This window comes from Actinophytocola sp. NPDC049390 (assembly GCF_044466355.1).
Classification (GTDB): domain Bacteria; phylum Actinomycetota; class Actinomycetes; order Mycobacteriales; family Pseudonocardiaceae; genus Actinophytocola.
The window spans coordinates 173,524-228,478 of record NZ_JBITMQ010000007.1; the positions used below are offsets into that span (position 1 = coordinate 173,524).

A 54,955-nucleotide genomic window follows, 5' to 3' on the forward strand; every position below is an offset into this window, starting at 1 on the left:
CGCTCACGGATGCCCGTGCGGCCGCGGATCCACTCCTCGGACGTGTCCAGCCGGGACGCGATGTCGGCGTTGGTCACCACCCGCGACGGCAGCCAGGTGCCCAGTCCGCACAGCACGGCGGACGCGCCCCGCGCGGGCGGCGGTGTCTCGGGGAACGGGAGGACTCTGGCCGCTTCGGTCATGACAGCGCCCCCTCGAGCCCGATGTACGCGAGCCGGGACTCCCGCATCTCGCGCGACCACTCGTCCGCCATTGCCTGACGCTCGTCAGGTGACGTGTCGACAAGTCGCCTGCCCGGCCACACCTCGTAGTCGCCGACGAGGTCTCCGTGCCGTTCGAGTCCTCTTTGGAACAACAGCTCGCGGCGGCGCACCATGTCGTGCACCGGCAGCACCGTCCACATGCGCATCCCGGCCGCGATCAACTCCGCGACCCGGTCGCAAGCTGACGGGTGTTCGGTGAGGTACTGCTTCGCGATCGCCGCGCCGACGGTCAGGTGCCGGATCTCGTCGATGCCAGCGCCGCGGTCGATCTCCGCGGCGGCCGGGTCGAGTGGACGCCACTTGCGTTCGGACAGCTCGGCGGCCGGGGCGAGCGCACCCTCCAGGATGATCGCCATGGTGACCACGCCGCCGACGAAGTCCGCGTTGTCACGCATGACCTCGAGGCCGAACTCCTCGAGCGGGTCGAGGATCGCGCGGACGTCGGCGGCCGCCGCGGTGTGCAGGGTCTCCTGCGGAAACCCGAGGGCCGTCAGGTGGTTGCGGAACACCATCGCGTGCCGTGCCTCGTCGAGCACCTGCGTCGCGTAGAACTCCATGGTCGGCGTGCTCGGCGCGATCGCGACCAGGTACGCGAGCGCCCGTGCCGCCTTGTCCTCGGCGAGCGACCGGAACGCGTACTCCTGTGCGATCGCGTCCCGCAGCGGGCCGGGTTCGAGCATGTGCGGTGGCGGGGTGAGCGCGGGGTCGTGCCCGTCCGGCCGTCCGGCGAGCGTGCCCTGCGGGACCGCCCGCAGCCAGTACCGCAGGTCGCACTCCTCTGCGGTCATCTCCAGGTTCATGGCCCCGTCGAGGAGCCCGGGCGCGGTGTCCCAGTCGCTCACCCAGCTCACGACGCCACCGCCTCGGTCGTGAACCGGACGTACGCGGGGTGCGGCGCCGGTTCGAACGACACGGCGAACGGCTTGAGCGTGTTGCCGAACAGCGCCCGGTCGCCGAACAGGTGGATCGGGATCGCGAGCAGTGCCCACTCCCAGCCGAACACCAGCACCCAGGCACCCACCACGACGAACTGCGTCGAGAACGTGTGCATCGTGTTGTACAGCACGTAGTACACCTTCGGGATGCGCTTGGTCGGCGAGCGGTGGAACGCCAGCGCGCCCGGCAGGTACCCGATCACGTCGATGTAGACGAACAACAGAACGGCCGGCAGCCAGCGCACCTCGTCGATGTGGAGCACGAACAGGGCCACGCACACGCCCAGCGCGATCAGGTTCTCCAGGCGCATCAACAGGTGCGTCGTCCTGGTGTCGAAGCGGTTGACCGCGTCCATCTCACGCTGCCCTTCCCAGGTCGGTGAGCGCCTCGCCGCCCTCGAGGACGGTGACCTCGCCGAACAGTCCACTCAGGACGTCGCACACCACGCGCTTGATCACTCGTTCGGCGATCGGGTCCATGAGCCCGGCCATCGACTCGATGCCGAAGTCCCACGTGACCTCGAACGTCACGTGTGCGCCACCGATGACCGGACGCAGCCGCCACGAGCCGTGGAACTCGGCGAAGTCGCCGTCGGTCTGGGCGAAGTCGATCCGCAGGTCCGATGTGGACACCGTCTCGGTCTCGTGCCAGCGCATCACCCCGCGCCGGAAGTTCACGACCCAGTCCGAGCCGCCGTCACCACTCGTTACCTGACGGACGTCAGGTGCGAGCTCCGGGAACCGCGTGAAGTCGGCGATCTCGGCGAGCGCGGCTGACACGTCGTCGGTTCTGATGCGGACCTTGATACTGGTAGCGCGCACGCTCTCCTCCTTCTACAGCAACGCCCGTGCGGCACGTTCGAACGCGTCGAGCAGGAACTGGACCTCACGGTCGTCAAGTACGGCGGGCGGGGTGAGCCGCAGGACCCGGTCGGAGTTCAGCGAGTGGTTCGCGATCACCCCGGCAGCCATCAGCTCCAGCAGCAGCTCGCCGGCGAGCCCGTCGACGGCCAGCTCGACGCCGATGAGCAACCCCGCGCCGCGCAGCGCCGCCACCCGGTCGCCGAACAGGTCGTGCAGCAGGCGCCCCAGCTCGTCGAACAGCAGGCGGCCGAGCCGGTCGGCCCGGCCGACCAGGTCGTCCTCCTCGATCGCGGCCAGCGCGCCCCGCACGGCCGCCATGCCGAGCGGGTAGCCGGAGAACGTCGACGTGTGGATGAACGGGTCGCGGTCGAACGGTGCGAACGCCTCGTCGGTGGCGACCAGCGCGGACACCGGCACCACTCCACCGCCGAGCGCTTTGCCGACCAGCAGGACGTCCGGCACCACACCCTCGCGGTCCGCGCCCCACCACGTGCCGAGCCTGCCGAGCCCGGTCTGGACCTCGTCCAGCACGAGGAGCGCCCCGTGCCGGCGGCACAGCTCGGCGACGCGGCGCAGGTAACCCGAGGGCGGGACGACCACCCCGGCCTCGCCCTGCACCGGTTCGACGACGACACACACGGTGCCGTGGCCGTGCCTGGTCAGCTCGTCGGCCAGCGCCACGTGGTCGCCGAACGGCACGTGCGACACGTCCGGGAGCAGCGGCTGGAACGGGCGCTGGAAGAGGGGCTTCCCGGTCACCGACAACGCGCCGAGCGTCTTGCCGTGGTAGCCGTTCACCATGCCGACGACGTGCCGCCGCCCGTTGGCGCGGGCCAGTTTCAGCGCGGCCTCGACGGCCTCGGTGCCGCTGCACGCGAAGTGCACGCGGTCGAGACCCGGCGGGCTGAGGGCCGTCAGGGCCTCGGCCGCGAGGCCCGCCTGCGGTTCCAGCAGCAGCCGGGTGGCGACCGGGTTGCGGTCGAGCTGGGCGTGCACCTCGGCCAGCACGCGCGGGTGCCGGGCCCCGGTGATGAACACGCCGTAGCCGCCGCAGTTCAGCAGCTCACGGCCCGTCCTGGTCCGCACCCACGCGCCGCTGGCGTGCACCTCGACGTCGCCGCCGAACATCTCGCCGAGCGACGCCCTGCCGCCCGACAGGTGCCTGCGGTACCTGACGAGCGTCAGGTCGCGAGTGGACACGTCCATCAGGTGACCACCATCGGGTAGCCCTGGTAGTAGTCGAGCAGCCCACCCGCGGTGCTCGCGCGCGACGGCGGGTGGAACGCGATGGCCTGGGACGCCGCCGCCAGGTACGCGACGTCGCACGAACCGATGAACGCCATGCCGCCCAGCAGCTCCACGGCCTGGTTGACGGCCGTCAGGATGGCGTCCTGCACCGCGTATCGGGTGACCAGGGCGGAGGCGAGCGTGTCGTTGTCGGTCTCGCCGTCCATGATCCGCCGCGCGAGGCCCTCGGTGAGCGCGGCCGCGGACTCGATCTTCACGGCCAGCGCCGCCCGGTCGGTCATGCTGCCGCGTGCCCGGTGCAGCACCCGCTCGACCAGCGCGGACGCGATGCCGGTGTAGGTGGCGCACACGGTCATCTGGAACCAGATCAGCCCGACCGTGGTCAGCTGGTTCATCGCGTCCGCCAGTGCCGGATCGGGCGCGATGATCTGGTCGGGCGTCACGAGGACGTCGGTCAGGCGGACCTCGTTGCTCTCCGCGCCCGCGAGCGCGAACGTCGACCAGAACGGGTGGATCGAGATGCCCGGCGTGTCGGCGGGCAGCATCAGCAGACCCATCGCCGAACTGCCGTCAGGTTGCGGGACGGCGACGCTCGCGGTGAGCAGGTCCATCGACTTCGACAGGCTGCACGGCTTCTTCGACCCGTTCACCACGTACCCGCCCGGCACCTCCTCCGCGCGCATGGTCGGCGACAGGATCCCGTCCGCCGTACGGCCTTCCGCGAATCCGGACGCCACCAGCAACCGCTCGTCGACGACCCGCTTGAGCAGCAGGTCCTCCAGCCCGGACTCGTCGACCAGCGCGGCGACCGCGAACAGCGTGCCGAGCGAGAAGTGGTGCATCATCGTCGCCACCGTCATCGACGGCGCCTGCGCGGCGAGCGCTCGGATCACCCTGGCGGCGTCCACGGGGGACGCGTCGAGGCCGCCGTAGCTCTCCGGCACCATCAGGTTCGTGCCCGCGTGCGCGCGGAAGATCTCGATCGCCGGGCTGCCCTCGGCCTCCAGCTCGGCGAGCGGCAGCTCCGCCAACTGCTGCCGCAGCCCGGGCAGGAGCTTGTCGCAGGCGTTGCGGTCCGCCTCCATGAACTGCATGTCAGTCTCCCTCCAACAGCTGGTCGTAGGCGCCGAACACCGCGTCGCGGGGCCGCACCCCGGTCGCCACGGACACGCCCTGCAGGTGCGAGCTGCGCAGCACGGGATAGTTGGCCTCACCGAACGCGCCGCCGGTCAGGCCGGTGCCGCCGTGCGTCGGCAGCCACGGCAGGAAGCCGATGTGCGAGTCGTTGACCTTGAGCACGCCGCCGTTGCGGACGTTGGCGACGAACCGCTCGACCACCCGCTCGTCCCGCGCCCACAGTGAGTTGCGCAGGCCGTACGGGTTCGAGTTGACGTACGTCAGGTAGTGGTCGAGCCGGTCGGTCTCCGGGACGATCACCGGCAACAGCGGGAAGAACGTCTCGGACCGGACGGCGTCGATCTCGCGGGCACGCGCGAACCCGTCGACCCGCAGCACGGTCGGTTCCAGGAACGGGCCGGTGTCGCTCGGCTCGCCGTCGACCTCCAGTCGGCGGGCGCCGTGCACGAGCGTCGCGCCGTGGTCGAGCGCGTCCCGGACGTGGGCGAAGAACCGTTCACTGCGCAGAACGGGGGACAGCAGCACGCCGTCCTCGTCCGGGTAACCGGGCCGGATCCGCGCCGCCGCCTCGGCCAGCCGTGCGCACAGCTCGTCGGCGACGGCCGGGTGCGCGACCACCTGGTTGGGCACCATGCAGATCTGGCCGGACCCGTAGAAGCTCTCCGTCAGCGCGTCCACCGCGCCGTCGAGGTCGGCGTCCGCCCACACGACCACGCAGTCGTTGCCCGCCAGCTCCAGGATCGGCTTCTTGCCCCTGGCCACGCACTCGCGTTCCAGTTCGAGGCCGCGCTCGACGTCGCCGGTGTAGAAGATGTCGTCGACGTCGGGGCTGTCGAGCCAGGCCCGCAGTGTGGGGCCGGGACGGGCGCAGAAGAAGTTGAGCACTCCGGCGGGGGCGTCCAGTTCCGCCAGCGCGGGCACCACCAGCTCCTCAAGGGCGTACATCACGCCGAGCGGGGCGCTGCGTGGCGCGCGCACGACGACCGCGTTGCCGGAGATCAACGGCGTGATGCCGAACAACGCGGAGGCGGCCGGTGCGTTCTGCGGCGGGTTCACGCACACCACGCCGTCCGCGACCCGCCGGACGATCAGCCTGCGGCCGCCGACGACCCGTTCCTGGTGGAGCTGGTCGGCGCAGTAGCCGAGGGTCTCGTCGCTGAACAGCTCGAGCAGCCCGGCCACCTGCCAGCGCGCCAGCGCACGCGGGCTGCCCTCGGCGACGAGCACGTCGACGAGCGCGGAGTGCTTGTCCCGCAACCGGTCCCGGATGAGGGTGGCGAGCCGCAGCCGCGTCGCGAGCGGGGTCGCGGCCCACACCGGTGCCGCCGCGGCCGCGGCTTTCGTCGCCGCCGCGACGGTGTCCGCGTCCGCGACGGACACTCGGCCGACGACGTCGTCGGCCCGGTCGGAGTCGAGGCCCTGCTCGAGCCTCCGTTTGAGGGTGAGGCCCGCGAACACGTCGGCGAGCAGCGCCCGCGTGCTGACCGTGTAGAGGTACCGGCCGGAGTCCACGTGGGCGCCACCGACGTACGAGACATGGGTGAGCGGCACGATTTCGAGTCTGACAACGAATGCTGATGTGGTGCTGACACGTGCCTAAAGGAAATGCCTGCACTACTCGTGGAGCACTCATAATCGAGTCGGCACCTGCGGCATGACCTGCGGTGACGTGACCATAACAGGCGAATACGGATGGTGGATCAAGAATGGGCACAATAGCGGTGGAAACGTCGTCGCTCGATTCCGTCCACACGGCGATCGCGGCCGGCGCGGACAATCCGAGCGCTTTTCTCGCGCTGAACGCGGGCAACCACCACTTCACGGTGCCCGGCCTCGACGGTGTGCTCACCTACCGCGTGTCAGGTAGGCGGTTCGTGCAGTTCGGCGGCCCCGTTGGCCCGGATGCCGCCGCCCTGCTGGACCGGTTCGGCGCGTTCGCGCGTGCGCACGGCAAGCGGATCGTCGCGGTCCAGGTGCAGGCGCACGACGTGCCGGTGTACGAGGCAGCGGGCTACACCGTCAACCAGGTCGGCGCGTCGTACGCGGTGGACCTTGTGCGGTTCACGTTGCGCGGCAGGCCGTTCGTCAAGCTGCGCAACAAGATCGCGCGCGCGACGCGTGCGGGCCTGGTCGTGCGTGAGGTGCCGCAGCCGGAGTGGGACGACCGCATGCGGGCGCTCGACGCGCGCTGGCTCGCGTCGAAGGGCAAGCACGCCAAGCCGCTGGAGTTCCTGGTGGGGGAGTACGGCGGCCCTGTCCAGCACGCGCGGCGGCTGTTCGTCGGCACGATCGACGGCGAGCTGGCCGGGTACGTGTCGTACTCGCCGGCGTACGGCACACGTCCCGGCTGGCTGCACGACCTGTCCCGCCGGGTCCCGGACGGCACGCCGGGAATCATGGAGGCGGTGAACGCGGCCGCGATGGCGACGTTCCGCGAGGAGGGCGCGCGGTGGCTGCACTTCGGCTTCACCCCGTTCACCGGCCTGTCCGACGACCACGCGACGGCCACGGAAAGCCGCTGGTTCCGCTGGCTGGTGACCCAGCTGGGTGAACGTGGCGCCGCCGTCTACCCCGCGGCGACGCAGTTGGCCTACAAGCAGAAATGGGCGCCCCACGCGGTGATCCCGGAGTACGTGGCCTTCGAACGCAGGGCGTCCTTGTACGGCTTCCTCCAGGTCTTCAAGGCCGCCAACGCCCTCTGACCCCGCGAGTCGCGTTCCCACACGCACCGAGTTGTACGTTTCGTGCAGACGGCATGTGCACGAAACGTACAACTCGCTATGTTCGCGCGCGCGACTCGCTGTGTCTGGGGGCGCGACTCGCGGGGTTCGGGAGCGTGACTCGCGGGTGGCTCGTGTGTGGGGGTGGTTGTCACGGGCGTGTCAGTGGCATGTCTGAGCATCGTCGTCGGACGTCGAGGAGGCGGGGGCGATGGCAGACACGGTGATCTTCAAGTTGTTCGGTTCGGTGGGGCTGGTCAAGGACGGGCGGCTGGTCGCGATCCAGGGCGGCAGGCAGCGCACGCTGCTCGCCACGTTGTTGATCAATTCCGGCAAGGTGGTCACGAAAGAGCAGTTCTTCGAGGAACTGTGGGAGGGTCGGCCGCTCGCGAAGGCCAACAACGCGTTGCAGGCATTGATCACCAGATTGCGAAAACTGTTCAAGTCCACGTTCGGCGAGGAGTTCGCGCGGGAACGGCTGGTGACGCTGCCGACCGGATACATCCTCCACGCCGACCGAGACGAAATCGACGCGAAGTTGTTCGAGCACCTGGTCGCGTGCGCGCACAACACGATCGCCGCGGATCCCGTGCGCGCAAGGGATCTTCTGCACGACGCACTCGAGCTGTGGGACGGCCCGGTACTCGAGGGCGTGTCCGGCGGGCCGCTGTGCCACAGCTCCGTCCTGCACTACGAGGAGAGCAGGCTCGCGGCGATCGAGGACAAGTTCCACGCCTGCATCGTCGCCGGTATCCAGGGTGGCGTGATCAGCGAGCTCAAGAAGATGGCGATGCTCTATCCGTGGCGAGAACGGCTCGCGGAAATGCTGATGGTGGCTCTGTACCGATCAGGAAGACAGGCGGACGCGTTGCGGGAGTACAACGTCGTGCGCCGCAGGCTCGTCGACGAGCTCGGCATGGAGCCCTCGACGATGCTCCAGGACCGGATGCAGGCGATCCTGAACCATGATCCATCACTTGACCTGATGCCACCGCGTGCCGTCGCGAGCCGGTAGTTGTCGACGGAACGAGTAGCACGCTGCGTCGTTTTTGGCTCTGTCAAGCCAAGTTCGAGTCGCTGTGGGTGACTGGCGCTGACGCCGGACTGACAGCCTTCAGATAAAAAGACCGAGCGGTCTGATAACTATTGACAAACCGGGCGGTCGGTTTTGTAGTCTTGAGGAGTAGACGAGTAGATGTCGATCACCGGGTCGGCACTTCGTCACCGTCGCCACAGGAGAAGGACGTGGACATTGAGGTTTTAGGGCCATTAGCCGCCCGCCAAAGTGCTGCCTCGATCGTGCCGACCGCGGCGAAGCCGCGCAAGGTGCTGGCGATGCTGGCGGTGCACGCCGACCAGGTCGTGCCGATGGCGTCGCTGTTCGAGGAGCTGTGGGGGGAAGACATCCCGCGCAGTGCCAACACCACGGTGCAGACCTACATCCTGCACCTGCGTAACCTGATCGGCGCCGCGCTGGAACAGTCGCCGGCCGATGGACCCACCGACGCCAAGCGTGTCCTCGTCACCTACCCGGGTGGCTACCTCATGGACACGATGGGCGGGCGCGTCGACGTCCGCGAGTTCGACCGGTTGGCCGCGTTGGGACACCGCGCGCGTGAGCTGGGCGACTTCGAGGCCGCGTCCCGTCAGTTCAGCGAGGCGCTCGCCATCTGGCGGGGCCGGGCGCTCGTGGACGTCCAGACCGGGCCGTTGCTCGAGGTCGAGTCACACCGCTTGGAGGAGGCGAGGCTCAACGTGCTCGACCGCCGCATCGACGCGGACCTGCGGCTCGGTCGGCACCATGAGCTGCTCGGCGAGCTGGCCGGGCTCGTCGGTCGGTACCGCACGCACGAGGGGCTGCACGCGCACCTCATGCTGGCGCTGTACCGGTCCGGTCGCCGGGGCGAGGCGATCGACGTGTACCGCCGGATGCGCACGGGTCTGGTCAACGAGCTCGGTCTCGAGCCGTCGCCCAGCCTGCGCCGACTGCAGCACGCGATCCTGATGTCGGACCGACGGCTCACCGAGTTCGGCAGCGAGACGGTGCTCGAACGAACGGGATGAGAAGTTGGTGCCACCAAATCACACAACCGGAGCAGGGCGGTTAAAATCCCGCCCTGCTCCGGTCGTCGTTTGTGGGCCGTGATCCCCCGGTCCGCACGGGCCCTGGGACGTTGTCGTGGCGAAGCAGTCGAGGTCGGAGAGTACGCGGTTGCACTTGGTGCGTTCCGCGGCTGTGTTGTTTGATCGTTTGGGGTTTTCTGGTGCGACGTTGGAGGATGTGTCGCGGTCTGCGGGGGTGACGAAGGGGGCTTTTTATTTTCATTTCTCGTCGAAGGACGAGTTGGGTGGGGCGATTCAGGCTGAGGCGTGTGGGTTGTTGCGTTCTGCGGTGTATGGGGTGGTGGGGGCGGGGTTGCCTGCGTTGCAGGCGTTGGTTGATTTGACGCATGAGTTGGCGTGGTGGTTGGAGTGTGAGCCGTTGGTGCGTGCGTCGTTCCGTACGGCTCGGGAGTGTGGTCATCGTGGTCGCCCGTTCCTGGATTTCCACCACGAGTGGCTCGTCGCGGTCGAGTTGTTGCTGCGGCAGGCGCAGCGGGCCGGGGAACTCGCGCCGGACGTGGAGCTCGAGCACGCGGTCACGCTCGTGGTGACCGTGACCGCCGGGATGGAATTGCTGTGGTGGGCCAAGATCCGCGAGGGCGCACTGGGGGATAGTCTCACCGGGATGTGGTCACTCGCACTGCCCGGACTCGCCGCACCCGCGTTGGTGCGGCGGTTGCGGCCCGCCGGAACCGGCCGATCGGCGGGGTAGGAATGTCACCGATGTCCGCTATGTTCGTGGGTGTGGAGAATCCCGTGCCCTCGGCTCCGTCGCGCTGGGCGTGACGGTGGCGAAGCAGTCGAGGTCGGAGAGTACGCGGTTGCACTTGGTGCGTTCCGCGGCTGTGTTGTTTGATCGTTTGGGGTTTTCTGGTGCGACGTTGGAGGATGTGTCGCGGTCTGCGGGGGTGACGAAGGGGGCTTTTTATTTTCATTTCTCGTCGAAGGACGAGTTGGGTGGGGCGATTCAGGCTGAGGCGTGTGGGTTGTTGCGTTCTGCGGTGTATGGGGTGGTGGGGGCGGGGTTGCCTGCGTTGCAGGCGTTGGTTGATTTGACGCATGAGTTGGCGTGGTGGTTGGAGTGTGAGCCGTTGGTGCGTGCGTCGTTCCGTACGGCTCGGGAGTGTGGTCATCGTGGTCGCCCGTTCCTGGATTTCCACCAGGAATGGCTCGCGGCTGTCGAAACGTTGCTGATCGCGGCGGAACGTGCCGGTGACCTCCGTGCGGAGGTCGATGTCGAGGAGACGGCCTCCCTCGTTTTCGCGGTGTCGTCCGGGCTGGAGATGTTGTGGTGGACCGGAATTCGCCACGGCGAGATCGCGCCCACCGTCGAGGGACTGTGGCGCACGATCCTTCCCGGCATCGCGACGTCCGCCGCGCTGGTCGCGGTGCGACCGGAAGGTACGCAGCAGCGCAAGCTAGGCGGCGAGTAGCGTCCGGTACCAGCCGACCGCGTCGTCGATCTCGGCGGTGCCGAGCTCCGTAGGCGTGATACCGAGAGTGCGCCAGATGCGCGTGCTCTCATACCAGTGGTCCTCGGCGAGCAACGAGAACTGGTGGTCGGTCATGTTCGGGATGGCGCTGCGCGTCAGCTCGCGGTGCACATCGGACGGCAGGTCGTGTTCCGGCAGTGTGAGCCCGAGCGGCGCGCACACCTTGTGTGCCATGGCATGCACGCTCACCGGTCGCGGCTGGCTGACGTGGAACACCGCACCGGGCCGCGGCCCCCACGGCAGCCGGGCGAGTGCGGCGGGCACCTTGGCGAGGTCCTGGACGGACACAATGGACATCAGCGCGGAGCCGCCGTCGATCCACGCGGGCACTTTGTCCAGCAACCGCAACAGGGTCGGCACGAACCACCGGTCGCCCGGCCCGTAGGTGAGGTGCGGACGCAGGACGATGCCACCGACAGCGCGGACGGCGCGTTCAGCGGCGAGCTTGCTGCGGCTGGCGGCGGAGACCGGCGCGGGCGCGAGTAGTGACTCGGTCACGCCCTGGTGGACACCGTTGCCGTAGACGGAGGTCGTGCTGACGTAGATGACGCGCTTCGTGCCCGCGCGGCGCGCCTGGTCGAGGACGGCGAGTGTGCCGTCCGTGTTCACCGAGTCGCACTCGGCGACGTCGCGTCCGACGGTGGCGGCGAGGTGGATGAGGGTGACGACGTCGTCGCAGACGCCGCGCAGGTCGGCGGGGTTGGAGAGGTCGCCGCGGATACCGGTGACGCCCGCATCGACCATCCAGGAAGGGAGTTCGCCACGGCTCAGCACGCGGATCTCGGGCCGCTCGTGGGTATCCTCGGCGAGGAGAGCGCGCACGACGTGGGACCCGACGAAGCCGGTCCCGCCGGTCACCAAGATCGCGTTCCTGGGCATGTTGCCAACCTCCGAACTGCGTCGTTGTGAGGAACAATACCTACCACCCGGTATTTTTTCGACCCCGTTCGCGTGAAATCTGGGCTAAGCTGAGGGAGGTTGGTCGGGGTTGGCGCGCGCGTTTCCGAGGCCCTGCGGGTCCTGCCTCGGTGACGCCTTTCGCGGCTGGAGGCAGGAGTGGCACGGCAAGAACGAGCGGAACGCACCCGCAACACGATCCTCGACGCGGCGGCGGCCGTGTTCGACGAGCACGGCTTCAACGGAGCCAGTCTGTCCGACATCCTGGCCAAGGCCGGGGTGACGAAGGGTGCCCTGTACTTCCACTTCTCCTCGAAGGAAGACCTCGCGCACGCGCTGGTGAGCGAGCAGTTCATCGTGGGCCAGGCGCTGCCCTCCGACCCCCCGACCGGCATCCAGACCGCGATCGACCTGTGCCACGACATGGCGAACTCGTTGCTCGGCAGCGTGCGCGTGCGGGCGAGCATCCGTCTCGTGATCGAGACCGGCACGTTCGCCGACCCTGCCCCCGACGCCTACACGGGTTGGATCGAGATAGTGCGCAACTACATGGTGGCGGCCCAGGAACGCGGCGACCTCAAGGCCGACCTCGACCCCTACGTCATCGCCCGCTGGGTGATCGCGTCCTTCACCGGCATCCAGATCTCGTCGCAGGTGCTCTCCGGCCGCCAGGACATCCACGAGCGCGTCACGGAGATGTGGCGTATCGCGCTACCCGGTCTCGTGCCGCCTCGTCGAGTGGCGCGCTTCGTGCCGTCCGGCACCGCCGGCTTCGGCGCCAAGGACATCGCCTGAACCTCTCAGCTGAAGCCCGGTCGCTGACTGGCTGAGCCAAGTCGTGCGCGTGCGGGGGCCTTCGTCGACGCCTCCGCTTCGTTCGCGGCGAAGTGGTGGTGTCACCTCCGCTTCGAATCGGTGATCGGTGGTTGCCGTGCTGCCACGACGTCGTAGCGGCAGGCGGAGGTTTGTCCGTTTTGGGGTTCTCGCTCGCGTCTTACCGGTTGCCAGTTAGCCGCGAAAACCGCCGCTCCAGGGGTAGTCCAGGGTCGCTCGCGAAGCGTGGTGTATGGGTCGCGCTGCGCGATCGTTGCTGCTCGGCGGCGTTTTGTGCAGGCTACCTGCGCAAACATGCACGTGCATCGAGCTCGGGCGGCTCAGCAGGAGCTGGAGGATCACTCGAAGTTCACGTCGCTACCCCTCGATAAAAAACCGGGTGGTAGGTATTCTTTCATCGTGGCTCAGATCACATGAACGAAGCCGCGGACGACATCTGGGCGGAGGATCGCCATGACTACCGTGCTCAACGAAAACCGGCGGGACTTACTCAACGGCTTATCCGAGTTGGGGGCCGGTGTCCTTTTCCAGCAGACCCTCCCGAGGCATCTGGTGCACCGGGCCGCAGTCTCCGAAGTCTTCCTGACCAACCTCGCCGCCACCCGTGACGGCACCTTCCAGGTCGGCGCGCAGTGGCCGCGCTCCCACCAGTTCTTCGGCCCGAAGTCGCGACTGCACGACCCGATGCTCCTCACCGAGACCATCCGGCAGGCGACGCTCGCGATCGCGCACGAGTTCTACGAGGTGCCGCAGGGGACGCACTTCGTCATGCACGAGATCTCCTACGAGATCACCGAAGAGGGGCTGCGCCTCGGCTGCCGGCCCGCCGACGTCGTCCTCACGGCTGTCGCGCACAGCATTCGCAAGCGTGGCAAGACGGTCGCCGGCATGACCGTCGACTTCACGTGTTACCGCAACGATGTCAAGGTCGGCTCCGGTGGGGTGTCGTTCCGGTGCATCACGGCGGCCACGTACGCGCGGGTGCGCGGTGACCACATCGACGCGACGGTGGTGACGGAGAAGCAACCGGCTCCGGTCCCGCCGCACCTGGTCGGGCGTTACCAGGACTGCGACGTCGTGCTCGCACCGTCCGCTATGGACAACCTGTGGCTGGTGCGGGTGGACACCGATCACCCGGTGATGTTCGACCACCCGGTCGACCACGTGCCGGGCATGATGGCCATCGAGGCGGCACGCCAGGCCGCACTCCTCGCGACCGGCAGTGCGGAGGGTGTGCCGGTGAAGGGGAAGTTCTCGTTCGAGCACTACATCGAGCTCGACGAGCCATGCGTCGTCGCCGCGGACACCGCCGCGCACGCCCCGGGGGACGGGCGGAGCTCGGTTCGCGTGAAGTTCGAACAGAGCGGTCGGACCGCCGTGGTGGGGGATCTCGAACTGCTCGCTCGCACCTGAGCGCCCGTCCGGCCCGAATGCGAGGCCGCCATCTTTTTCAGTGCCGACCCGTCAGCGGCGACGTGTCACACGATTCGCGCGACCACCACCTGTCGCGCAATCCAGGTAAGCGGCCGGCCCGGGTAGTCGGTGCGCCCGCACGAACTGCACGCACTGACGTCGCCGCTCGCCCATCAGGCGAGCGCACCCGGACCGACCGGTCTGGTTCTTGCGACCGACCGCCAATCTCGCTCCGCCGACCGATTGCCGTGCCGCGGCCGCGCGCAGGACAATCGAAACAACGTTGAGATGGGGAGCGAAGATGGGCGAAGACCTCGGCTTTCCCGGCAACCGCGAGCTGCTCGAGCGGCAGCTGGCCAAGGCCACGACACAGGTGCTGTTCCTGGCGCAGGACGCCCCGCCGGGCCATCACTCGCTGGCCGAACGCGCCACGGAGATGATTCGCGGCGTGGAGATCATGCCGGCGGAGGAACGTTTCTGGACCACCGAGCCGTCCCCGGCCGCCGTCGAGACCGCGGCGAAGGACGGCATCCCGCCGGACATCGCCGAGGCCTACGTCCGTGCGAAGACCGAGGTGAAGGCCCTCCTGGCGGAGGCGTTCCCGAGCTGACCGACTCCGGCGCGAGCCGATACGCGCGTGGCCTGTTTTGGCTTGGTTGAGCCAGAACAGGCCGCACGCGCCGGTGAACCCCCAGCCCCGCCCGAACCGCATCGGCTCGCGCGCGCGTTACCCAGCCCCCACCCGATCCCGGGGGCGTCCCGCCGTGCCAGTCTACCGGGTAGGGCTGACATTTTCGCGGGTTTGCGCCGGGCTGTGGACAACTGGGGCGGTTGTGGACAATCAGCGGTTGGTGTGCTGTGCGGCCAGTCGTGCCAGCAGCCGTGCCTGCCTGGTCACCAGGGCGTCGATCTTGTGCTGTAGTTCGGCCACTTCCCGGGTCAGGTCGTTGTCCGGGGGCGCAGGGGTGTCCGTGTGAACGGCCTGTGCCCGGGCCCGCAGTGCGGGGCCGGGTTCCACCCCCAGCTCCGTGATGAACCGCGTTCGTGCCCGGCCGTACACCGCCAGCGCGTCCGACTGGCGGCCTGCCCGGGACAGCGCCTGCATCAGCTGGTCGTAGAACCGTTCGCGCAGCGGGAAGAGCGCCGTCGCCTCGGTCAGGTCGGCGATCACCTCGGCATGACGGCCGTTCGCCAGGCACCCGTCGTACAACGCCTCCATCGCCGTCATGCGGAGTTCCTCCAGCGCGGACGCTTCTCCCGCGCAGATGTCGCCCGTTACGCAGCCGTCCAGCGCCGGGCCCCGCCACAGGGACAGCGCCGCGCGCAGCAGCGGCGTGGGGTCCGGTGCTGTGCGTGACGCCGTTATCAGGCGGGTGAACTCGGACGCGTCGGTCTCGCCCTCGTTGAGTTGCAGGGTGTAGCCGGGTGGCTGGGTTGCCAGACGGTCCTCCGCGCAGGTTGTCGCGATCGTCTTGCGCAGTCTGCCGATGTGTGCCTGGAGCGCGTTGACCGCGTTGGCCGGCGGGTTGGCGGCCCACAGCTCCTCGATGAGCTTGCTCATCGACACTGTTCGGCCCGCTCGTACCACCAGCGTGGCGAGCAGGGCGCGCCGTTTCGCGCCACTGATGTGGATCCGGGTGCCCTGGTCGTCCACGATCTCCAGTGAGCCCAGTATGCGCAGGCGCATCAGCTGTGTTCGCTCTTCGCCAGGCCGGTCTGGTACGCGTAGATCACCGCGTGTATCCGGTTCCGGAGGCCCAGTTTGGCCAGCAGGTTCTGCATGTGGGACTTCACGGTGTGCTCGGAAACAGTGAGGTCACGGGCTATCTCCGCGTTCGACATGCCCTGTGCCACCAATGCCAGCACGTCGCACTCGCGGTCTGACAGGCCCGCGTCCTGTGCCGGCTCCCGGTTCGCCATCCGGACCACCTCGCCTACCGGGTCCGCCTTCCGCAGCGCGAACCCCGCCGCCGCCACTCGTACCGCGGCCACCACCTCTTCGGGGGTCGCCCATGCGGGTAGGGAACCGCAGACGCAGCCGTCGATGTTCGGCGCGGACTCGCCGTCCCGGACGCCGATGCTCAGCACCCGCACCACGCGGCCTGTGCGGCGGATCGCGGTCAGGATCGGCGCGGTCTCCGCGTCGTCCACCCCGTGCAGCAGCACCACGTCCGGGTGGCGCGTGGCCAGCGTGGCGAACACGCCAGGGCCCGGCCGGTGCTCACCGACGACGACCATGCCGGGCTCGTCCTCCAGCGCGGCGAGCACCCCCCGGCGCGCCAGCACGTCGTCGCCGACCACCTGCACCCGGATGCCGACCAGCTCGTCCCCGTCCGCCGGTCGTGGGCCGGGCACCGGTGCCCAGTCGTCCTGGCCTCGCAGCACCCGCACCGCGTGCCCGGCCACGGCTCTCAACGTCGGCGGATCCGTCGCGTTCGTCCACTGGTCCATCGAACTCGCCTCGCCCCTGCTGTACACACTCCTCCGGCGATCTACACGCTACGGCGGGGCCTGCCGGGAACGCGCTTTCGTTGAGCGGTCTTCAATCCGGCGGCGGATCAGCCCTCGACCAGCGCGAGCGCGAAACCGTCGTACCCCTTCTCGCCGACGGTCTGGATGATCGTGGCCGACACGCGTGGCTCGTTCGCGATCATCGACGCCAGTTCGCGGGTGCCGAGCACGGACGGGTCGGTGCTGGTCGCGTCGATCACCAGGCCACTGCGCACCACGTTGTCGACGATGATCACGCTGCCCGGCCGGGAGTGGTCGAGCGCCCACTGGAAGTACTTCGGGTTGTTGACCTTGTCTGCGTCGATGAAGAACAGGTCGAACGGGCCCTCGCCGGCGATCGTGGGCAGCGTGTCGAGTGCGGCGCCGACCTTCACCTCGACGCGGTCGGCGAGGCCCGCCGCCGCGATGTTCGCCGTGGCGATCTCCGCGTGCACCAGGTCGTACTCGAGCGTGATCAGCTTGCCGTCCGGCGGGAGCGCGCGGGCCAGCCAGATGGTGCTGTACCCGGCGAGGGTGCCGATCTCGAGGACGGTGCGCGCGCCGTGGACACGCGCGATCAGGTTGAGCAGCTTGCCCTGGTTGGGTGCGACCGAGATCTGCGGCATCCCGGCCTTCGCGCCCGCCTCGAGCGCGCCGTCGAGCGCGGGGTCCGCGCCGATGAGCAGGCCGGAGATGTAGTCGTCGACTTCTGTCCACACGCGTTGGGTCATGCCGCCATTATTCGCGGTTCAGTTCGCGTTCGAACGTCCCGAGCGTGTCGACGAACACGCGTCGCTGCTCGTCGGTGAGCGGCTCGAGCGCGACCTGCCAGGCCCGCGCCGACGCCGACATCCACGCGTCGACGGCCGCCGCCCGGTCCTCGGCGATGCTCACGATGGTCCGCCGCCGGTCGGCCTCGTCCTCGCGCCGGACGAGGAGGCCCTTCTTGCTCAGCTCGCTGATCATCAGGCTGACCGTCGCGGGTGCGACCTCGAGGCGGCGCGCGAGTTCGTTGACGGGCATGGGGCCGTCGAACTGCAGGTAGGCGAACAGCGAGCGGTGCCGAGGGGCCAGCGACAACGACGCCAGTTCCGGTGGGACGGGGGACCGCTTGAGACGGCCCACGACGCGTGGCATGAGCAGCAGGAGAGCGCGCACCGATTCCTTGAGGCCAAGGCCCGTTGACATACCTTTGTCTTCCAAATAGATTTGCTTGCAAAGCAAAGCTGTCGGGTCAGGGGGAAGGGTACCGTGGTGGACCGGTGGGTGCTGGTGGTCGCGGCGAGCCTCGCGATCTTCGTGGCGCAGCTCGACGCGACGATCGTCAACGTCGCGCTGCCGTCGATCGCGGACGCGTCGGTGGGGCAGTGGGTGGTGCTCGGTTACCTCGCGCCGATCATCGGGCTCGCGTTGTGCGCGGGCCGGTGGGTGGACGCGAACGATCCGCGACGCGCGCTTCGGTCGGCGTGTCTCGGGTTCGCGGTGTTCACGGTCCTGTGCGGGCTGTCGCCGTCGGTCGGCTGGCTGATCGCCGCCCGGGTCGGGCAGGGCACGTTCGCGGTGGTGCTGCTGGCGCTGGCGCCGGTCCTGACGACCGTGGCGGTGTCGCCGTCGAAGCGGGCGCGGGCGTTCGGGATCTCGATGTTGTTCGGCACGGCGGGCGGGATGACCGGACCGGTGCTGGGTGGATGGCTGGTCGAGTCGTTCGGGTGGCCGTGGATCTTCTACGTGACCGTGCCGGTGCTCGTGCTGGTCGTGGTGCTGTCGGCGCGGGCGCTGCCGTTGGGGGATCGGCTCACGCCGCCGTCGCTCGCCGAGGCCGTGACGTTCGGCGGCGGGGCCGTGAGTGTCCTGTTGGGACTGTCCGTGAGCCCGTGGTTCCTGGTGGGCGCGGTACTGCTGGTGGTGTGGTGGCGGGGTGCGTCGGCGGTGCGTGCGCTGCTGAAGTCACCGGGGGTGCTGGGGCCACACGTCGCGCTCGTGTTCGTCTACTCGGGACTGTTCCTGGTGACGTTCGTGTTGCCGTTCTTCCTGCGAGACCCGAGTACGGCGGGTTGGGTGCTGCTGGCGTTCCCGGTGTCGGCGCTGCTGACGGCGTACGCCGCGGGGCAGGTCGCGGACCGGGTGGGGACGCGGGTGGTCGCGCTGTGCGGGGTCGGGGTGATCGCGGCGGGGCTCGCGTCGCTGGTCGTGGCAGGCGGGGCGCCGGGGGACATCGCGTGGCGGTTGGCGCTGGTGGGGGCCGGGTTCGGGTTGTTCAACGGGCAGGTGCAGGTGTTCCTGATGGGCAACGCGCCCCGGGAGCGGCTCGGGGTGACGGCCGCGACGTCGAACCTGGTGCGACAGGTGGGGATCGCGGCCGGGTCGGCGGCCGGAGCGGCGTTGTGGTCGGCGGTGGGCGGGCTGGTGGCACTGCGGGTGGGGTTCGCCGTGGCGCTCGGCTCGGTGCTGGTGTGCGGGCTGGCGTTGTTGCGCAGCAAGACAAAAGTGCTGGTCGCAGACGGTGCGCCGTGAGCGCGACCGACGACGTCACGGGCTCGCGAACCAAGGACCGTCGCGTAAGCAACCCCCACCCGATCCCGGGGGCCACCCGCCATGCCAGTCTACCAGGGGGTACCGACGAAGTCGGGGTTTCGTGGGGCGCCTGTGGACAACCGGGTGAGCTGTGGACAACCGGGGGCCCGGCTGCGCGGTCCGGTGTTCCGCGCAGCCGGGGGTGGTCAGTTCTTCGGGGTCAGGACGAAGACCGGGATCTCGCGGTCGGTCTTCTTCTGGTAGTCGGCGTAGTTGGGGAACGCGTCCACGGCGATCGCCCACCACCTGGCCTTTTCCTCGCCCGTCACCTCTCGGGCCACCATGTCCTGTTTGGTCGGGCCGTCCTGCAGTTCGACCTCGGGATGCGACTTCACGTTGTGGTACCAGACCGGGTGCTTCGGTGCGCCGCCGAGCGAGGCCACCACCGCGTACTCGCCGTCGTGTGCCACGCGCATCAGCGGCGTCTTGCGGATCTTGCCGGACCTGGCGCCCTTCGTGGTCAGGATGACCACCGGCAGGCCGATCATGGTGTTGCCGCGGGTGCCGCCGGAGCTTTCGTACTCTTCGACCTGCTTGCGAGCCCGGTCGGACGGGCTCGGCTCGTACTCACCGTGGAGAGGCATGCCCCCAGTGAACACGAAGCCGAGCCCGTCCGCAGGGCTCACGCGATCCGGTCACGCACCCACTGGCCCGCCGGCTTCAGTCGGGACGTGCCGGCGAACGGACCGCTCGGGCACGTGCCCTCGATGAACACGGCACCGCTGCGGAAGTCGTCCGAGAAGTTCCAGTTCGTCCAGCTGATCTGCTTCTGTGCGGCCAGGTCCAGATAGCGCTGGGCCATCGCGAAGTCGTTCGGGCCGTCGCCCGTGTACTCCTGGGTGCCGAACTCCGTGATGAACATCGGGACTCGGTCGGCCGCGCGGGACAGCGCGTTCAGGTACTCGTCGCCGTGGGAGGCGGCGTAGAAGTGGAACGTGTACATGATGTTCGATGCCGACACCGGGTTGTCGACCACCTCGGACTCGTTCGCGCCGTCCGAGACGCCCAGCGACGACCACGCGCGGGTGCCGACCAGGATCGGGGTCTCCGGGTCGATCGCCCGGATCACCGGGATCAGCTCCTCGGCGTAGCCCTTGATCCGTGACCACGACACGCCGCTCGGCTCGTTCGCGATCTCGTACAGCAGGTTGGTCTGGTGGCCGTGCCTGCGTGCGATCTCGGAGAAGAACGTCTTGGCGCGCGACAGGTTGTAGTACGGGTCGCCGGGGTCGAGCATGTGCCAGTCGACGATCGCGTACATGCCGCGCGCGGTCACCTTGTCGATGATCGACGACACCAGGTTCGTGTACCCGGCGGGGTCGGTCTCGTAGCCGCCCTCCTGGACGTACATCGAGATGCGCATGACCGACGCGCCCCAGTCGTGGGCGAGGGCGTCGAGCGACGCGTCGTTGACGCACTGGCGGTACCACTGCAGGCCGTGCGTGCTCATGCCGCGCAGCTGCACGACCTGACGTTCGTCATCGCAGAGCTTCACGCCGCAGACCTTCAGCTGGCCGTGGGCGGCCGCGAACGTCTCGGCGGGCGCGGGTTCGGCGGGCGCCGTTCCCGTCGGGACCACAAAGGACAGTGCGAGCAGCGGTATGAGCAGGGCGGACAGTCTCTTCTTCGTCCCCGACACAGGGGTCTCCCTTCTTGGCAGGGGTCAAGCGGTGGACCATGTGCGCAGTCGCCCCTCCGCGTCCGGCGTGGCGCCGAGCGCGTCGAGACCGAGCAGTGCCGCGCCGACCACGGGTGGGTCGGTCACGACCGTGACGCGTGCGAGCGGCGTGGCCTCGGCCAGCCGGTCGCGGATCGTGTCGTGCAGCAGCGGGTCGCGGCCGCGGAGCACGCCGCCGCCGAGCACCACGGTCGCGGGGACCGTGACCAGCTCGAGGCGCCGCAGTGCCGCGATCGCGAGCAGCGCCACCTCCTCTCCTTGTCTGACCACAATGGACCGGGCGACGGGGTCGCCTGCCCGGGACGTCTCGAACATGACGGGTGTCAGGTCCCGGAGCCGGGCCGCGACGGACGGGTCGAGGTGCGCCGCGGCGGCGACGGCCGTCGCGGACGGCAGGCCGAAGTGCGACGCGATGGCACTGGTCAACGCCGTGGCGGGCCCTCGGCCGTCCTCGGCGCGGGTGGCGTGCCACAACGCGGTCGGGCCCAGCTCGTCGCCGCCGCCCCAGTCGCCGGTGATCGTGCCGAGCGCGGGGAAGCGGACCATACGGCCGTCAGCCGCGCGGCCGACGCAGTTGATGCCCGCGCCGCACACCACCGCCACGGCGTCCGGATCGGCCGTGCCCGACCGCAGCAGCGCGAGCGTGTCGTTGTCCACCTGACACTTGTCAGCCCACCCGGACGAGGACACCGCGTCGGTGAGCATGGTCAGCTCGACCGGCAGGTCCGCGCCCGCCAGGTAGACCGCGGCCAGCGCGATGCGGTCCGACGACACCAGCCCCGCATCGGTGCGGGCGGCGGTGACCAGCGCGTTCAGCCGGTCCATGGCCACGTCGAGACCGCCGGCCGTCTGGTGGTTGCTGCCCGGGCCCCGGGCGTGGCCGAGCACGGTCCCGGTGTCGTCGCAGACCAGGACCTCGGTCTTGGAGTTGCCGCCGTCGACGGCCAGAAGGAGACTCATCGAGCCCACGGCAGGAACTCGGCGTTCGCACCCAACAAGCGATCGGTCAGTACGCGGGCCTTGTCGACCTGGCCGACGAGCGGGTGCGCGAGCAACGCCCGGAACACCCGGTCCGCGCCGCCCTTCAGCGCCGCCTCGACGGCCAGCTCCTCGTAACCTGACACGTGTGCGGTAAGCCCGGCCAGGTCGGGTGCGAGTGGTGCGGTCGGCAGTGGCGTCGCGCCGGACTCGTCGACGTGGCACGACACCTCCACCACGGCCTCGTCCGGCAGGTTCGGCAGCGTGCCGTTGTTGCGGACGTCGACCGCGTGCGTGCCGGGCCGCCCGTGCAACGACGCCAGCAACCCGATAGCGGCCTCCGAGTAGAACGCACCACCCCGCTCCGACAGCAGCGACGGCAACGCGTCGAGGGCCGGGTCCTGGTACATCGCCAGGAGGTCGCGTTCGATCTCCGCGACCCGGGCGCCGCGGGCCTGCGACGTCCGCTGCTCGGCGACCACCTGGTCGTGGCAGTAGAAGTACCGCAGGTAGTACGACGGCAGCGTGCGGGTGAGCAGCAGCTGCTCGGGCGGCAGGTCGAGGTGTTCTGCCAGGTAGTCGCCGTGGTTGGCGATCAGCTTCGGCAGCCGGTCGGTGTCGTCGACGACCGCCGCGCGCTCCCACGTCAGGTGGTTGAGACCGACGTGGTCGAGCGTCACCGCGTCCGCCGCCACGTCGAGCAGCCGGGCGAGGGTCCGCTGGATGCCGATCGCGACGTTGCACAGCCCGATCGCGCGGTGTCCGGCGTCGAGCAGCGCGCGGGTGACGATGCCGACCGGGTTGGTGAACGCGACGATCCACGCGTGCTCGGGCGCGCGGGCGGCGACGTCCAGCACGACCGGCACCGTGCGCAGTGCCTTCGCCAGACCGCCCGCGCCGGTCGTCTCCTGCCCGACGCAGCCGCATTCGAGCGGGAACGTCTCGTCGCTGATCCGCGTCCGCTGCCCGCCGACCCGCAGCTGGACCAGCACCACGTCCGCGTCGGCGAGCCCGGCGTCCAGGTCGGACGTCCACTCCAGACGCGTCGTGCTCCCGTAACGCGCCAGGATGCGGCGGCCGAACGACCCGACGATGTCCAGCCGTGACACGGCCGGGTCGATCAACACGACCTCGTCCACGGCGAACGGCAGGCGCGCGAACCCGTCGACCAGCTCCGGTGTGTAGGTCGAACCGCCCCCGACAACAGCGACCCTCATGCGGTGCTCACCCCTTGACCCCCGTCAACGTCACGCCCTGCACGAATGCCTTCTGCGCGAAGAAGAACACCGTGATCACCGGCGCCATCACCAGCAGTGTCGCGGCCATCACGAGGTTCCACTCCACGTGGTGCAGCGTCTTGAACTGCGACAACGCGATCGACAACGTCCAGTTGGCCTGCTCCTCGCTGGTGTACAGCAGCGGCCCGTAGTAGTCGTTCCACGCGTAGAAGAACTGGAAGATCGCGGTCGCCGCGATACCCGGCCTCGCCATCGGGACCACCACCCGCACGAGGACCGTCCACTCCGAACAGCCGTCGATGCGGGCCGCGTCGAGCACGGTGTCCGGGATGGTCATCAGGAACTGCCGCAGCAGGAAGATCGAGAACGCGTCACCGACCAGCATCGGCAGGATCAGCGGCCACAACGTTCCGGTCAGGCCCGCGTTCGACCACATCAGGTACAGCGGCACGGTGACGACCTGCGGCGGGAGCATCATCATGCAGATCACCACGACGAACACGGCCGTGCCGCCGCGCCAGCGCAACTTCGCCAGCGCGTACGCGGCCGGGACGCTGGACAGCAGCATGAACCCGGTCGCCAGCAACGCGTACGTCATCGTGTTCACGAGGTAGTCGAACATCGGCATCTTCGTGAAGATGTCGACGAAGTTCTCCGGGTGCCACGTCGTCGGCCACAGGTTCGACGTCAGCGCCTGGTCGCTCGTCATGAACGACATCAGCACCACGAACACGAACGGCGCGACGAAGATCAGCGCGGCCGCGATCGCGACGCTGTTGCGCGCCACCACGACCAGCCAGCGCTCGCGCACCATCGTCCCGCGACGGGGGAGGGTGACCGTCACCGCACACCTCCCGTGAACGCGCGGAACCGGCGCAGCAGCACCAGCGTCACCGCGAACGCGACCACGAACAGCACGACCGCGAGCGCGTTCGCGTACCCCATGTCGTAGTAGCGGAAGCCGGACACGTACAGGTGCAGCGGGTACGTCAGCGTCGAGTTCTCCGGGTACCCGAACGTCGACGAGATCCCGCCGCCGGTCGTCGCGGTACCACTCGCGACGCTCGCCGCGACCGCCGCCTGCGTGAAGTACTGCAACGTCTGGATCACCCCGGTGACCGCCGCGAACACCAGCACCGGCGACAGCGACGGCAACGTCACGTGCCGGAACCGCTGCCACGCGTTCGCGCCGTCGATGGACGCCGCCTCGTACAACGGTTTCGGCACGTCCAGCAGCGCCGCCAGGAAGATCACCATCAGGTCGCCGACCGCCCACGTGCCGAGCAGCACCAGCGACGGCCTGGCCCACTCCGGCGAGTCGAACCACAGTGGACCGTCGACTCCGAACCAGCCGAGCACCCCGTTCACCGGCCCGGTGGCCGGGTTGAACAGGAACACGAACGCGATGGTCGCCGCGACCGGCGGCGCCAGCGCGGGCAGGTAGAAGATCGTGCGGAAGAACCCGCCGCCGCGGCGGAGCGACACCAGCAGCATCGACGTCAGCAACGCCGCGAGCATCCGCGCGGGCACCAGGATCAGCACGAACCACAACGTGTTCAGCGCGGCCTGCGCGGCCACACTGTCCTGTGTGAACAGATAGGTGTAGTTGCGCAGCCCCACCCACTCCGGGACCGTCAGCAGGTCGAACCGCGTGAACGAGAAGTACACGGCGGCCAGCAGCGGGTAGAGGAAGAACACCCCGATCCCGATCAGTGCGGGCGCCATGAAGCTCAGCACGGTGAGCCGGTGCCGCCACCGCCTCGGCGCCCGCCGACGCGGCGGCGCCGAGACCGGGGACGGCCGCGTCAGTACCGCGGTCACGTCAGCGCCCGAGCTCGAGCGCCTGGTCGATGCGCGCGTCGAGGTCCTTCAGACCGCCTGCCAGGTCCTTGTTCGCCCCGGACAGGTAGCCGTTGACGAACTCCTGCGTCATCTCCACGTACTTGGGCCCGGACGCGTTCGGTGGCGTCGTCGAGGTCTCCGGGTGCGCGAAGATGTCCAGGAACACCTGGAACTTCTCGTCCACCCGCAGGTCCGGCGACGCGAGCGCGTCCGAGGTGGTCGGCACGTTCTTGATCGCGTTCGACAGGCCGACGATCGAGCCGGTCTCCGTGGTGAGGTACTCGATCAGCGCCCACGCGGCCTCGGGGTTCTTCGAGTTCGCGGAGATGCCCGCGACGTTGCCGGTGACGAACCCGGCGCCGTACCGGTCGGTCCGGTCGTCGGCCACGGGCAGGGGAGCGGTGCCGAAGTCCACGTTCGGTGCCTGGTCGGTCAGGAACGCCACGCGGTACTCGCCGTCGACGGCCATCGCGAGCTTGCCCTTGTGGAACGCGTTGTCGGCCGACCACTCGTCACCGAGGCCCGCGGTGAACTTCTGCAGGTTGTCGTACCCGTACCAGTCGACGAGGTCCTTGTGCCACGTCAGCATCTCCTGCCACCGCGGGTCCGTGCCGATGGCGGACTTCTCGTCGGCGGTCAGCCACTTCGCGTCCCAGCCGGGCACGATGTGCTGCGGCGTGTGCTCGTAGAAGTTCAGCAGCGGCAGGAAACCGGCGACCTGGATGGTCCCGTCGGCCGACCGCTTGGTGAGCTTCTTCGCCATGTCGGCCAGCTCGGACATGGTCTTCGGTGGCTCGCTGTACCCGGCCTGCGCGAGCAGGGTCTTGTTGTAGTACAACCCGTACACGTCCGCGAGGAACGGCATGGCGCAGCGGCGGTCGTGGTAGCTCGTGTACGACCGGACGGTCTCGGGGAACTTCGACAGGTCCACCTCGTCCCGCTCGATGTACGGGGTCAGGTCGCGCCACGCGCCGGACGAGCAGAACTTGCCGACGATGTCGGTGGAGTACGACAGTCCGACGTCCGGGCCCTTGCCCGACGAGATGGCCTGCAGCATCTTCGCGTCGTCCTGGCCTGCCGTGACCTTGACGTCGATGTCCGGGTGCGCGTCCTCGAACTGCTCGATGGCCGTGTCGATGGCCTTCGCCTCGCGGTCGGTGAAGAAGTGCCAGAACTCGATCGACCCCTTGGCTTCCTGGCCCGCGGGGGCGACGTCGTCGGACGCGCTGTTGCCGGGAGTGCAGGCCGCGAGCAACAAGGCTGCGGCCACGATGAGCGGACGGCGGGACATGGTGCCTCCTAGCGGCGGGAGAGCAGCGCGGTGCGGACCGCGGTGAGGGTGGTGTCGAGCGCGCCGAGCAGGACGGCGTCCTCGGTGAGACCGGTGGCGGCGATCTCGGTGTCCAGCACGGAAAGCTCACGCAGTGCCACGCCGACGGCCTCGGCGAGCACGGTGCCGCCCGCCTGGCCGACCTCGCCGGCGAGGACGACCATGGCGGGGTCGAGCACGGCGACGACGGCGGCGATGCCGTAGGCGATGCGGGCGGCGAGCGGCCGCAGCAGCCGCTCGTCCGTCGCCGCGGTGGCGGCCTTGTCGGCGGCGATGCCGTGTTCGCGGGCCAGCGCGAGGATGGCCGGACCGCCGACGAGTTCCTGGAAGTCGCCCTCCGGTCCGGCGGGCATGTAGCCGATCTCGCCCGCACCGCCGCGCGCGCCGCGCAGGATCCGGCCGTTCAGGTCGATGCCGAGACCGAGACCCTCCTCGCCGAGCCACAGCAGGGCGAAGCTGTCGACGTCCTTCGCGATGCCGCGGGACCGCTCGGCGGTGGCGGCCAGGTTCACGTCGTTGTCGACGTTGACCTCGGTCGCGAGGGCTGCGCGGATGTCGTCGATGAGTCCGGGGCGGGACCAGCCGGGCACGTCGACGTACCGGATCGTGCCGTCGTGGTGGGCACCCGGGACGCCGAGCTGCACGTGGTCGAGGTGGTCGACCCCGGCCGCGCGGCTCGCCCCGTGCACGGCGTCGGCGACCGAGCGGACCGGGTCCGCCACCAGGGGCGTCGTGACCCGCGCGCGGATCTCGCCGGACAGGTCGCAGACGGCCGTGACCAGCGTGGAGTCCTTCTCCTGCAACGAGACCGCGGCCGCGTGGGCGGCGTCGGGGTTCACGTCGTAGATGTCGGCGTTCGGGCCGGGGCCGCCGCTCGTGCGGCCGACGACGCGGGCGAGCCCGGCGTCGGTGAGCCTGCGCATCACGTCGGAGGTCGTCGGCTTGGCGAGGCCGGTCAGTTCGCGCAGGTCACCACGGGTGAGCGGGCCGCGTTCGAGCAGCAGGCGCAGCGCCGCGGACTCGTTGATCTCGCGGAGCAGACGGGAGGAACCGGCCTGTTGTGTCAACGCCTTCGACCTTCCGAGCTATTGGTTAGACAATCTGTCTAACTATTGCCGAGCACGGTACGGCCGTGAGCTGGCTCACGTCAAGAGACGATCAGGGGTGGTGGGTCGCCAGGTCCTCGACGATCGTGCACGCGTCGTGCACCGGGTCGAGGGAGTTCGCGTGCGTGGCGAGCTTGCCGAGCAGGGCCTTCAGTTGCGTGCGGTCGGCGGCGTCCAGGCCGGACAGCACGTGCGTCTCGGCGTGCGCGAGGCGGCGGTCGAGCTCGGCGAGCCGCTCGCGGCCGGTCTCCGTCGCGACGACCAGGCGGGTGCGGCGGTCGGTCGGCGCGGGTTTGCGGGCGACGAGGTCGGCGCGTTCGAGGTCGTCGAGCAGGTAGGTCATGACCGTGCGGTCGATGCCGAGCCGCTGGCAGAGCGCGGACTGGCTTTCGGGTGCTTCCTCGGTGGCGGCCTTGAGGATCTGGTAGCCGCGATGGCTGCCGGGCAGGTCGCCGACCGCCGCGTCCGTCGCCTTCACGTAGGCGCGGAAGACCACGCCGAGCGTCCAGCCGAGGTCGCCGTCGAGTGCTGCCATTCCACGATGATAGCCGACACAGAACGTCTGTCGAACAGAACATCTGTGTGTAATATCGTCGGTATGCCAGACTACGGTCACGAACTCGAGTTCGGTGTCTTCCTGCCGCCCGCCGCCGACCAGTTCGGCGAGACCCTGCGGCTCGCGCGTCTTGCCGACGACGCGGGACTGGACCTCGTCAGCCTCCAGGACCACCCGTACCAGGCGCAGTTCCTGGACACGTGGACGTCGCTGTCGGTCATCGCCGCCGCGACCGAGCGCGTGCGGGTGTTCCCCAACGTCGCCAACCTGCCGCTGCGCCCGCCCGCCGTGCTGGCCCGCAGCGCCGCGAGCCTCGACATCATCACCGGCGGGCGCGTCGAGTTGGGGCTCGGCGCGGGCGCGTTCTGGGACGCCATCGTCGGGATGGGCGGCCAACGCCTCAGCGCCGGGGAGTCCATCGACGCCCTCGCCGAGGCCATCGCGGTGATCCGGGCGCTGTGGACGCCGGGCCGCGGCGCGAAGTTCGAGGGCAAGCACTACACGCTGAAAGGTGCGCACCCCGGCCCGTTCCCCGCGCACGACATCGGGATCTGGCTCGGGGCCTACAAACCACGCATGCTCCGGCTGACCGGGCGGACCGCCGACGGCTGGCTGCCGTCGAGCCCGTACGCGCCACCGGAACAGCTCACGGAGATGAACCGGATCATCGACGAGGCCGCGGAGGAGGCCGGGCGCTCACCGTCGGACGTCCGGCGGCTCTACAACGTCGGCGGCGACTTTTCGGGCAACGGCAAGGAGTTCCTGCGCGGTCCGGTGAAGGTGTGGGTCGAGCAGCTCGCCGAACTCGCGCTCACCGAAGGCATGAGCGGGTTCGTGCTGATGGTCGACGCCGGTGGCGACGACGACCTGCGCCGGTTCGCCGAGGAGGTCGCCCCGGGCGTGCGTGAGCTGGTCGGCCAGGAGCGAAACCTCGGCACCACCACGGTTTCATCCCCGGTGGTCGCGGTGGCGGACGGGCTCGGCGTGACCCCGACCCCGGACGACGGCACGAGGCTGTCGGCCGAACGGCTGTGGGACGAGGCGGTGCGGCCGACCGGGCCCGCCCCGGCACCCGACGCGGTCTACACGGCGGCCGGGCGCGCGGGCAGCCAGCAGCTGATCGACGTCCACGACCACCTGCGTGCCGAGCTGTCCCGGGTGCGGTCGCTGGTCAGGCAGGTCGCGGACGGCGCGCTCGACGTCGGCGCCGCCCGGTCGGAGATCAACACGATGACCATGCGGCAGAACAACTGGACGCTGGGCGCGTACTGCGAGAGCTACTGCCGGCTCGTCACCGTGCACCACACGTTGGAGGACCGGCAGCTCTACCCGCAGCTGCGCCGCGGCGACGCCCGTCTCGGGCCGGTGCTCGACCGGCTCACCGAGGAACACCACGCCATCCACGACGTGCTCGAACGCGTCGACGCCGCGCTCGTCGCCACGGTCAGCGACCCCAACGGCATCACCGAGCTGTCGGCGGCCGTCGACCTGCTCACCGACACGCTCCTGTCCCACCTCTCGTACGAGGAACGGGAACTGGTGGAACCGATGGCGCGCATCCCGCTCCGGCACTGAGGTTTCAGGGAAAAGCCGGAGGGCGTTCGCCCGGCCCCCGCCGGCGAACGCCCTCCCCGTGATGCGTTACCGGTTGCGCAGTCGGCCGATCCGCCGGTCACTCGTACGACTGGTCTGCCGCCAGTCGTTCGGGCGGCTGGTGGTGTTGTTCATCGCGAACATGACATCTCCTTGGGGAAGAAGGGGCCGACCGGTGGTCACTCTTTTGGAGTCGGGACACTGGGTGGCCGAGCCGTTACAGTGGGGGACCTCCGTTGAAGGGGGTACAGCGGTGGACGACGCGGATCATCCTGTCCCGGTTCCGGGGTGGAAGCGGCTCGCACCGCGCCGCTGGGTTCTATGGTCTCTTCCGAGACCCGTCCTGGTATACATCCTGTTGGCGGAACTCGCTGCGCTGGTCACTGTAGTGGGGACCAGTTCGTTGTCGTCGATCACGGCACGTGACTGGTTGTGGTTCGGTCTGCTCGCCCTCGCCGCGGTCGTGCACCTCGAGGCCGCACGCGGTCTGGAACGCGTCCGCGAGGTTACCGCAGAGGGCTCGCCGCACACGCATCTGCAAAGTGTGTGGTTCTTCGCCGCCCTGTTGCTGCTGCCGCCCCCGCTCGTGGCGGGCATCCTGCTGATCAGCTACGTGCACTCGTGGCTTCGGGTGTACCGGCGACGTGCCCTCGTGCACAGGAAGGTGTTCTCGGCGGCGACCGTCGTGCTCGCCCTGGCCGGGGCGTACCTGGTGCTGGCCGCGATCTTCCCGACGCACACCGAGCCGTTCGCGGTGACGCTCAGCGGGCCGCTCGGGCTCGTCGCGGTGGTGGTGGCCGGGTTCATCTACTGGCTCGTGAACTACGCGCTCGTGGTCGGTGTCATCCTGCTCACCAACCCGGACCGGCCCGCGCGCAAGGTGCTCGGTCGAGCCAGCGACCAGTTGATGATCGCGGGTGCGATCGGGCTCGGCACCGGCATGGCGATCGTGATGATCTCGCAGCCGTGGTGGACGCCGTTGCTGATCGTCACGGTGCTGGCGTTGCACACCGGGCTGCTGCTGCCGCAGTTCCGGGACGCCAGCAGGACCGACGCCAAGACCGGGCTGTTCGAGCCGACGTTCTGGGCCGAGCTGACCAACGACGAACTCGACCGTGCGCGGCGGCTGCAGGGCACGCTCGGGTTGCTGCTGGTCGACCTCGACCACTTCAAGCGTGTCAACGACGGGTACGGGCACCTCGCGGGCGACATCGTGCTGCGTGCGGTGGCCGAGGCGATCAAGCACTCGGTGCGGGGGCACGACATGGTGGGCCGGTACGGCGGTGAGGAGTTCGCCATCGTGCTGCCCGGGCTCGGCGCCGACGACGCGTGCGAGGCGGCGGAGCGGGTACGGGCCGCGATCGCGGAGTTGGCGGTGACCGTGCCGGATCTGGACGGGGAAACGCAGGTGATCCGGGGGCTGACCGCGTCGGTCGGGGCGGCCGTGTACCCGGACCACGGCACGGAACGGACCTCGTTGCTGCTGGCCGCGGACGCTGCCCTGTACGACGCGAAGACCGAGGGCCGGGACCGTGTCCGCATCGCGGAGGCCGTGCGCCCGTCGTTGCCGTCCGCGCGCCGGTCACAGGAGTGGATCCGGCTCGGACTCGTTCGCGACGACGCGGACAAGGTCTCGTAGCCAGCGCTGCGCCGGGTCGTCGTCGAGGCGCGGGTGCCACGACATCAGGTACGGCATCGCCTCGACCTCCTCCGGCGCCCGCACCACGCGCAGCCGCGGATCGTCCACTGTGGCCGCCATGCGGGCCGGGATCGTCGCCACCAGGCGGGTTTCCCGGACCGCGAGCACCGCGGCGGTGTGGTACGGCACCGACAGTGCCGCGGTGCGGTGGGTACCCATCTCGGTGAGCCGTCTGACCACTGCGGACTGTTCACCACGCAGCACGGTCACGACGGCGTGCGCGGCGCCCACGAACTCCGCCAGCGTCAGCACGTCCCGGTCGGCCAGCGGGTGGTCCGCCGCCATGAGGCACACGAACCGTTCCTCGAACAGCAGCTCGCTGCGCAGCGACGGGTCGACCGACACGGCCGCGAACGTGAGGTCCACCAGCCCGTGCGACACGTCGGAGAACACCCCGTCGTGCCACGCGTCGAACGTCACCGCCACGCCCGGTGCGTCGCGGAACATCCTGCGCAGCAGGCCGGGGCCGAGCACGGAGGTCATGTAGTCGGTGGCCATCAGCCGGAACCGGTCGGTCGCGGTGGCCGGGTCGAAGTGCTCGCCGCCGAACAGGATCTCCAGCCGGGGGAGCACGGTCGCGAGCTCTCGCTGGATGCGTTCCGCACGCGGGGTCAGCTGGTAGCCCTCCCGTGTGCGGACGAGGAGTTCGTCGCCGAGGGTGTGCCGCAGGCGCTGCAGCGCCCTGCTGGTCGCGGGCTGCGACAGGCCGATCCGGTCGGCCGCGCGGGACACGTGCCGCTCCTCGAGCAGCGCGGCCAGCGCGACCAGCAGGTTCAGGTCGACGCGGTGCAGCTGGGTCGTGCGCACGACCTGCACGATCTCACGCCGCCGGGTGCAGCAGGTCCGCGAGTCCGATGCGGCGCAGGAACTCCGCGCGCACCCGGTCGGCGACCGCGTTCACGACCGCGGCGCCGTCGTCGGCCGGGTCGACGTGGACGCGGAACGGGCGGGTGCCCTTCGGTGCGTCGACGACCCGCACGATCGCGCGCGCCACCTCCGCGACGTCGGCCGTCGGCGGCTCCAGCTCGGCCAGCGCGGCGCCGACCTGGTCCATGAGACCGGGATAGCGCGGCTCGTACTCGGCCGCCACCGCCGTGTCGGCGGGAGTGCCGCTGTGCGCGAAGTGGTTGGTGCCGCTGGTGAACGCACCCGGCACGATGATGGACGTCTCGATGCCGAACCTGGCCAGCTCCAGCGCGTAGCTCGCCGCGAGCGCGTCCATGGCCGCCTTCGCCGCGAAGTACGGCGCCAGGTACGGCGGGGTGCCGCCGCGGGTGCTGGAGCTGCCGACCCACACGACCAGCCCGTCACCGCGTGCGCGCATGGCGGGTAGGAGCCTGCGGTTGAGCCGTTGTGCGCCGAGGACGTTGGTGTCGTAGAGGGACGCGTACTGCTCCGGTGTGAAGGCCTCGGCCGGGCCGGTGACCATGTGGCCCGCGTTGTGCACGATGACGTCCAGATCGGGCAGGTCGAGCGCGTCGACCGACGCGTCGGACGTCACGTCCAGCTCGACCGGGTGCATGCCGTACGCGCGGGCCTGTCCGGCTTCCGGTCGCGTGGCCGCGTTCCGCATGCCCGCGTAGACGGTGTGCCCGGCGTCCGCGAGTGCGCGGGCGGTCAGCGCACCGAAGCCGCTGGACGCGCCGGAGATCAGGATCCTGGCTGAAGCGAGGTTCGCTCGGCGGGCTCCGCTCATCAGGCGATGCCTCCGTTCGCGTACAGGACCTGGCCGTTGACCCACCGCGCCGGCCCGGCGAGGAACGCCACGACCTCGGCGATGTCGTCCGGTTCACCGAGCCGCTCCAGCGGTGCCGCCTTCGCGAGGCCGTCGATGACCTCCTGCGACTTGCCGTCGAGGAACAGCGCGGTCGCGGTCGGCCCGGGCGCCACCGCGTTCACCGTGACGTCGCGGCCACGCAGCTCGCGGGCGAGGATCAACGTCATGGTGTCGACCGCGCCCTTGCTCGCGCCGTACGGCGTGTAGCCCGGCTGCCGCAACCGCGTCACGGAGCTGGAGAAGTTGATGATCGCGCCGCCTTTCCGCACCCGCCGGGCGGCCTGCTGCGACACCACGAACGTGCCGCGCACGTTGGTGCGCAGGATGCGGTCCAGCTCGTCGAGCGGCAGGTCGACCAGCGGGGTCGGGTTGTTCATGACGCCCGCCGCGTTGACCACGACGTCGACGCCACCGAACTCCCGCTCGGTGCGGTCGTACAGTGCCGCGACCGCCTGCTCGTCGGCCACGTCGGCCTGGACCGCGATGGCGCGACCGCCCTTGGCCGTGACCTCCTCGACGGCGGCGTCCGCGTCCGCGGCACGTCCCGCGTAGACCGCGACGACGGCGAAGCCGTCCTGTGCCAACCGCGAAACCGTCTGCCTGCCGATGCCTCGCGACCCGCCGGTCACGATGGCCACTCGCTGTGTGTCGTTCATGCCCCCACTCTGCGACGGGCAGAGCTATGTGTCCAATGCAATGTCGCGATGCCGACTATGCGCGCGACGCATCCATGGTCAGGTTCCGCCCGTCCGCGGCCCGCCACAACAAGGCCACCCCCAGGACGGCGAGCACACCCAACACCCCGGCCGTCCCGACCACCTGGTGCGGTTCCGCGAACTCCCCGGCCAGACCGGCCAGCATCACGCCGAGGCCCTGCGCCACCCGCAGCGCGGTGACCGCGAGCCCGAACGCCTGTCCACGCCGCTCGTCCGGCACCGCGAGCACGAACGAGGTCGACGCGATCATGTGGTACGAGCTGCCCGCGCCCGACGCCACGAACAGCAGCACCACCACCACGAGGTGGGGATCGGCGAAGCACGCCACCAGCGGCACGCACGCACCCAGCGCGAGCGGCGCCAGCAGCCGCAGCCGCGCCTGGAGCGGCAACCGCGCGACGAGCAGCATCCCGGCGGCCGTGCCCGCGGCGTAGGCCGCGAACATGAACCCGACCGCGGCCGGTCCGCTGCCGAGCGCCGCGGCGTAGGGCACCGCCAGCGCCTCGCCGACGATGTAGAACCCGGACACGCACGCGAACAGCACGAGCGCACGTAGTCGCAGGTCGGACCACACGAGCCCGGCGCCGCGGGTCAGGTCGGACCACCACGTGCGCTGCACGACGGGCTCGTCGCCTTCCGGCACCGGCCGTGGGCGCACCAGCCACCACACGAGCGCCGCCGACACCAGGAACGTGCCGGCGTCCGCGAGCAGCACGCCGCTCGTGCCGACGGTCGCGACGAGCGCGCCGCCACCGGCGAACCCGAGCACCATCGCAGCCTGCGTGACGGTCTGCATGACCGCCTGCCCGGCCGGGTAGTGGTCGGCGCCCAGCACGGCGGGCAGTAGCGCGCCACGTGCCGCGTTCGCGGGCGCGCCGATCAACTGCACCGCCACCAGCAGCGCGCACACGATCCACAGCGGCGCGTTGGGCACCGCCATCAGCGCGACCAGCAGCATGCGGGCGACGTCGGCCGTCGCCATGAGGCCCCGGCGTGGGTGCCGGTCGGCGAGCCCGGACAGCAGCGGGCCACCCACGAGGTCGGGCAGGAACGTCAGGCCGTACGTGAGCGCGGTCCACGCCGGTGAGTTCGTACGGTCGAACACGAGCACGGACAGTGCGACCCTGGCGAACTGGTCGCCCGCGATCGACATCGAATGGGCGAAGAAGAGCGCGCGGAACTCGGAATTGCCGAACAACGCGCGGTATCTGACCGGCGAGTCGGTAGCCACACATCCTCCCCCAGGAGTCGCTACTTTCCGACATCATCCAGATACGAACGGTACTAGGAGGTGAACTCTCCGGACAGGGCTGAACGGACTCCGTTACGTGAGAGCATGGCGGCATGCGGTACCTCTTGCTCATCGGCGGCGAGGACGACGACTCCGGCCGGACGTCACAGGACGTGTGCGGTGAGGACGAGTCCGTCGCGTGGATCGAGGAGATGACGCGGCGGCGGGTGCTGCTCTCCGGTGAGGTCCTGCGGCCACCGTCGGACGCCACGACCGTGCGGGTACGGGACGGCGAGGTGCTGCTGTCCGACGGGCCGTTCGCGGAGACCAAGGAGCAGATGGGCGGGTTCAGCGTGATCGAGTGCGCGAACCTGGACGAGGCCCTGGAGATCGCCGCCGCGCATCCGGTGGCGAAGTACGGCATGGTCGAGGTGCGGCCGATCTGGGAGTGAACGAAGCGGTCACCGCTGCCTTCCGGGACGAGTGGGGTCAGGTCGTCGCCACCCTGATCGGGCTGACGGGCGACTTCGACCTCGCTGAGGAGTGCGCACAGGACGCGTTCACCCAGGCTCTGGACCGCTGGCCGAAGGACGGGATCCCGCGCAAGCCGGGGGCGTGGCTCACCACCACGGCCCGCAACCGCGCCCTGGACCGGTTGCGGCGCGAGAAGGTCGGGGCGGAGAAACTGCGCGAGCTGGCGGCCATGCCGTCCGGCGACGGCGAGCCGCCGCCGGAGATCCGCGACGACCGCCTGCGCCTGATCTTCACGTGCTGTCACCCCGCGCTGGCGTTCGAGGCGCGGGTCGCCCTGACGTTGCGCACGCTCGCCGGTCTGACGACGGGGGAGATCGCGCGCGCGTTCATGGTGCCCGAGGCGACGATGGCGCAGCGGCTGGTCCGGGCGAAACGCAAGATCCGCAACGCCGGCATCCCGTACCGGGTGCCGCCCGCCGAGCTGCTGCCCGCACGGCTGACCGCCGTGCTCGGCGTCGTGTACCTGCTGTTCAACGAGGGCTACGCCGCGTCGGAGGGCGAGGACCTCGTGCGGCGCACCCTGTCCGCGGAGGCGATCCGCCTCGGCCGGGTGCTGGTGTCCCAGCTGCCGGACGAACCCGAGGCCATGGGGCTGCTGGCGTTGATGCTGCTGCACGACGCGCGCACCCCGGCCCGGGTGTCGCCGTCCGGTGACCTGGTGACGCTGGAGGAACAGGACCGGTCGCTGTGGAACGCGGCGGCCATCGAGGCGGGCACGACGCTGCTGGACACGGCGCTGCGGCTGCGGAAACCGGGCCCGTACCAGATCCAGGCGGCGATCGCGGCGTGCCACGCGACGGCGAAGACCGCCGAGGACACGGACTGGGCGCAGATCGCGACGCTGTACGAGCGGCTCCGCCGGTACGTGCCGTCGCCGGTGGTCGCGCTGAACCACGCGGTCGCGGTCGCGATGGCCGACGGCCCGGCCGCCGGGCTCGAACTGGTGGACTCGCTGACCGGGCTCGACGGCTACCACCTGCTGCCCGCGACCCGCGCCGACCTGCTGCGCCGCCTCGGCCGCGACGACGAGGCGGCGGCGGAATACCGGGCCGCGCTGGCGCTGACCACCTCGGACGTGGAGAGGCGGTACCTGTCGGGACGGCTGGCGGAAGTTTCTCCGTAGGGGTGTCGATCCGGGTGGCGGCCGTTCGTCGGTGGGCCGAGACGGATCGAAGGAGGACCTGATGTTGGCGAAGGCGTACGACCCGACGGCTGCGGTACTGGCCGAGGCGACGGACTGGACGGCACCGACCCCGTGCGAGGGCTGGACGGTGCGGGACGTGGCGAGCCACCTGGTGGACGGCATGTGCTTCTTCGCGGCGGCGGTCGACGGTGGCCCGGATGCCTACCAGGGCGAGGACTTCGCGCACGCCTACCGCGCGGCGGCGGACCGGTGCCTCGCGGTGTACGAGGACCCGGCGGTACTGGCGGCTTCGCACCCGTTCCCGTTCGGCCCCACCCCGGGTTCGGTGATCGCGGGGATCAGCGTGTCGGAGTCGCTGGCGCACGGCTGGGACATGGCGCGGGGCGCGGGCGTGCGGTACACACCGGTACTGGAGGTCGTGGAGCGGGTTCTGGCGTCGGTGGGCCCGCCGCCCGCCGAGGGCATGTTCGCGCCGCCGGTCGAACCGGCGTCCGACGATCCCATGACCGTGCTGCTGGCGAAGCTGGGGAGGGTCGCATGAGCGTGTCGACGTTCGGCTCCCCCGACGACCCTGCCGTGCTGCTGATCCACGGTGCGGGCGCGTCGATGGACTGGTGGCCACCGGCTTTCTGCCGCATGCTGACCGGCCGGTACGTGATCCGCTACGACCACCGCGACACCGGCGACGCACCCGGCTACCCGCCGGGCGAGCCGGGGTACACGGGGACGGACCTGGTGACGGACGCGCTGGCGGTGCTGGACTCGCTCGGCGTGGCCGCGGCCCACGTGGTCGGCATCTCGATGGGCGGCGCGCTGGCACAGGTGCTGACCCTCGACCACCCGTCGCGGGTCCGGACCCTGACGGCGATCTCGACGTCGGCGGGCGCGGGCGACCCGGACCTGCCGGGCATGGTGCCGGTGGAGTTCCCGCCGGAACCGGACTGGTCGGACGACGCGGCGGTCGTGGCGTACCTGGTGGCGAGCCAGCGCGCGATGTCGGCGGAACCCTTCGACGAGGAGGAGGTGCGGTCGATCGCGACGATCGCGGTGTCCCGCACGACGAACCAGGAGTCCAGCCAGAAGAACCACCACGCGACCGAGGGATCGGGTTCGTGGCGGCACCGCCTGCCGGAGATCGCCGTCCCCACCCTGGTGCTGCACGGCGACTCGGACCCGCTTTTCCCGCTGCCACACGGAGAAGCGCTGGCGCGGGAGATCCCGGGCGCCAGGCTGGTGGTCATGCCGAAGACCGGTCACGAGCTGCCCGGCCGCGTCTGGCCGTTGGTGGCGAAGGAGATCCTGGCGCTAACCGCGGGCGGCCAGGAACCGTGACCGTGCCTCGGCGAGGTCCACGATGGGCGGCGGGTACCCCCGCACCGGCTTCTCCCACGGCCGGTGCACGTACCTGGTGTCCACATCGGACAGCTCGGGGACGTACCGGCGCACGTACTCGCCGTCCGGGTCGAAGCGGTCCGCCTGCCGCAGGGGGTTGAGGACGCGGTTGGGGCGGGTGTCCGTGCCGGTGCCCGCCACCCACTGCCAGTTCATGCAGTTGTTGGCGACGTCGCCGTCGAGCAGGTGCCGGAAGAAGTGCGCGGCGCCCGCCCGCCAGTCCACGTACAGGGTCTTCGTCAGGAAGGAGCCCACGATCAGCCGTGCGCGGTTGTGCATCCAGCCTTCCGCGAGCAGCTGGCGCATGCCCGCGTCGACGATCGGGATCCCCGTCTCACCGGCCCGCCACGCCGACAGCGCGTGCTCGTCGTCGAGCCAGCGGTCGCCGCGGGGGCGGTAGTCGTCGTGCGCGGCGGCGGGGCGGGCCGCGAGGACCTGGTGGTGGAAGTCGCGCCACGCCAGCTGCCGGACGAACTCCGGCGACGTCGCACCACGTCGCGCGACCTCCAGCGCGGACAGGCAACCCAGGTGCAGGTACGGCGACAGGCGCGACGTGCGGTCGGCGGCCAGCGCGTCGTGGTCGTCCGCATAGGACTCCGCTGACGACCGCAGCCACGACGTCACCCGCTTGCGCGCGGCCGTCTCGCCGCCGGGGAAACCGTTGCCCTTGCTGGACAGCACGGCCCCCACACGGATCCTCGGCAGCGTGATCCGCGCCGGCTTCGGCGCCTCCGCCCGCCACGTCGCGTCCGCCCACCGCCGGTGGTACGGGCTGAACACCGAGAAGTGGTCGGAGCCCGACGGCGTGATCGCCCCCGGCGGCACGACCGTGTGCACGTCGTCGTGCACCACGAACTCGCACGGCAACGCGTCCCGCAGCGCCTTCTCCCGTGCCCGCGCGAACGCCGACACGTCCCCCGCGATGTGGACGCGGTCCGCGCGCACCTCGTGCGCGACGCGGTAGACCTCCCGCACCGGGTCGCCGTCCCGCACGACGAGGCGGCCGCCGAGGTCGCGCAGTGCGATGTCGAGGTCGGTGAGGGACTCGTTCAGGAACTTCCTGCGGCCCTCCGCGAACTCGCTGCCGGTGATCCGGTCGTCGCGCACGAACAGCGGCACCACCTCGTCCGCGCCCCGCGCCGCCGCGGCGAGCATCGGGTTGTCGCGGACCCGCAGGTCACGGGTGAAGACGGCGACGGTCGTCGTTGCCGTCATGTGCGCGTGGCCAGTGCCGACAGCGCGCACAGCAGGGCCCAGCCGCCCGCCACCGCGACGACCTTCTTCCGTTCCGGTTTCCCGGCGAGCGCCGTGCCGAGCACGACCAGGTCACCGGCGTCGGACGCGACCCGCACACCGATCGCGACCCGCATGGCCGTGCGCGACGGCGCGACCGCCATCGCCACACCCGACGCCAGGTCGCGGACGCCGAGGGTGCGGGTGAATGTGCGCAGGTTCCTCTCGCCCCGCGGCATCCCGGACGGCGTCAGCAGCAGCTCGGGCTTCGCGGTGATCGCGGCGCCGTAGGCGGCGGTCGCGAGGCCGAGCAGCCGGGGCAGCAGGAATCTCATGATGTCGTCTCCTCGTGTTCGGCGGCGCCGGTGATGTTGCGTGCCATGCCGCCGAAGATGATGTCGTGGAAGGGTGCGATCGACTTCCAGTACACGTGCCCGGCCAGCCCGTGGGGTTCGAAGATCGCCCGTTGGCGGTACACCGACCCCCCGTTCTCGCCGTGTTCGGCGGACAGCTCGAGCCAGGCCCGGCCCGGTACCCGCATTTCGGCGCGGAGGCGCAGGAGGTTGGGTCGGTCGAGCCGTTCGACCCGCCACCAGTCGAGCGCCTCGCCGGTGTGCAGGCGACGCGGGTCCTTCCTGCCGCGCCGCAGCCCGGCGCCGCCCACCAACCGGTCGATCCACCCGCGCACCGACCACGCCAGCGGGAACGAGTACCAGCCGTGCTCCCCGCCGATCGACTCGATGACCCGCCACAACGTCTCGCGGTCCGCGGTCGTGGCCCGCTCGCGGGTGTCGGTGTAGACGGTGCCGCCGGACCAGTCGGGGTCGGTGGGCAGCGGGTCGGACGGGGCGCCGGCGTCGGACCAGCGGGTGGGCACGTCCGACCGGCGGATCCGGGCGAGCGCCAGCTCGATGGCGCGTTCGACGTGGATCACCTCCGGGTCGGGGATGTGGGCGGCGATGTCGCGGTCCCGCGCCACGACCTCGTGCACCAGCGACTCGATCAGCGGCACGGCGATGCCGCGCGGCACGGGCGTGACCAGGTTGACCCACTGCGCGGACAGCCACGGCGTCAGCACCGGCACGGGTACCACGACCCGCCTCGGCAGCTTCGCGACCACCGCGTACCTGCGCATCATGTCGAGGTAGGTGAGGACGTCCGGGCCGCCGATGTCGAACGCGCGGTGCACGTGGGCGGGCAGGGCGGCCGCGTGGGTGAGGTAGTGCAGGACGTCCCGCACGGCGATCGGCTGGATGCGGTTGTGCACCCACCGCGGCGTGATCATCGCGGGCAGGCGTTCGGTGAGGTAACGCAGCATCTCGAAGCTCGCCGACCCGGAACCGATGATCACCGCCGCGTTCAGCACCACCGTGGGCACACCGGAGGCCAGCAGGATCTCCCCGACCTCGCGGCGCGACGCCAGGTGCGGCGACAGCTCCTCCCCGTCGGGTGTGATGCCGCCGAGGTAGACGATCCTGGTGACGCCGACGTCGTGGGCGGCCTTCGCGAGCGTGGTCGCCAGCTCGCGGTCGTGGTCGACGAAGTCCTTCCGCTGCAGCGAGTGGACGAGGTAGTAGACGACGTCCTGACCGTCGAGCGCGGCACGCACGGACTCGACGTCGGCGAGGTCCGCGCGCACGACCTCGGCGCGGTTCCGCCAGGGCGTCTCCGCGAGCTTGCCGGTGTCCCGCGCGACCGCGCGCACGTCGTGGCCACCGTCGAGGAGGGCGGGCACGAGCCGCCCGCCGATGTATCCCGTCGCCCCGAACACCACGCACCGCATTGCCCGATCCTCGTCCACCGGGCGTGACTCCGCAGATCAGGCGCTGATCGGGGCGACCTTCGCCTGTGCCAGCTCGATCAGGTCGGCTGGCGCGACCTCGATCTCGAGCCCACGCCTGCCGCCACTGCAGAAGATCGTGCCGAAGCGTTGCGCGGAGCTGTCGATCACGACAGGCAAACGTTTGCGGTGTCCCAGTGGCGAGATGCCGCCCGCCACGTACCCGGTGGCCCGTTCGGCAGCGGCGACGTCGGCCATCTTCGCCTTCTTGCCACCGGCGGCCGCGGCGAGCGCCTTGAGGTCCAGCGACCCGGCCACCGGCACGACGCCGACGGTGAGGTTCCCGTCGACCTCCGCGACGAGCGTCTTGAACACCCGCTCGGCCGGCAGCCCGAGCAGCTCGGTGGCCTCCTTGCCGAAGGAGTCCGACCTCGGGTCGTGGTCGTACTCGTGCACCTGGTGCGCGACCTTCTTCTTCACCAGCAACGCGATCGCCGGAGTTCCCTTGCCCGCCATGACGGGAAATCTAGCCGCGCGCGAGTGCGTGGCCCGCGTCAGATTCGGCACAATCACGTGCATGAGGTTCCTGCTCCTGTTGTGCGCGGACGAGGACACGCCCGTGCCGGACGTGCTGCCCGGCTGCCTCGAATGGCAGGAGGACCTGACCGCGCGGAACGCGCTGGTCACGGTCGCCGGGCTGTACCCACCGGACACCGCGAGCACGCTGCGCGTACGTGACGGCGAGGTGCTGATGACCGACGGCCCGTTCGCCGAGACGAAGGAGCAGATGGGCGGCTTCGCGATGATCGAGGCCCCGTCCGCGGAGGAGGCACGGAGCATCGCGGCGTCCCACCCGTGGGCGACGGTCGGGATGGTCGAGGTGCGCCGGATCCTCTGAGGGTGTCGATCCCGTGGGTGCCCGTTCGTCGGTGCGGCGAACGGAAGGAGATACCCATGGTGACCTCGAAGGACGGTACGACGATCGCCGTGACACCGGTCGGCGACGGCCCGGCGGTCGTGTGCGTCGGCGGTGCGCTGAACGACCGCGGATCGGCGGTTCCGCTGGCCGGTTTCACGGTCTACGCGTACGACCGCCGCGGCCGCGGCGACAGCGGTGACACCCAGCCGTACGCGGTGGAGCGGGAGATCGAGGACCTCGCCGTCGTGATCGAGACGGCAGGCGGCTCGGCGATGGTGTACGGCATCTCGTCGGGCGCCGTGCTCGCGTTGCGCGCTGCGGCGGCCGGCGTCCCCATCACCCGGCTGGCACTGTTCGAACCCCCGCTCACGGCAACGGGCCCGGACCCCGACTACACGGCCCGCCTGGCGGCCGCGGGCCCTGCGGAGGCACTGGAACTGTTCCTCGGCACCGCGATGGGCATGCCACCGGAGGCACTGGCGACCATGCGCGAGACCCCCGCGTGGCCCGCACTGGAAGCCCTCGCCCCCACCCTCCGCTACGACAACGAGGTGATGATCCTCGAAACTCTCCCGACCACAACCGTCCCGACAACGATCCTGACCGGCGGCGCAAGCCCGACCTGGATGCACGAGGCAGCACACCGCCTCGCCACCCACCTCCCCAACGCCACCACAACCACCCTCCCGAACGAGACCCACAACATCTCCCCACCCACACTGGCAAAAGCCCTACAAAAAACCCTCAAGTAACCCCGCGAGTCACGCCCCAGACCACAACGAGTCACGCCCCAGAACAGAGCGAGTCGCGCCCCAGACCACAGCGAGTCGCGCCCCAGAACAGAGCGAGTCGCGCGTCAGGCCATGGCGAGTCGCGTCAGGGCCAGGGCGAGTCGCGCCCTGGGCCAGGGCGAGTCACGCGCCAGAGCACGGCGAGTCGCGTCAGAACCCCGCGAGTCGCGCGCCAGGACAGGGCGAGTCACGCCTTGGAACAGGGCGAGTCGCGCGCCAGGACAGGGCGAGTCGCGCTTCAGAACATGGCGAGTTGTCGGTTTCGTGTCGGGCTCCCGGCCCGCATCACCTGCACGAAACCGACAACTCATGCTGTCCTGGAGCGCGACTCGCGGTGTTTCGTGGGCGTTCGGGGCCGACAAGTTGGGTTGTCTTGACAAATAATGTTGTCGGTGGGAGGGTTCTCTTATGTTCGAAGTCGCCGTTATCGAGGACCCGGCCGCCGCCGAGGTCTCGTTGGACCCGATCCGGGTCCGGTTGCTCGCGGCGCTGGCCGAACCCGGGTCGGCGACGACGCTCGCCGGCCGGGTCGGGCTGCCCCGCCAGAAGGTCAACTACCACCTGCGTGCGCTCGAGAAGCACGGGCTCGTCGAGCTGGTCGAGGAGCGCCGCAAGGGCAACGTGACCGAGCGCGTCCTGCGTGCCACGGCCTCGTCGTACGTGATCTCGCCCGTCGCCATGGCGGCCGTCGCGCCCGACCCCGACCGGTCCGCCGACCGCCTGTCCGCCCGTTGGCTGTTGGCGCTCGCCGCGCGGCTGGTCAAGGACGTCGGCTCGCTCATCACCGGCGCTGACAAGGCCAGGAAGCGAGTCGCGACGTTCGCCGTCGAGGGCGAGATCAGGTTCGCGAGCGCGCAGGACCGGTCCGCGTTCGCCGAGGAGCTGGCGACCGCGGTCAGCGGACTGATCGGCAAGTACCACGACGAGTCCGCCGCCGGCGGCCGCAAGCACCGGCTGGTCGTCGCCGTCCACCCGAGCGTCGAAGGGGAGCAGTGATGGGGCACGAGTTCTCCACGGCCGAGGAACTGCACGTCGACGCGACACCCGACGAGGTGTGGGCGGCGATCGCCACCGGCCCCGGCATCGACTCCTGGTTCATGGGCCGCAACGACGTCGACCCGGGCCAGGTCGTGCGGCAGGCGTTCGGCGGGTACACGCCAGAGCACCAGGTCTCGGCGTGGGAGCCGGGCAAGCGGCTCGCGTACGAGTCGGGGACCGCGCCGAACGGGCGGTTCGTCGCGTACGAGTTCCTGATCGAGGGCCGGGACCAGGGCAGCACCGTCCTGCGTGTCGTGAACAGCGGATTCCTGCCCGGCGACGACTGGGCGGACGAGTTCGAGGCGATGACCAAGGGCGGCGCGCTGTTCATGCACACCCTCGCCACGTACCTGAACCACTTCGCGGGCCGGTTCGCCACGCCGATCACGGCGTTCGGCCCGATGATCACCGACTGGCCGCGCACCCGCGCGAAGCTCGTCGAGGCGATCGGCCAGGACGGCGACCGCGTGCGGTTCACCCCCGACGGACTCCCACCTGTCGACGGCGTCGTCTACTTCGAGAACTCCGACACGATCGGAATACGCGCCGACGACGCGATCTACCGTTTCCTGCGTGGTTTCCGCGGGCCTGTGATGGCCTGCCACCACATTTTCTCCGACATTTCCCCGGACGCCACCGAACAGGCCTGGGTGGCCTGGCTGAACGCGAAGGACCTGACATGACCACGACAGTTTCCGCGGACGGCACCGCGATCGCGTACGAGGTCTCCGGCGACGGCCCGCCGCTGGTGATCGTGGACGGCGCCATGTGCTTCCGAGACTCCGGCCCGTCCCGTCCGCTGGCCGCCGAACTGGCCGCGGACTTCACCGTCCACACCTACGACCGGCGCGGTCGTGGCGAGACCCCGGACGCGGAGTTCACGCTGGAACGCGAGATCGAGGACCTCGAGGCGATCGTCAAGCAGGCGGGCGGCACCGCGCACGTGTTCGGCGCGTCGTCCGGCGCGATGCTGGCGCTCGAAGCCGCGAACGCGGGCATCGGCGTCACGAAACTCGCCATGTACGAACCGCCGTTGATCGTCGACGACACGCACGCGCCCGCCCCGGAAACGGCGCTGGCGGAAATGCGCGCTCTGGTCGCGGAAAACCGTCGCGGTGACGCGGTGAAGACGTTCATGAAATCGGTTGACGTGCCCGGTTTCGCGCTCGTCATGATGCAGTTGCTCCCGGTGTGGAAGAAACTGAAGGGCGTCGCGCACACTTTGCCGAACGACCTGGTGCTGGTCGAGGGGCTGCGGCAGGGCCGTCCGCTGCCGTCCGACCGCTGGACGACCGCGACGATGCCCACACTGGTCGCGGACGGCGGCAAGAGCCCCGACTACATGCGCAACAGCGCGGCTGCGCTCGCGGCGGTGCTCCCGAACGCGCGGCACGAGACCGTGCCGGGGCAGACGCACCTGGTGAAGGCGAAGGCCCTCGCACCCGTCCTGAGGTCGTTCTTCCTCGGGTAAGGGCTGCCCTTACCCGCCCTCAGGCGGTGTCCTGAGGCGGGGTGTGGGCGATCGTCCGATGCCGGGGTGCCCGCCTCAGGACGAGTCTTCTCGTTGTCAGCACGAAGTACCGGACGAGGAGAACGAGATGAACTGGGCACCTGAGGCGCTGCGGGCAGAGATGGACTACCGGGTCGAGCGAGCCCTGGGCGACCCGAAGACCACCCTGGCGCACCGGCGCGCGGCAGAGCACGCGCACAAGTCCTGGTGGCAGCGATACCGCGCCAACCACGCAGCACACCACGACGAGACGGGCACCACCCGAGCCGCCTGACCCGGCTCAGGGACCACGCCGACCGCCGCACTCCGCGATCGACGAGTTCCACCGCCCCCTCGTCCACAAAGGGCCCGCGACCACACCGGCCGCGGGCCCTTCCCCATGCGCGAGTCGCGCGCGGGAACACCGCGAGTCGCGCTCCCAGGCATACCGAGTTGTCGGTTTCGTGCAGCCCGCCATCCCGGGCTTCTGCACGAAACCACCAACTCGCTGTGTCCGAGCGCGCGACTCGCGGTGTGTGAGCGCGCGACTCGCGGTGTGTGAGCGCGCGACTCGCGGTGTTTGGGGGCGTGACTCGCGGAGTGGTCAGGCTGGGGGTTGGGTTGTGTAGATGGTTGGGTCGCCTTGTTTGAGCCACACTTCCGGGGTGTCGATCGGGCGGAAGGAGCGGTCGCCGCCTGGTTCTCTCGTGTCCGGGACGGCGTCGCCGTTCGGCAGGTGCATGATGAAGTTCACCGGTTTGGTGTCGTCGGCGAGCGGGATCTCGTACACGGCCCAGCCGTTCTCGATCCGCGTCGGCGGCCACGGCTTGTCCCACGCGATCTGCGCGAGCACCGCCGGGTCGACCGCGTCGCCCCACATGTGCAGGCCCCACTGGCCCGCCGCGGTGTCGTAGTCACCGGCCGGGCGCAGGTACCGCAGCGTCGCCGTCTCGAGCGGCGGCCCCGCGTACCGCACGGTCCGCACCTGCGACCGTGCCCCGCCCAGCGTCGCCCGGTACGCCACCGGCGTCCCCGCCGCCAGGTCCAGCGCGCCGAGGTCGTCGAACACCGTGTACGCGGGCGACGTGTCGTCGCTGCCGATCGCGGTCCACGGGCCGCCGTCGACGCTGCGCTCGAACGACACGACGTGCGTCGCCTTCTCCGGATCCGCCGATGCCCGCACCTCGACGGTGCCGCGGACGCCGCCGCCCTCGGCCGGGGCCTCGATCGTCAGCGTCGGGTCCGGTACGTGGCCGCGAACCGCGCCGCTCGCCCGCGTGTGGCCGCCGTTGTCCAGCACCACCGCGCGGTACTCGACCGGCGTGCCCGGGGCCAGCGCCGACGTGTCGTGGAAGACCCGGTACGGCGCGTTGTCGTCGGTGCCGATCGGCTGCCACCGGCCACCGGCCACCCGTGCCTCGAACGACACCTCGTACAGCGACGAACCCCGTACGTCGGCGGCGATCTCCACCCGGCCCTGCGACGCGGGCGCCGGTGCCCGCAGCGAGATCGCGGGCGCGGTGTGCGAGCGCGGGATCCGGCCGTCGAGCGCGTAGACCACAGTGGACAGCGCGGGCACCGTGACCGTCAGCGTGCCGTCCTGCCCGGACTTCACCCGCGACGGGCCGGTGCCGTACACCTTGCCGAAGTTCGACTTCGCCGCGTACGTCGGGATCACCGCGGTCTTCGGCGCCTCGCTGTTGTTCAGCGCGACCACGTACTCGCGTTGCTGCGACCGGTCGATCCGGGAGAAGGCGTACACGCCGGCGGACGGTGAGGACAGCCGGTTCTGGTGCACGCCGTCCCGCAGCGCCGGGTGCCGCTCGGTCACCGACGCGAGACCGGCGATCGTCCGGTAGAGCGGGTGCGACGGGTCGTAGTTGTCGGTCGCGTGGGTGGCGTCGGTGCCGAGCAGGTCGTCGTCGAGGTACTCGGGCACCCGTGACGCGAACAGCGTCTGCCGCGCGTCCTGGTCGCCGCCCGGTCCGGTGAAGCCCTGCTCGTCGCCGTAGTAGATCACCGGGTTGCCGCGCGAGAAGTACATGAGCTCGTGGCCGAGCCGGTCACGCGCCACCCACTCGGCGTCGCCCGCGCCCGGGTTGTCGGCCACGACCATCCCGCCGAAGCGGCCCATGTCGTGGTTGCCGAGGAACGTCGGCAGCTCGTAGACGTTGGAGTCGCCGTCGGTGTACCAGTCGTCGTCGGCGAAGAACGTCGCCAGGTTGTCGGTGGGCGCGCCGCCCGAGGCGAACTTCCGCGCCGCGTCCTGGAAGGGGAAGTCCAGGACGGACTGCATCGTGTCCGTCGTCGTGAAGTGCGAGGTGTAGGACTTCGTGGTGTCGAAGACCTCGCCGAACATGAAGAACTCGCGCTTGCCGTGGTCGTGCGCGAACTGGAGGACCCGCGGCCCGAACTCCTGCCAGAACGCGTCGTCGACGTGCTTCATCGTGTCGATGCGGAACCCGTCGATGCCGAAGTCGGCGATCCAGCGCTGGTAGATCTCGACCATGCCGTCGACGACACGCGGGTTCTCGGTGAACAGGTCGTCGAGCCCGAAGAAGTCGCCGTACTGCGAGTTCTCGCCGACGAACGTCGTGTCACCCCGGTTGTGGTACAGCGTGACGTCGTTCAGCCAGGTCGGGACCTTGAGGTTCCGCTCGGCCGGGTCGAGCACCGGCGTGTACGGGAAGGACGTGGCCGGGTCGAGCGCCGGGAAGCTGTCGCCACCGGCGTAGTCGCGGTCGTCGAAGACGGTGCCGTCGGCGGTCCGGTACGGCGAGACGTCCTTGGACGTGTAGGCCTTGCGCGCGCCCTCCTCGTAGCCGATGACGTCGGCGGTGTGGTTGGTGATGATGTCGAAGTAGACCTTCATGCCGCGGTCGTGCGCGTCGTCGACGAGCGCGGCGAGGTCGGCGTTGGTGCCGAGGTGCGGGTCGATCTGGGTGAAGTCGGTGATCCAGTAGCCGTGGTAGCCGGCGGACGGCCCGTCCTCGAGCTGGACCGGCTTGTTCTTGAAGCTGGGGGTGAGCCAGATCGAGGTCGTGCCGAGGCCCTGGATGTAGTCGAGCTTGCCGCGGAGGCCGGCGAGGTCGCCGCCGTTGTAGAAGCCCTTCCTCGTCGGGTCGAACCCGGACACGAGCGGGTCGTCGGCGAGGCCGCCGCGGTCGTTGCCGGTGTCGCCGTTGGCGAACCGGTCCGCCATGACGAAGTAGAAGTTCTCGTCGGTGACGGGACCGCGCAGCGAGTGCCGCGCCTGTGGGCCTCCGTCGCGATACTCACGGTCAGCGACGGCAGGCGTCGCCGCCAGCCCGGCCGCGACCAGGGAAGCCAGAAGCGCCACCGCGGCGCGACGGACTGACATGGTGGCCCTCCATTGGGTTCGTTCCGGCGGGGAACGATAGTCGTGGGCGGGCCCTCGCAGCGAGCGCCAACCAGCCTAAAACGAGCGGTGGGCGGGGAAGAAACCAGCGTTCGCGCTGGTTGTCGTGGTACGTGACTCCGGTACCGCTCTCCGTACTCGAACTTGCCCCCGCCGCCCGGGACGCCACCGCCACCGAGGCGTTGCACCACACCGCCGAGTTGGCCAAACGGGTCGAAGCGCTCGGTTACCGGCGGATCTGGGTCGCCGAACACCACAACATGCCGTCCATCGCGAGCTCGTCGCCCGCGGTGTTGATCGCGCACCTCGCCGCCGTGACGTCGACCATCCGCGTCGGATCCGGCGGGGTGATGCTGCCCAACCACGCGCCGCTCGTGGTCGCGGAGCAGTTCGGGACGTTGGAGGCGCTGCACCCGGACCGCATCGACCTGGGGATCGGGCGCGCGCCGGGCACCGACCAGCGGACGGCGCTCGCACTGCGGCGCACGATGGCCGGGCTGTCGGCGGAGGGTTTTCCGCAGGAGCTGTCCGATCTGATCGGCTACTTCCAGGGCGACAACGACCTCATCGAGGCGGTGCCGGGCCGAGGCAACGAGCCCGCGATCTGGCTGCTCGGATCGAGCGGGTTCTCGGCGCAACTGGCGGGGGTGCTGGGCCTGCCGTTCTCGTTCGCGCACCACTTCAGCTCGGCGAACACGGTGCCCGCGCTGGAGCTGTACCGGGAGAACTTCCGGCCGTCGCGGTGGTTGTCGCAGCCGTACGCGAAGGTCGCGGTGAACGTGATCTGCGCGGACACGGACGAGAAGGCGCACTGGCTGGCCGGGCCGTCGGCGTTGGCGTTCCTGAAGCTGCGGACCGGTAAGCCGGAGGCGCTGGTGCCGCCGGAGGAGGCGGCCGCGTACCCGTACAACGACCTCGAGCGGGCGTTCGTGGACGACCGGTGGCGTGACCAGGCCGTCGGCTCGCCGGAGACGGTCGAGCGGCAGCTGCGTGACCTGCTGTCCCGCACCGGCGCGAACGAGCTGATGCTGACGACGATGGTCTACGACCTCGAGGCCCGGTCACACTCGTACGAACTGGTCTCGGAAAAGGTCGCCCCGAACCTGGCCCGCTGACCGCAGCAAGCACTCTGACCTGCGAAAACGTCACGCCCAGCACGTAACCTCAAGCCCCACCCATTCCCGGGGGCCACCCGCCTTGCCAGTCTAGCGGGTGGGGGTGACGTTTTCGGGGTGCGGCGGGTCGGCTGTGGACAACCGGGCGAGCTGTGGACAACCTGGGCTTTCGCGGGGGCTCTCGTCGGGGTGGCGGCCTACTGTGGGCCGCATGATCGATGCGACCGCTTCCGGTACCCACCAGCTCGGCGGCGACCTGCCCATCGTGCGGCTCGGGTACGGGTCCATGCAGCTCACCGGCTACGGCGTCTGGGGTGAGCCCGACGATCCGGACGAGGCCGTCCGGGTGTTGCGGCGTGCCGTGGAGCTGGGCGTCAACTTCATCGACACCGCCGACTCCTACGGGCCGTTCGTCGCCGAGAACCTGATCCGGCGGGCCTTACACCCCTACGACGGGGTGTACGTCGCCACCAAGGCCGGGTTCACGCGCCAGGGGCCGCACCAGTGGACCGCGCTCGGCCGGCCCGAGTACCTGCGCCAGCAGGTGGAGCTGTCGCTGCGGCACCTCGGGGTCGAGCGCATCGACCTGCTCCAGCTGCACCGCATCGACCCCGCGGTGCCCGTCGCCGACCAGGTGGGCGAGCTGGCGGCGCTGCGGTCGGAGGGCAAGATCCGGCACATCGGGCTGTCGGAGGTGTCGGTGGCCGACGTCGAGGAGGCCTCGCGGACGGCGCCGATCGTCTCCGTGCAGAACCTCTACAACGTCGCCGACCGGCGCGCCGAGGACGTGCTGGAGTTCTGCGAGGCGCGGGACATCGGGTTCATCCCCTGGTTCCCGCTGGCCACGGGCGAGCTGGCCAAGGAGCGAGGGCCGCTGGCCGCGATGGCTGAGCGGCACTCGGCGTCGCCGTCGCAGCTCGCGCTTGCCTGGTTGTTGCGGCGGTCGCCGGTGATGGTGCCGATCCCGGGGACGTCGAGCGTCGCGCACCTCGAGGAGAACGTGGCCGCTGCCGGCATCGCGCTGACGGACGCCGAGTACGAGGCGGTGAGCAACGCGACCTGAGCACGGAGTCCGTGGAGCGGCCGCCTGAGGGGCGGCTCAGGCGGCCGGAGCAGGCCGACGGTGGCACCGACAAACGTGGGTGAGGATGGTCACCCACGGCTCGGATTGTCTTGTGCCACCGTCGTCCCGGCTCCCCGATCCGCAACCGAAGTCGGCGCGGTCCCCCTCTTCGTACACGTCGCGGCCCGGCACACTGCAAGGTGCGTAGCGCCCCGACTCGTGGGTGCGCCGCCGCGACCTGCGGATACGCTGACCCGTGTTCACTCGTTTGGCGTAGCGCCACCGGGGAACACGGAGAGTTCCTGGTCGTGCACACTGATGGTCGAACGCCATGCCGGAGGGGGCGGGATGAACGAGGAGAGCCTGCCGTACCGGCACGGCATTCACGAGGCGATGGGCGTGCTGTCCGGGCAGTGGGTGACCGCCGTCCTCGCGTCCCTGACGGCTCGGCCGATGACCTACTCGAAGTTGCTGGAGCACATCAACAGCACCGAGGAGCGATTCGGATGGGTGACCCATGAGCGCCCGCTGCGACAGAAAGTGCTCACGGACACGCTGCACCGGATGCAACGCGACGGGCTGGTCGTCAAGATCAACCGGCCGAGCCGGTTCGGGTCGACCTGGTACCAGCTGACGCCGATGGGCCGGTCGCTCCTGCGGTCGCTGCTGCCGCTCGCGAAATGGGCCGAGGACCACCGCGGCGACCTGTCGCAGGCACGCGCCGCGTACCTCGCCGCACAGGAGGCGGCCCAACAGGACGCCGCGGTGAAGAACGGGAACTAGGTTCCGTTCACGTCGCCGATGGCGGCCACGATGCTCTGCACCTGGTTGCGGCCCGAGTCCTTCGCGACGAACAGCGCGTCGTCCGCGGCGAGCAGGACGTCCTGCAGCTCCGGGCCGAACTCCGGGTACAGGGCGATGCCGATGGACACCGAGAGCCCGTCGACCACCACACCGTCGACCTCGACGCGCAGCTCGTGGACCCGTTCGCGCATCCGCTCCGCGATGCTGCGCAACGTCTCCTGCGTGATCTCCGGGCACAGGACCACGAACTCCTCGCCACCCCAGCGGCCGACCACGTCGTACCTGCGCGCCGACGACGACAGCACCCCGGCGACGGCCAGCAGCACGTGGTCGCCGACGAGGTGGCCGTGGTTGTCGTTCACCGCCTTGAAGTGGTCCAGGTCGACCATCAGGACGCCGACCTGGGTGTCGTCGCGGGCCGCGCGCTGGATCTCGGCCGACGCCAGGTTCGCCCACGACGTCGCGTTCGCCAGGCCGGTCTTCTGGTCGGTCGACGCGGCCTCCTCCAGCTGCCGCATCAGCACGCTGCGGTGCAGCACCAGCAGCGCGGGCACGACCATCACCGCCCACAGCGGGTTGAACGTGATCAGCAGGCCGGTGATGGCGCCGAGGCCGAGCGTGCCGTACTCGAGCGCGTTCTCCTTGCCGGTGCCGAGCGCCCTGCGCAGGTCCAGCCGCTTCTCGTGCAGCGTGATCGCGCACGCGACCAGGCCCGAGTTCACACACGAGTAGGCCACGACCGCCAGCGCGATCGCGACGACGACCGTCGGCCGGTTCCACGCGAGGAGGTCCTCGGGCGCGAACGCGTGCCGGATCGCCCACGCGGTGTGCGCGGACAGCGTGACCGTCGACGCGGTGAACACCAGCCGGTACGGCCGCACCCCGCGCACCCGGTACCAGCTGCGCCAGAACAGGTGTAGGTAGAGCAGTCCGATCACGACCGGCGTGAGCACCGGCGGCAGCACCAGCGCGGCCGAGAACGTCCACACCGACGTCAGGTTCACGTGCGGGGTGTCGTTGAACCGGCGACGTACCCGCTCGACATGCCGGGACAGCTCACCCATCGTGACACCGAGGAAGACGATGATGCCGAGGGTGACGACCGCGCCCCGGTCAACGACGGAATGGCCGGCGAGGAAAGCCGTGACCCCGATCGCGGCGGCTTCCACCAACAGGATGAGCGCCAGCACTCTCGCCGGCTCACCCCACAGCGCCCAACGCCACGGTGCCCTGGACCGCTCAGTTGTCGAAAGGGATGCTGGTTGGGCCGATCGGGCGAAAACCACCTGATCAGCGGCCCCATTGCCGTGCTCGGCGGCAGTCCCCGCGGGAGGAGGTGCGAGCGATGACGAACAAGGACTGGTGACCACAGCGCTCTGACTCATGCCCTGGTCAGACGCCCTGACGTCGGATTCGTCATCCCCATTTCCCTGAGGAGGTGCCTTCGATGATGAACAAGGACTGGTGAGCTTCCCGTGCTTCTCAGTGTCGTCGGGCTCGCGCCCACCCACCCGTTCGGGTGATTTCCCTTTTCGGGAACGGGCGCGAAGCCACGACGCGCCGCTGAGTCCGGTCAACGCCACTCCGGCAACACCTCCGGTTGCGACCGCGAGGACTGGATCGGTCGCGTCGGCGAGGACGCCGCCCGCGAGTACCGCGACGCCCTGTGACGACAACACCCCCGCGCCCGCGAGCCCGGCCGCGGCACCCCGACGGTGGTCGGGGACGCCGACGACGAACTCCGCCTGCGCGAGGATCAGATAGGCGGTGGCGCACGCTCCGGAGATCGCCCAGAGCAACACCACCACGACCAGCGGTGGCTGGAAGAAGCACAACACGAGTGGCACGCCCGCCGCGACGGCGAGCCACGTGGTCAGAGCGGGCCGCCGGTCCCGCGGCAGCTTCGGCACGAGCCACGCGCCTACGATGCTGCCCGCGGGGTCGGCGGCCATCAGCAACCCGACGCCGACCGCGGCCACGCCGAGGGTGTCCGCGTACGGCGCGGCGAGGCCCTCGGGAATCGTGAAGATCCCGATCGTCCACGACAGCGCGATCAGGGCACGCAGGCGGCGGTCCTGCCAGATCAGCCGTGCCGTGCCGGTGCTCCGCTCCCGCGACTCCGGCGCGTCCGGTACGGGCCGGTGCCGCACCCCGGTGACGACCAGGGCCGCGGCGACGGCGAACGTGGCCGCGTTGAGCCCGAGCATGACGTGCGGGTCGAGCGCCACCAGCAGCGCGCCGCCACCGAGGAAGCCGCCGACCTGGGCGAACTGGTTCGTGACGGTCCGCAGCGACAGGCCGGTGACGTACCGGTCGCCTTCGAGGACGGTGGGCAGGAGCGCCTGCTGCGCGGCCTTGAACGGCGCCCCGCCGAGCGTGAGCACGAAGACGAGGACGAGCAACACCGGCAGCGGCAACCCGGGGATGGCCATGGCCGCGGCCACGACGGCACGCCCGACGTCGACGCCCACCATCAGCTCGCGGCGCGGGAACCGGTCGGCCAGTGGCGACAGCAGAACCCCGCCGACGAGGGCGGGGAGGAAGGTGAGGGCGTAGGTGAGGGCGGTCCAGCCCGCCGACCCGGTATGTCGGTAGACGAGCACGGCGAGGCCGATCCGCGCGAGCTGGTCACCCGCGACCGACAGGAGCTCCGCGAGCCACAGCGCGCGGAACTCGCGTATCGCGAGAACATCGCGGAAGCCCGCACGCCCCATGTCGCCGTCCTCGTTCCGCCGCCAACAGGTCGTGTGCCGAACTCGCACGACCCGCCGTTACGACCCTAGATCGAACCCCCATCGAGAACGCGGTCACGCCCGTTGTCCACCCAAATGGCCCATCGGCGTCACCAAGAGTGACCTCGTTGCGGTTTTTCCGTCCCGGCCCACGCTACCGGCACCCACCGACAGACCCGCGTTCGTGCTGATCAGCGGACCCCGGCGGGGAAAACTTGCCAGCAGATGTCAGGTTTCTCCGGCATCGTGACCCGCATGGACGAACTCAAGGGGAAGGTCGTGCTGGTCGCGGGTGCTTCGCGGGCGGCGGGCAGGGCCATCGCGGTGGAGCTGGGGCGACGGGGCGCGACGGTGTACGCGACCGGCAGGACGACCCGCGCGCAGCGGTCGGAGATGAACCGGCCGGAGACCATCGAGGAGACCGCCGAGCTGGTGACCGCGGCGGGCGGCGAGGGGATCGCGGTCCAGGTCGACCACCTGGACCCGGACCGGGTGAAGGCGCTCGTCGAGCGGATCGACCGCGACCACGGACGCCTCGACGTGCTGGTCAACGACATCTGGGGCGGCGACGTCTACCTCAAGTTCGGGACGAAGCTGTGGGAGCACGACCTCGACGGCGGCCTGCGCATGCTGCGGCTGGGCATCGACAGCCACGCCATCACCAGCCACTTCGCGTTGCCGCTGCTGATCCGGCGGTCCGGTGGGCTGGTGATCGAGATGACCGACGGCACCACCGAGTCCAACGCCGTCTACCGCGCGGACGCGGGGTTCTTCTACGACCTCGTGAAGGTGTCGGTGCAGCGGATGGCCCTCGCGCAGTCGGTCGA

At 70.1% G+C, this 54,955-nt stretch carries 56 protein-coding genes (2 of these 56 running past the window's edge); 25 read left to right on the forward strand and 31 right to left on the reverse strand.

All coding sequences use genetic code 11. The features are described 5' to 3' along the window. The 7 genes in view from ACIBVP_RS21235 to ACIBVP_RS21265 are tightly spaced (at most 12 nt apart) and all read right to left on the reverse strand, a layout consistent with a single transcriptional unit that may run on beyond the window. Positions 1-182: the 5' end (the start) of a beta-ketoacyl-ACP synthase III gene (locus ACIBVP_RS21235; protein WP_396107916.1), read on the reverse strand. Its footprint begins 871 nt before the window's first position; the window shows 182 of its 1,053 coding nt (coding positions 1-182); its start codon is at positions 180-182; its stop codon lies off the left edge, out of view. Continuing rightward, complete coding sequence (locus ACIBVP_RS21240) at positions 179-1,114, reverse strand: VlmB-like protein (protein ID WP_396107917.1); 936 nt, start codon at positions 1,112-1,114, stop codon at positions 179-181. Before ACIBVP_RS21240 ends, ACIBVP_RS21235 begins: the two co-directional genes overlap by 4 nt. Beyond that, complete coding sequence (locus ACIBVP_RS21245) at positions 1,111-1,554, reverse strand: hypothetical protein (RefSeq protein WP_396107918.1); 444 nt, start codon at positions 1,552-1,554, stop codon at positions 1,111-1,113. The genes ACIBVP_RS21240 and ACIBVP_RS21245 overlap by 4 nt, the downstream gene beginning before the upstream one ends. A 1-nt stretch (position 1,555) precedes the next feature. Beyond that, positions 1,556-2,020, reverse strand: a complete 465-nt coding sequence (locus tag ACIBVP_RS21250; RefSeq protein ID WP_396107919.1) for a type II toxin-antitoxin system RatA family toxin — start codon at positions 2,018-2,020, stop codon at positions 1,556-1,558. A gap of 12 nt (positions 2,021-2,032) precedes the next feature. Next, the gene (locus ACIBVP_RS21255) at positions 2,033-3,268 is read right to left on the reverse strand and encodes an aspartate aminotransferase family protein (RefSeq protein ID WP_396107920.1); all 1,236 of its coding nucleotides are present in this window, start codon (positions 3,266-3,268) and stop codon (positions 2,033-2,035) included. After that, the gene (locus tag ACIBVP_RS21260) at positions 3,268-4,404 is read right to left on the reverse strand and encodes an acyl-CoA dehydrogenase family protein (protein WP_396107921.1); all 1,137 of its coding nucleotides are present in this window, start codon (positions 4,402-4,404) and stop codon (positions 3,268-3,270) included. The genes ACIBVP_RS21255 and ACIBVP_RS21260 overlap by 1 nt, the downstream gene beginning before the upstream one ends. Before the next feature lies 1 nt (position 4,405). Next, the gene (locus ACIBVP_RS21265) at positions 4,406-5,998 is read right to left on the reverse strand and encodes an aldehyde dehydrogenase family protein (protein ID WP_396107922.1); all 1,593 of its coding nucleotides are present in this window, start codon (positions 5,996-5,998) and stop codon (positions 4,406-4,408) included. Positions 5,999-6,153: 155 nt separating this feature from the next. On the opposite strand from ACIBVP_RS21265, the gene ACIBVP_RS21270 reads away from it, so the two are divergent. From ACIBVP_RS21270 to ACIBVP_RS21290, 5 genes are all read left to right on the forward strand, one after another. Continuing rightward, entirely contained in the window at positions 6,154-7,149 is a 996-nt protein-coding gene (locus ACIBVP_RS21270; protein ID WP_396107923.1) for a bifunctional lysylphosphatidylglycerol flippase/synthetase MprF, read from the forward strand. Positions 7,150-7,378: 229 nt separating this feature from the next. Then, positions 7,379-8,182: a BTAD domain-containing putative transcriptional regulator gene (locus ACIBVP_RS21275; protein WP_396107924.1), complete on the forward strand. Its 804-nt coding sequence runs from the start codon at positions 7,379-7,381 to the stop codon at positions 8,180-8,182. Between the two features lie 284 nt (positions 8,183-8,466). Continuing rightward, a complete protein-coding gene (locus tag ACIBVP_RS21280; RefSeq protein ID WP_396107925.1) occupies positions 8,467-9,231 on the forward strand; it encodes a BTAD domain-containing putative transcriptional regulator in 765 nt (254 codons plus the stop codon). 115 nt (positions 9,232-9,346) lie between these two features. Further along, on the forward strand, positions 9,347-9,982 hold the full coding sequence (locus ACIBVP_RS21285; protein WP_396107926.1) for a ScbR family autoregulator-binding transcription factor: 636 nt from the start codon (positions 9,347-9,349) through the stop codon (positions 9,980-9,982). A 76-nt stretch (positions 9,983-10,058) separates the two neighbouring features. Next, on the forward strand, positions 10,059-10,703 hold the full coding sequence (locus ACIBVP_RS21290) for a ScbR family autoregulator-binding transcription factor (protein WP_396108161.1): 645 nt from the start codon (positions 10,059-10,061) through the stop codon (positions 10,701-10,703). Here ACIBVP_RS21290 and ACIBVP_RS21295 read toward each other — a convergent pair. Next, on the reverse strand, positions 10,689-11,642 hold the full coding sequence (locus tag ACIBVP_RS21295; RefSeq protein ID WP_396107927.1) for an NAD-dependent epimerase/dehydratase family protein: 954 nt from the start codon (positions 11,640-11,642) through the stop codon (positions 10,689-10,691). The genes ACIBVP_RS21290 and ACIBVP_RS21295 overlap by 15 nt on opposite strands. 177 nt (positions 11,643-11,819) lie before the next feature. Here ACIBVP_RS21295 and ACIBVP_RS21300 point away from each other — a divergent pair, with 177 nt between their 5' ends. The 3 genes from ACIBVP_RS21300 (at position 11,820) to ACIBVP_RS21310 (ending at position 14,517) form a co-directional block, all read left to right on the forward strand. Continuing rightward, a complete protein-coding gene (locus ACIBVP_RS21300) occupies positions 11,820-12,455 on the forward strand; it encodes a ScbR family autoregulator-binding transcription factor (protein WP_396107928.1) in 636 nt (211 codons plus the stop codon). A 492-nt stretch (positions 12,456-12,947) separates the two neighbouring features. Continuing rightward, the gene (locus ACIBVP_RS21305; RefSeq protein WP_396107929.1) at positions 12,948-13,907 is read left to right on the forward strand and encodes a ScbA/BarX family gamma-butyrolactone biosynthesis protein; all 960 of its coding nucleotides are present in this window, start codon (positions 12,948-12,950) and stop codon (positions 13,905-13,907) included. A 301-nt stretch (positions 13,908-14,208) separates the two neighbouring features. Next, on the forward strand, positions 14,209-14,517 hold the full coding sequence (locus tag ACIBVP_RS21310; RefSeq protein ID WP_396107930.1) for a hypothetical protein: 309 nt from the start codon (positions 14,209-14,211) through the stop codon (positions 14,515-14,517). Positions 14,518-14,748: 231 nt separating this feature from the next. Here ACIBVP_RS21310 and ACIBVP_RS21315 read toward each other — a convergent pair whose 3' ends face one another. The 4 genes from ACIBVP_RS21315 to ACIBVP_RS21330 all read right to left on the reverse strand — a co-directional run bounded on the left by ACIBVP_RS21315 (position 14,749) and on the right by ACIBVP_RS21330 (position 17,585). Continuing rightward, positions 14,749-15,594: a BTAD domain-containing putative transcriptional regulator gene (locus ACIBVP_RS21315; protein WP_396107931.1), complete on the reverse strand. Its 846-nt coding sequence runs from the start codon at positions 15,592-15,594 to the stop codon at positions 14,749-14,751. Beyond that, positions 15,594-16,358, reverse strand: coding sequence for a response regulator transcription factor (locus ACIBVP_RS21320; RefSeq protein ID WP_396107932.1), 765 nt, complete (start codon positions 16,356-16,358; stop codon positions 15,594-15,596). The genes ACIBVP_RS21315 and ACIBVP_RS21320 overlap by 1 nt, the downstream gene beginning before the upstream one ends. A gap of 107 nt (positions 16,359-16,465) precedes the next feature. Beyond that, the gene (locus ACIBVP_RS21325) at positions 16,466-17,128 is read right to left on the reverse strand and encodes an O-methyltransferase (RefSeq protein ID WP_396107933.1); all 663 of its coding nucleotides are present in this window, start codon (positions 17,126-17,128) and stop codon (positions 16,466-16,468) included. A gap of 7 nt (positions 17,129-17,135) precedes the next feature. Then, complete coding sequence (locus ACIBVP_RS21330) at positions 17,136-17,585, reverse strand: MarR family winged helix-turn-helix transcriptional regulator (protein ID WP_396107934.1); 450 nt, start codon at positions 17,583-17,585, stop codon at positions 17,136-17,138. A 63-nt stretch (positions 17,586-17,648) separates the two neighbouring features. On the opposite strand from ACIBVP_RS21330, the gene ACIBVP_RS21335 reads away from it, so the two are divergent. Next, positions 17,649-18,911, forward strand: a complete 1,263-nt coding sequence (locus tag ACIBVP_RS21335) for an MFS transporter (RefSeq protein ID WP_396107935.1) — start codon at positions 17,649-17,651, stop codon at positions 18,909-18,911. 206 nt (positions 18,912-19,117) lie between these two features. Here the strand turns inward: ACIBVP_RS21335 and ACIBVP_RS21340 are convergent, their stop codons facing one another. The 9 genes from ACIBVP_RS21340 to ACIBVP_RS21380 all read right to left on the reverse strand — a co-directional run bounded on the left by ACIBVP_RS21340 (position 19,118) and on the right by ACIBVP_RS21380 (position 27,678). Then, positions 19,118-19,555 (reverse strand): nitroreductase family deazaflavin-dependent oxidoreductase, encoded by a 438-nt coding sequence (locus tag ACIBVP_RS21340; RefSeq protein ID WP_396107936.1) that lies wholly within the window; start codon positions 19,553-19,555, stop codon positions 19,118-19,120. A gap of 38 nt (positions 19,556-19,593) precedes the next feature. Next, positions 19,594-20,610, reverse strand: coding sequence for a glycoside hydrolase family 5 protein (locus tag ACIBVP_RS21345; RefSeq protein WP_396107937.1), 1,017 nt, complete (start codon positions 20,608-20,610; stop codon positions 19,594-19,596). A gap of 24 nt (positions 20,611-20,634) precedes the next feature. Then, positions 20,635-21,609, reverse strand: coding sequence for an N-acetylglucosamine kinase (locus ACIBVP_RS21350; RefSeq protein ID WP_396107938.1), 975 nt, complete (start codon positions 21,607-21,609; stop codon positions 20,635-20,637). Next, positions 21,606-22,844, reverse strand: coding sequence for a 6-phospho-beta-glucosidase (locus ACIBVP_RS21355; RefSeq protein WP_396107940.1), 1,239 nt, complete (start codon positions 22,842-22,844; stop codon positions 21,606-21,608). The genes ACIBVP_RS21350 and ACIBVP_RS21355 overlap by 4 nt, the downstream gene beginning before the upstream one ends. 7 nt (positions 22,845-22,851) lie before the next feature. After that, complete coding sequence (locus ACIBVP_RS21360) at positions 22,852-23,679, reverse strand: carbohydrate ABC transporter permease (protein WP_396108162.1); 828 nt, start codon at positions 23,677-23,679, stop codon at positions 22,852-22,854. 26 nt (positions 23,680-23,705) lie between these two features. After that, on the reverse strand, positions 23,706-24,686 hold the full coding sequence (locus tag ACIBVP_RS21365) for a carbohydrate ABC transporter permease (protein ID WP_396107941.1): 981 nt from the start codon (positions 24,684-24,686) through the stop codon (positions 23,706-23,708). Between the two features lies 1 nt (position 24,687). Beyond that, a complete protein-coding gene (locus ACIBVP_RS21370; protein ID WP_396107943.1) occupies positions 24,688-25,998 on the reverse strand; it encodes an ABC transporter substrate-binding protein in 1,311 nt (436 codons plus the stop codon). 8 nt (positions 25,999-26,006) lie between these two features. Then, positions 26,007-27,104, reverse strand: a complete 1,098-nt coding sequence (locus ACIBVP_RS21375; protein ID WP_396107944.1) for an ROK family protein — start codon at positions 27,102-27,104, stop codon at positions 26,007-26,009. Between the two features lie 91 nt (positions 27,105-27,195). Beyond that, on the reverse strand, positions 27,196-27,678 hold the full coding sequence (locus tag ACIBVP_RS21380; RefSeq protein WP_396107945.1) for a MarR family winged helix-turn-helix transcriptional regulator: 483 nt from the start codon (positions 27,676-27,678) through the stop codon (positions 27,196-27,198). Positions 27,679-27,741: 63 nt separating this feature from the next. Here ACIBVP_RS21380 and ACIBVP_RS21385 point away from each other — a divergent pair, with 63 nt between their 5' ends. Together ACIBVP_RS21385 and ACIBVP_RS21390 are read left to right on the forward strand one after the other, a co-directional pair. After that, positions 27,742-29,274, forward strand: a complete 1,533-nt coding sequence (locus ACIBVP_RS21385; RefSeq protein WP_396107946.1) for an LLM class flavin-dependent oxidoreductase — start codon at positions 27,742-27,744, stop codon at positions 29,272-29,274. A 421-nt stretch (positions 29,275-29,695) separates the two neighbouring features. Then, positions 29,696-30,931: a diguanylate cyclase gene (locus tag ACIBVP_RS21390; protein WP_396107948.1), complete on the forward strand. Its 1,236-nt coding sequence runs from the start codon at positions 29,696-29,698 to the stop codon at positions 30,929-30,931. Here ACIBVP_RS21390 and ACIBVP_RS21395 read toward each other — a convergent pair. The 4 genes from ACIBVP_RS21395 to ACIBVP_RS21410 are packed head-to-tail and all read right to left on the reverse strand — an operon-like array spanning position 30,875 to position 34,715. After that, positions 30,875-31,798: a LysR family transcriptional regulator gene (locus ACIBVP_RS21395; protein ID WP_396107949.1), complete on the reverse strand. Its 924-nt coding sequence runs from the start codon at positions 31,796-31,798 to the stop codon at positions 30,875-30,877. The genes ACIBVP_RS21390 and ACIBVP_RS21395 overlap by 57 nt on opposite strands. A gap of 13 nt (positions 31,799-31,811) precedes the next feature. Continuing rightward, a complete protein-coding gene (locus tag ACIBVP_RS21400) occupies positions 31,812-32,687 on the reverse strand; it encodes an SDR family NAD(P)-dependent oxidoreductase (protein ID WP_396107950.1) in 876 nt (291 codons plus the stop codon). Further along, the gene (locus tag ACIBVP_RS21405) at positions 32,687-33,424 is read right to left on the reverse strand and encodes an SDR family oxidoreductase (RefSeq protein ID WP_396107951.1); all 738 of its coding nucleotides are present in this window, start codon (positions 33,422-33,424) and stop codon (positions 32,687-32,689) included. Before ACIBVP_RS21405 ends, ACIBVP_RS21400 begins: the two co-directional genes overlap by 1 nt. Positions 33,425-33,479: 55 nt before the next feature. Next, entirely contained in the window at positions 33,480-34,715 is a 1,236-nt protein-coding gene (locus ACIBVP_RS21410; RefSeq protein ID WP_396107952.1) for an MFS transporter, read from the reverse strand. 113 nt (positions 34,716-34,828) lie between these two features. Here ACIBVP_RS21410 and ACIBVP_RS21415 point away from each other — a divergent pair, with 113 nt between their 5' ends. The 4 genes from ACIBVP_RS21415 (at position 34,829) to ACIBVP_RS21430 (ending at position 37,725) form a co-directional block, all read left to right on the forward strand. Then, positions 34,829-35,167, forward strand: a complete 339-nt coding sequence (locus ACIBVP_RS21415) for a YciI family protein (protein WP_396107954.1) — start codon at positions 34,829-34,831, stop codon at positions 35,165-35,167. Beyond that, the gene (locus ACIBVP_RS21420; protein WP_396108163.1) at positions 35,158-36,372 is read left to right on the forward strand and encodes an RNA polymerase sigma factor; all 1,215 of its coding nucleotides are present in this window, start codon (positions 35,158-35,160) and stop codon (positions 36,370-36,372) included. The genes ACIBVP_RS21415 and ACIBVP_RS21420 overlap by 10 nt, the downstream gene beginning before the upstream one ends. A gap of 61 nt (positions 36,373-36,433) precedes the next feature. Further along, a complete protein-coding gene (locus ACIBVP_RS21425) occupies positions 36,434-36,934 on the forward strand; it encodes a TIGR03086 family metal-binding protein (protein ID WP_396107955.1) in 501 nt (166 codons plus the stop codon). Further along, the gene (locus tag ACIBVP_RS21430; protein ID WP_396107956.1) at positions 36,931-37,725 is read left to right on the forward strand and encodes an alpha/beta fold hydrolase; all 795 of its coding nucleotides are present in this window, start codon (positions 36,931-36,933) and stop codon (positions 37,723-37,725) included. Before ACIBVP_RS21425 ends, ACIBVP_RS21430 begins: the two co-directional genes overlap by 4 nt. On the opposite strand, the gene ACIBVP_RS21435 is transcribed toward ACIBVP_RS21430, so the two are convergent. Genes ACIBVP_RS21435 through ybaK form a run of 4 tightly spaced genes read right to left on the reverse strand, consistent with a single transcriptional unit; the run spans position 37,699 to position 41,314 of the window. Beyond that, positions 37,699-39,000, reverse strand: a complete 1,302-nt coding sequence (locus ACIBVP_RS21435; RefSeq protein ID WP_396107957.1) for a cryptochrome/photolyase family protein — start codon at positions 38,998-39,000, stop codon at positions 37,699-37,701. The genes ACIBVP_RS21430 and ACIBVP_RS21435 overlap by 27 nt on opposite strands. After that, a complete protein-coding gene (locus ACIBVP_RS21440) occupies positions 38,997-39,353 on the reverse strand; it encodes a hypothetical protein (protein WP_396107958.1) in 357 nt (118 codons plus the stop codon). Before ACIBVP_RS21440 ends, ACIBVP_RS21435 begins: the two co-directional genes overlap by 4 nt. After that, the gene (locus tag ACIBVP_RS21445; protein ID WP_396107959.1) at positions 39,350-40,801 is read right to left on the reverse strand and encodes an SDR family oxidoreductase; all 1,452 of its coding nucleotides are present in this window, start codon (positions 40,799-40,801) and stop codon (positions 39,350-39,352) included. The genes ACIBVP_RS21440 and ACIBVP_RS21445 overlap by 4 nt, the downstream gene beginning before the upstream one ends. 36 nt (positions 40,802-40,837) lie before the next feature. Next, positions 40,838-41,314 carry a Cys-tRNA(Pro) deacylase gene (gene ybaK, locus ACIBVP_RS21450; RefSeq protein WP_396107960.1) on the reverse strand — a complete coding sequence of 159 codons (477 nt, stop codon included), beginning with the start codon at positions 41,312-41,314 and terminating at the stop codon, positions 40,838-40,840. A gap of 61 nt (positions 41,315-41,375) precedes the next feature. Here ybaK and ACIBVP_RS21455 point away from each other — a divergent pair, with 61 nt between their 5' ends. The 6 genes from ACIBVP_RS21455 (at position 41,376) to ACIBVP_RS21480 (ending at position 45,330) form a co-directional block, all read left to right on the forward strand. Then, the gene (locus ACIBVP_RS21455) at positions 41,376-41,696 is read left to right on the forward strand and encodes a YciI family protein (RefSeq protein ID WP_396107961.1); all 321 of its coding nucleotides are present in this window, start codon (positions 41,376-41,378) and stop codon (positions 41,694-41,696) included. Positions 41,697-41,752: 56 nt separating this feature from the next. Continuing rightward, positions 41,753-42,469 (forward strand): alpha/beta fold hydrolase, encoded by a 717-nt coding sequence (locus ACIBVP_RS21460; RefSeq protein WP_396107962.1) that lies wholly within the window; start codon positions 41,753-41,755, stop codon positions 42,467-42,469. 447 nt (positions 42,470-42,916) lie between these two features. Then, a complete protein-coding gene (locus tag ACIBVP_RS21465) occupies positions 42,917-43,504 on the forward strand; it encodes an ArsR/SmtB family transcription factor (RefSeq protein ID WP_396107964.1) in 588 nt (195 codons plus the stop codon). After that, positions 43,504-44,229: an SRPBCC domain-containing protein gene (locus tag ACIBVP_RS21470; RefSeq protein WP_396107965.1), complete on the forward strand. Its 726-nt coding sequence runs from the start codon at positions 43,504-43,506 to the stop codon at positions 44,227-44,229. Before ACIBVP_RS21465 ends, ACIBVP_RS21470 begins: the two co-directional genes overlap by 1 nt. Continuing rightward, positions 44,226-45,017: an alpha/beta fold hydrolase gene (locus ACIBVP_RS21475; RefSeq protein WP_396107966.1), complete on the forward strand. Its 792-nt coding sequence runs from the start codon at positions 44,226-44,228 to the stop codon at positions 45,015-45,017. Before ACIBVP_RS21470 ends, ACIBVP_RS21475 begins: the two co-directional genes overlap by 4 nt. Before the next feature lie 127 nt (positions 45,018-45,144). After that, positions 45,145-45,330, forward strand: a complete 186-nt coding sequence (locus ACIBVP_RS21480; protein WP_396107967.1) for a hypothetical protein — start codon at positions 45,145-45,147, stop codon at positions 45,328-45,330. Positions 45,331-45,639: 309 nt separating this feature from the next. On the opposite strand, the gene ACIBVP_RS21485 is transcribed toward ACIBVP_RS21480, so the two are convergent. Further along, positions 45,640-48,396 carry an alpha-amylase family glycosyl hydrolase gene (locus ACIBVP_RS21485; protein ID WP_396107968.1) on the reverse strand — a complete coding sequence of 919 codons (2,757 nt, stop codon included), beginning with the start codon at positions 48,394-48,396 and terminating at the stop codon, positions 45,640-45,642. A 131-nt stretch (positions 48,397-48,527) separates the two neighbouring features. On the opposite strand from ACIBVP_RS21485, the gene ACIBVP_RS21490 reads away from it, so the two are divergent. The 3 genes from ACIBVP_RS21490 (at position 48,528) to ACIBVP_RS21500 (ending at position 51,375) form a co-directional block, all read left to right on the forward strand. Next, the gene (locus ACIBVP_RS21490; RefSeq protein ID WP_396107969.1) at positions 48,528-49,529 is read left to right on the forward strand and encodes an LLM class flavin-dependent oxidoreductase; all 1,002 of its coding nucleotides are present in this window, start codon (positions 48,528-48,530) and stop codon (positions 49,527-49,529) included. Between the two features lie 211 nt (positions 49,530-49,740). Next, entirely contained in the window at positions 49,741-50,592 is an 852-nt protein-coding gene (locus ACIBVP_RS21495) for an aldo/keto reductase (protein WP_396107970.1), read from the forward strand. A gap of 348 nt (positions 50,593-50,940) precedes the next feature. Then, entirely contained in the window at positions 50,941-51,375 is a 435-nt protein-coding gene (locus ACIBVP_RS21500; RefSeq protein ID WP_396107971.1) for a winged helix-turn-helix transcriptional regulator, read from the forward strand. Here the strand turns inward: ACIBVP_RS21500 and ACIBVP_RS21505 are convergent. Further along, positions 51,372-54,110 (reverse strand): MFS transporter, encoded by a 2,739-nt coding sequence (locus ACIBVP_RS21505; RefSeq protein ID WP_396107972.1) that lies wholly within the window; start codon positions 54,108-54,110, stop codon positions 51,372-51,374. The two genes, ACIBVP_RS21500 and ACIBVP_RS21505, sit on opposite strands and share 4 nt — an antisense overlap. A gap of 273 nt (positions 54,111-54,383) precedes the next feature. On the opposite strand from ACIBVP_RS21505, the gene ACIBVP_RS21510 reads away from it, so the two are divergent. Then, positions 54,384-54,955, forward strand: partial view of an SDR family oxidoreductase gene (locus tag ACIBVP_RS21510; RefSeq protein WP_396107973.1) — the 5' portion only. 343 nt of this gene lie beyond the right edge of the window; the window shows 572 of its 915 coding nt (coding positions 1-572); it begins with the start codon at positions 54,384-54,386; its stop codon lies off the right edge, out of view.

What these genes read in the sequence shown, in the direction of transcription:
- ACIBVP_RS21370 (WP_396107943.1), bottom strand. Translation starts at nt 25,998, where the DNA reads ATGTCCCGCCGTCCGCTCATCGTGGCCGCAGCCTTGTTGCTCGCGGCC.
- ACIBVP_RS21330 (WP_396107934.1), bottom strand. Translation starts at nt 17,585, where the DNA reads ATGTCAACGGGCCTTGGCCTCAAGGAATCGGTGCGCGCTCTCCTGCTG.
- ACIBVP_RS21305 (WP_396107929.1), top strand. Translation starts at nt 12,948, where the DNA reads ATGACTACCGTGCTCAACGAAAACCGGCGGGACTTACTCAACGGCTTA.
- ACIBVP_RS21325 (WP_396107933.1), bottom strand. Translation starts at nt 17,128, where the DNA reads ATGACCCAACGCGTGTGGACAGAAGTCGACGACTACATCTCCGGCCTG.
- ACIBVP_RS21350 (WP_396107938.1), bottom strand. Translation starts at nt 21,609, where the DNA reads ATGAGTCTCCTTCTGGCCGTCGACGGCGGCAACTCCAAGACCGAGGTC.
- ACIBVP_RS21440 (WP_396107958.1), bottom strand. Translation starts at nt 39,353, where the DNA reads ATGAGATTCCTGCTGCCCCGGCTGCTCGGCCTCGCGACCGCCGCCTAC.
- ACIBVP_RS21260 (WP_396107921.1), bottom strand. Translation starts at nt 4,404, where the DNA reads ATGCAGTTCATGGAGGCGGACCGCAACGCCTGCGACAAGCTCCTGCCC.
- ACIBVP_RS21500 (WP_396107971.1), top strand. Translation starts at nt 50,941, where the DNA reads ATGAACGAGGAGAGCCTGCCGTACCGGCACGGCATTCACGAGGCGATG.
- ACIBVP_RS21485 (WP_396107968.1), bottom strand. Translation starts at nt 48,396, where the DNA reads ATGTCAGTCCGTCGCGCCGCGGTGGCGCTTCTGGCTTCCCTGGTCGCG.
- ACIBVP_RS21415 (WP_396107954.1), top strand. Translation starts at nt 34,829, where the DNA reads ATGCGGTACCTCTTGCTCATCGGCGGCGAGGACGACGACTCCGGCCGG.
- ACIBVP_RS21320 (WP_396107932.1), bottom strand. Translation starts at nt 16,358, where the DNA reads ATGGACCAGTGGACGAACGCGACGGATCCGCCGACGTTGAGAGCCGTG.
- ACIBVP_RS21465 (WP_396107964.1), top strand. Translation starts at nt 42,917, where the DNA reads ATGTTCGAAGTCGCCGTTATCGAGGACCCGGCCGCCGCCGAGGTCTCG.
- ACIBVP_RS21315 (WP_396107931.1), bottom strand. Translation starts at nt 15,594, where the DNA reads ATGCGCCTGCGCATACTGGGCTCACTGGAGATCGTGGACGACCAGGGC.
- ACIBVP_RS21310 (WP_396107930.1), top strand. Translation starts at nt 14,209, where the DNA reads ATGGGCGAAGACCTCGGCTTTCCCGGCAACCGCGAGCTGCTCGAGCGG.
- ACIBVP_RS21245 (WP_396107918.1), bottom strand. Translation starts at nt 1,554, where the DNA reads ATGGACGCGGTCAACCGCTTCGACACCAGGACGACGCACCTGTTGATG.
- ACIBVP_RS21460 (WP_396107962.1), top strand. Translation starts at nt 41,753, where the DNA reads ATGGTGACCTCGAAGGACGGTACGACGATCGCCGTGACACCGGTCGGC.
- ACIBVP_RS21340 (WP_396107936.1), bottom strand. Translation starts at nt 19,555, where the DNA reads ATGCCTCTCCACGGTGAGTACGAGCCGAGCCCGTCCGACCGGGCTCGC.
- ACIBVP_RS21270 (WP_396107923.1), top strand. Translation starts at nt 6,154, where the DNA reads ATGGGCACAATAGCGGTGGAAACGTCGTCGCTCGATTCCGTCCACACG.
- ACIBVP_RS21430 (WP_396107956.1), top strand. Translation starts at nt 36,931, where the DNA reads ATGAGCGTGTCGACGTTCGGCTCCCCCGACGACCCTGCCGTGCTGCTG.
- ACIBVP_RS21380 (WP_396107945.1), bottom strand. Translation starts at nt 27,678, where the DNA reads ATGGCAGCACTCGACGGCGACCTCGGCTGGACGCTCGGCGTGGTCTTC.
- ACIBVP_RS21455 (WP_396107961.1), top strand. Translation starts at nt 41,376, where the DNA reads ATGAGGTTCCTGCTCCTGTTGTGCGCGGACGAGGACACGCCCGTGCCG.
- ACIBVP_RS21405 (WP_396107951.1), bottom strand. Translation starts at nt 33,424, where the DNA reads ATGAACGACACACAGCGAGTGGCCATCGTGACCGGCGGGTCGCGAGGC.
- ACIBVP_RS21470 (WP_396107965.1), top strand. Translation starts at nt 43,504, where the DNA reads ATGGGGCACGAGTTCTCCACGGCCGAGGAACTGCACGTCGACGCGACA.
- ACIBVP_RS21480 (WP_396107967.1), top strand. Translation starts at nt 45,145, where the DNA reads ATGAACTGGGCACCTGAGGCGCTGCGGGCAGAGATGGACTACCGGGTC.
- ACIBVP_RS21495 (WP_396107970.1), top strand. Translation starts at nt 49,741, where the DNA reads ATGATCGATGCGACCGCTTCCGGTACCCACCAGCTCGGCGGCGACCTG.
- ybaK (WP_396107960.1), bottom strand. Translation starts at nt 41,314, where the DNA reads ATGGCGGGCAAGGGAACTCCGGCGATCGCGTTGCTGGTGAAGAAGAAG.
- ACIBVP_RS21435 (WP_396107957.1), bottom strand. Translation starts at nt 39,000, where the DNA reads ATGACGGCAACGACGACCGTCGCCGTCTTCACCCGTGACCTGCGGGTC.
- ACIBVP_RS21445 (WP_396107959.1), bottom strand. Translation starts at nt 40,801, where the DNA reads ATGCGGTGCGTGGTGTTCGGGGCGACGGGATACATCGGCGGGCGGCTC.
- ACIBVP_RS21400 (WP_396107950.1), bottom strand. Translation starts at nt 32,687, where the DNA reads ATGAGCGGAGCCCGCCGAGCGAACCTCGCTTCAGCCAGGATCCTGATC.
- ACIBVP_RS21360 (WP_396108162.1), bottom strand. Translation starts at nt 23,679, where the DNA reads ATGGTGCGCGAGCGCTGGCTGGTCGTGGTGGCGCGCAACAGCGTCGCG.
- ACIBVP_RS21275 (WP_396107924.1), top strand. Translation starts at nt 7,379, where the DNA reads ATGGCAGACACGGTGATCTTCAAGTTGTTCGGTTCGGTGGGGCTGGTC.
- ACIBVP_RS21355 (WP_396107940.1), bottom strand. Translation starts at nt 22,844, where the DNA reads ATGAGGGTCGCTGTTGTCGGGGGCGGTTCGACCTACACACCGGAGCTG.
- ACIBVP_RS21425 (WP_396107955.1), top strand. Translation starts at nt 36,434, where the DNA reads ATGTTGGCGAAGGCGTACGACCCGACGGCTGCGGTACTGGCCGAGGCG.
- ACIBVP_RS21295 (WP_396107927.1), bottom strand. Translation starts at nt 11,642, where the DNA reads ATGCCCAGGAACGCGATCTTGGTGACCGGCGGGACCGGCTTCGTCGGG.
- ACIBVP_RS21255 (WP_396107920.1), bottom strand. Translation starts at nt 3,268, where the DNA reads ATGGACGTGTCCACTCGCGACCTGACGCTCGTCAGGTACCGCAGGCAC.
- ACIBVP_RS21475 (WP_396107966.1), top strand. Translation starts at nt 44,226, where the DNA reads ATGACCACGACAGTTTCCGCGGACGGCACCGCGATCGCGTACGAGGTC.
- ACIBVP_RS21385 (WP_396107946.1), top strand. Translation starts at nt 27,742, where the DNA reads ATGCCAGACTACGGTCACGAACTCGAGTTCGGTGTCTTCCTGCCGCCC.
- ACIBVP_RS21505 (WP_396107972.1), bottom strand. Translation starts at nt 54,110, where the DNA reads ATGGGGCGTGCGGGCTTCCGCGATGTTCTCGCGATACGCGAGTTCCGC.